Raw genomic sequence first — 55,120 nt, forward strand, 5'->3', positions numbered from 1 at the left:
GAGGTAATTAATATTGATTTTAAGTTAAAAAAAATTTTTTTAAAAAATAGACCATCAATTTGTTACTCAAAATTAGTCCTTAATTATGGAAGTCAAACCAAAATTTCAGGAGAATTTGAAGATTTAGTCAATAATCAAACTGCTTTCCCAATTAAACCTTTTTTCAAGGCTTATGAGTTAATTAAAAACGAAGATGAGCATGATTCTGAAACTGAACAATCTTTTGTAATTGTAGGAAGTGGACTTGCAGCAATTGAAATTGTTTTTGCCTTGAGAAAAAGATGGAAAAAAAGATCTTTAAAAATTTTATGCAAATTAAATAAAGTAAATGATAAAATCTTAAAAACTTTTTACAAATCGAATATAGAAGTAGTTGGCAAACTTCCTGTTGACTATGGAAAGATTCTCTTATGTACAGGAAACTCATCACCATATTGGGTACAAAAATATAATTCAGAATTGGATTCAAAAGGACGATTTTTTACAGATCAGAAATTAAGGTTGAAAAATTTTTTCGGAACTTTTGCAACTGGTGATTGCGCAGTCATAAAAACCTCTAAGAGACCTTCTTCTGGAATATTTGCAGTAAAAGTGTTAAATATATTGGCAACTAATATTCAGAAGGAAATAAAAGGTGAATCATTAAAAAAATGGTCTCCTCAAAAATTTGGATTGCAAATAGTAAATTCTTATCCTAGAAAGCTTCCGAAAGCTTTTGCTTTTTATGGTGATTTTGTTATTGGGCCTTCTTTTCTGATTTGGTATCTTAAAAATAAAATTGATGAAGGCTTCATAAAGAAATTTCGTATTTTAGATTCGAATATGAGTCAAAAAGTCAACGAAGGTGGGATGGAAGAATGTAGAGGGTGTGCCGCTAAAATTCCTCAAAGCATTTTAAATAAATCCTTAAGAAGTGCTCAACTTGAAAATTTTGCAACTTCTCCTGAGGATTCTGTTGAAATTTATAAAAATAATCAAGATATTATTCTTCAAAGTGTTGATGGATTTCCGGCGTTGATAAGCGATCCTTGGCTAAATGCAAAAATTACCGTGTTACATGCTTGCTCAGATTTATGGGCTTGCGGAGTAAAACTTTCATCTGCACAGGCCTTAATATCTCTTCCAAAAGTAGGAAAAGATTTTCAAAGCTTCCTTTTTTCTCATTGTCTAAAAGGGATAAAAACAACAGTTGAAGAACAAGGGGGTAAGTTAATTGGAGGGCATACTTTTGAGTCAAGAAGTTTAGTTGATCAACCTTATTCTTTAGGAATAGATATTTCTTTAACTGTTCAGGGAGTTTTGAAAAATGGAGCAAAACCATGGTTAAAATCCGGTATGAAAAAAGGAGATATTATACTAATGTCAAGACCTCTAGGCGTGGGAATTTTTTTTGCTGCTCAAATGCAAAATATTAATTTGAAAGATAGTTCAGAGGAGATAATGAGAAATTTAGTTACAAGTCAGCAACCATTAATTGATAAAATTTATTTGCTTCAAGATAAGTTTGGAGAAACATTTATAAATGCAGCTACTGATGTAACTGGCTATGGATTTATAGGTCACCTTAAAGAGATGATCGATTCATCTAATTTATTAAGGAAAGATAATAAGCTAAAACCTATTAGGGTTTTATTAGATTTATTTGCATTTAAAGCTTATCCAGGAGTATTTGATTTAATACACAAAGGAATCAAAAGTTCTCTATTCGAATCGAATAAAGAAATATTTGATCAAATTATTGCAGAAAAACGTAATGATAGAATTATCGCATTTTCAAAAAAAAATAAAGTTAATAGTGAAAGCTTTAAAGAAAAAATCTCATTATTATTAGATCCACAAACTTGTGGCCCTCTTTTGATATGTTGTGCTCCTAAGTATGAAAAATTTTTAAAGGATGAATGGTATAAGGTTGGAGAAGTAATAAATTGATAGTTATTTCTTTTTGGTCTTATCGATCTCTAAATATCTCAACCTTTTAATTTCATCCCCCATTTCTTTCCCCGGTTGCCATCCTTCACTTTTTAAAAATTCTCCACTTTTTTTTGACTTAATAAATTTATAAACAAATAGCCATTTAAAAAAAGATTTCCAAAATAAACCCTCATTGCAAATTAATAATTTCACTGTCTCGTCATCTAAATTTTTTGTTTCAATAAATTCAGTCCATTGCGAGGGAGTTAAATAGAGAAATTTTTCTTTTTCATTATCTAATTGATTTGTGATATTTAAGTAATCTTTGAGAATCTTCTTTTCCTTGCTATTAATAAAAAATCTTTGACAAGTAAGCTCTAAATTTTCTGAATTTTTTAATAGGTATAGAATATAATTACCTTTTAGTTTTTTAATCCACTTTAAACCTCTTAAAAATTTATTATTTATACTAATATTTTTATTTAGAATAGAAATAATTTCCCAATCATTTAATAAAGAAACTATTTTTGCGAGATTATCGTATTTGTATATTTCTGCCAATTCCATTCTGATTCTTATACTTATACCAGGCGGAAATTTAGATTTAACATCATCCTTCATCATATCCCAGGGCCATCTTTGGATAGTTTTTTGCGATTGTTGAAGTGATTTACTTGAAATTTTAAAATCTAATCTTGAAGCATATCTTGCGCATCTTATTAATCTACTAGGGTCATCTTGAATACTATTTTCATGCAGCAAATGCAATTCTTTTTCTTGTATATGTTTTATACCATCAAAGAAATCATAAATTTCTTGCTTTGAGAATTCAAAAGCTATTGCATTTATACTAAAATCTCTCCTTTTTAAATCCTCTTTAATATTTGCATGTTTTACGATTGGATTTAATCCTGGAGCCTCATACTTCTCTTTTCTTGCAGAAGCTATATCAATTTTTAAATCATTAATATTTAGTTCTACAGTGTCGTATATTTCAAATTCTTTTATCAAACAAAGTTCAACATTTGAGATATTTTTTTTTATGAATTTTGCTAAATCAACAGAAGATCCTTCTGTAACTATATCAATATCAAGTGGATTGAAAAAAGTCTTTTTATGAATTTTAGTGATTAATAAATCTCTTATATAGCCACCCACAATTGCAACTTTAACGCTACTATTCAATTCAATATACTGAGAAATTATATTAAATAAATTAAAAGGAATTTTTAATATTGCTGAATTTATATAAGCAGAAATATCATTCATGCAAATTTCAGTTTATTGCTCTTATTGGAGCTAATCTTGGGTCTAAAATTTTGCTCCCTTTATCACCAAACTTTACTGCTAAGGATATTTTTTCGCCACTGCCAAAAATATGTATAATTTCACCTTTGCCAAATTTAGAGTGAATTACTTTATCTCCAATCAACCAACTTTTTCCTTTACTGGGTCCTGAATATAGTTTTCTTACTGCATTTATAGGTCTATTAATAGATTCATTTAAATCTTTTCTATCCACTCTTGTTAAACGGTCAAGATGACGATCCCTTCTGATAGAAGCACCACCTGATTGAGGTAATTCCCCGTCAATTAGTTCCTCTGGTATTTCTGAGAGAAATATTGAAGGAATTGTTGCTTCTCGCATGCCTCCCCACAATCTTCTCTCTCTCGCATGTGATAAGAAAACTCTCTCTTTAGCTCTTGTTATGCCTACATAGCATAATCTTCTTTCTTCTTCTAGAAGAGAAGGAGTATCAATTGACCTGTGGCTTGGAAATAAACCTTGTTCTAGTCCAGTTATAAATACATTTTGAAATTCTAATCCTTTACTGTTATGGAGAGTCATTAAAGTGACAGAATTAGGATGATTTTTTTTTGTATCATTGTCTGTTGTTAAAGCTGCTGTTGACAAGAATCCCTCTACATCTGGGTTCTCGGTCTCTTCTTCAAATTGAGTAGCAGCATTTATTAATTCCTGAAGATTATTTCTTCTATCCTCAGATTCCTCTGAACCACTTGTTAATAAATCACTTAAGTAACCGCTTTTTTCTAGAATTAATTGAAGAATTTGAGCAGGCCCCGAGTTTTCTATATAGCAAAGAAGGTCATTCATAAGCTCTGTGAATTTATTAATGCCCTTTGATGATCTGCCTATAGTCTCATCTAAGCTTTGTTTGTCATTTATGACCTCCCATAAAGGAATGTTCAACTTATTTGATAGCTCATTAAGCTTTTGAATAGTTGTTTTTCCTATTCCCCTTCTTGGGACATTTATTATTCTTAAAAGGCTTATATTATCTGAAGAATTTACTAAGACTTTTAAATAAGCAACAGCATCTTTTACTTCTCTTCTGTCATAAAAACGTAATCCGCCAAAGATTGTATATGGAATTCTCCACCTTACAAGAGATTCTTCTAATACTCTCGACTGAGCCCTAGTTCTATAGAGGATTGCAAAATTTTTCCAGATTGGTTGATTATTGTAATTATTTAGAGACCTTAATTTTGTTGTTATTGCCTCAGCTTCAGATATCTCATCATCACAGCTAAGCAACTTTAAAAGTTCTCCTTCCTCCCTTGTAGACCTTAAAACTTTATCAATTCTTTCAGTATTATTTTCAATCAAAGAGTTTGCAGCGGTAAGAATATTTGATGAAGATCTATAGTTTTCTTCTAATTTAACCAGAGAGGCTTTCTGATTATTATTAGATGAATTTTTAAAGTCTTCCTGAAATCCAATTAATATTCTGAAATCTGCTGCCCTAAAACTATAAATACTTTGATCCGCATCTCCGACAACAAAAATTGATCTATCATTCCATTCGCAAAATTTGTTTGGTTCAGTATTCCCAGCCGTAATTAATTTAATCAGTTCATATTGTGTCCTATTTGTATCTTGATATTCATCAACTAATACATGCTGGAATCTTTTATGCCAGTAATCCCTAACTAAATCATTTTGCCTTAATAAAAACACAGGAAGTAGTAGAAGATCATCAAAGTCTAAAGCATTATTTTTTGAGAGAGATATCCTATATCTTCTGTAAGCATCTGCAATTACTTTATCAAAATGATTATCAGCTTTTTCTTCAAGGTCATTAGCTGTAAAACATTGATTTTTTGCGTTACTAATAGCCCTCTTAATTTTCTTAGGATCAAATCTTTTTGGATCAAGACTCATATCTTGACCAACAATTTCTTTTACTAGGGTCTGAGAATCTGTCTCGTCATAAATAGAAAATTGTCGTGTCCAGGTTAGGCCTTCAGGATCTTGATATTTTTCTATATCGTATCTTAAAAGTCTCGAAAATAATGCATGAAAAGTTCCTATCCATAGGTCCCTCAGTCTCTCTTGATCAATATTTGTTCTTAATTGATTCTGGTCAAATTCCTTGAGGGTTGACCAAGGCTGCCCAAATTGATTTAAAGCTATTTCTTGCGCAAGTAGTACTTGAAGTCTTGCTTTCATTTCTTTAGCAGCTTTATTTGTAAAAGTTACTGCGAGAATGTTATGGGGATCTACAGAGTTATTCTCAATTAAATTAGCAATTCTATGAGTAAGAGCCTTGGTTTTCCCACTACCTGCACCTGCTACAACTAGCAGTGGCCCATTGATATGTTTTACAGCGTTTAGTTGTGCATTATTTAAGGATTTAAAAAGGAAGTTGTTAGTTTGATGCACTTTTTATAGGTTGTATTATTAAAAATTTTTACCTTACTTTAATTTGAAGATTGAGGGTTAGTCTCTAATTCTTGTAATGCTTTTTTTAGGTTTATTAGTTCATTATTATTATTGATAATTTCTTCGAACTTATTCTGAGGCATTTTTAATTTAACACTTCTCTTAAGAATTTCTTTTTCTAATCTTTTTTTATAAGAAGAAACAAGTTTTTTTGATAATTTTAATTCTTGTTTATCCAAAGTTTTAAAGAATAATAATTCTATCTTAGCTAAAAATTTTTTTTATTTACAGTATTTGGAATATCACTTCAAAATGTAGTTTTTGATTAAGAACCATTTCGTTTGTTTTAAGAGTTAATTATTTTAATTTGCTCTGATCTAATATAAATAAGTAGAAATTTCAAGTTTTTAAATTTAAGAATGACAGTTTCAAAGAGTAATCAAATTTTATCAAATGATAGAGATTTAGAAAATATAAGTAATAAAAATATTGAAGACATAAAAGAATTTATTAATACTGCAAACTCAAGATTAGATGCAATAGATTCAATAACAAATAATTCTCACGCAATTGCCGCTGATGCTGTGACTGCAATGATTTGTGAAAATCAAGATTCAGTTAATACAAAAATATCTTTAGATACCACCAATAAGATGTCTGTTTGTCTAAGAGATGGAGAAATAATTTTAAGGATTGTTTCTTACCTTTTGATTTCTGATGACGAATCAGTTTTATCTAAAAACTGTTTAAAGGATCTTAAAAATACTTATTTGGCCCTTGGTGTACCTCTGAAAAATGCTATCCGAGTTTTTGAATTGATGAGAGATGCAACGATTTCTGATTTAAAGTCTACTGTAAATTCTATGAAAGGAGAAAAAGAATTTCTTTCTGATTTAATTTCTAATACAGAGTTTCAATTTGAGAGAATAATTAATCTTTTAAGATAGACATATTTCTTATCTCTGATGTGTGTGAGGTTTGTATTACGGTATTGTTTTCATTATTTCTAATTACTGAATATCTGGATCTAATATGATTTGATAAAAAACAAATTCTCTCTTCAGAAGCTGTTGAACTATAAATAGTTTTAATATTTAAGTTCTCATTTTCATCAATCAAATATTCTGATGATGAAATCACGGATTCAGTATATCCCTTATTACGTAGAACAATCCCCTTATTTTTATCCTTTGGTAAAAATAATAATATAGTTTTATCTTGTTCAATTTTTTGATCAATCTCCCAATCACTTATTGCCTTCCAACTTATTGATAATGCAATAAAAGAAGGTTTAGAGGTGTAATTATATTTTTCTAAAAGTCCTAAAACATTTTTATTATTGCTTTCTAACTCTTTTATTTCTATTTTGCTAGTTGAATTTTCAACTTCCTGAAAAGCCAAAGAGTGAGTGCTTCTTATGGATTTCCACTCTCCTAAACTTTTTTGAATAAATTGATTAATTGTTATTAGATTCTTCGTCAAGTTTATCTTCTACTGAATGATTGGTAGCTTTTTGAATCATCCTTACCATAGAATCTACCATTAATCTTTTTGCAGAAGTCACTTTTAATCCGGAAGGTGTAGTTGATATTTGTTCTCCAGGACGATCGTATGATGTGGGTCTAAATGGAGTCATCTAAAAATTTTTAAAATCAACAGACTTTATTCTTACATGAATAGTCATTTTAATGTTGTTGTTTGCGAAAATGTTATATCTTTTATGAATGGTTTTAGGGTTATTTATTCTCGCCTTATTTTGGGATTTTTCTTTTTGCTAAACCTGAAACAGTTGCTAAAGCAAACATGCCTAAAAGAGCTATTCCCAGGAATAAACCTGCTCCCTGACTGACCCCAGCTCCAACAGCAACAAGAATTGAATCACTGATTAGAAGACTTATTAGTAAAGCTGGGGTGAATATTTTCCACCGAGTCCCTCCAATGCCGATTGCATAGCTGAGAAAATCAAAAAGTCCAGTCATAAGAAGACCTGTCATTAGGAAGAAATTTTCTTCTAATTGGTTTTGATTAAAACTTTCAATTCTTTTCATTGCTTTTGAGCCTACTAAACCACGTACAGGGCCACGACCAAAATATCTTGCTATGAAGAAAGCTGCTTGGCAAAAAACTATATCAGAAAAGACAATTGTTAAATAACCCTTTTGGAATCCTAATAAGGAGCCAGCCAAAAGTGAATAGGCCGAACTTGGTAGAGCAGGTAAAATTATACTTACTCCTCTAAGAACAAATATTCCAAAAGGTGCCCATATTCCCATACTCTCTACCTTGTTCCTTAGAGGTTCGATGCCATAGTTTTGTATGAAATAAATTAATACAATAAATATTGCTATAAAAAAAACTACCGAGAAGAATTTTTGAATTTTATTCATTATTTTCAGAAAATTCCTTAAGAGCTAACTTTTTTAAATTAATATTTGATTCTATAATAAAAACACTAATCAACAAAAATTTTTACAAAGTTTTTATTCTTATTTTTTTCAATATAGATTTTAGGCAAACTTCATTAGTAAATTCTGAATCAAAATTGAAAATTAATAAGATATAGTTGTTAATTTTAAAATTCAATTTATTTATTTCTTATATTTGATTATTTTATGATTCAAGCCAATAATAAATTTTCATCAATAGTTGTTGTCAATATTTTTTCTTTGGTTGTTTATATAATTTTCTCTTTTTGCATTTCAATAAAACAATCATATGCTTTTTCTCATGAATGGGTTGGAGTCCCAATTAGTGAATACGGTGAACAATTATGGGATAGAAAGAGTATTAAAAGGAATGAAGATGGTTCTGTTAGAGTCTTGAGCAAATTTATTCCAAAAAATAAAAGTGAAATAACACAAGATATCTTATATACAATGGACATAAACTGTTTTGAGAAATCTTTTAGAGATGTTAATGTTTTTGCAGATGAGAAAAATAGTCGTTTAAATAAGCTTGCTGATTGGCAAGATCCAAATGGAGACCAACTAATCTTGGGTGTGATTGCTCAAGTATGTAGAGTTGATAACTAAAAATTTAAATTTTTAACTATTCATAAAAAAAACCCGTCAAAGACAGGTTTATAAAGGTGCCAGGACCCAGATTTGAACTGGGGACACGGCGATTTTCAGTCGCCTGCTCTACCAACTGAGCTATCCCGGCTCTAACTTTTATACTCTAAATTAAGATGTGTAGTTTGTGAAACCCATTTATTAAATTTTTATATCTTGATTAAAGATTTAATGATTGAAAAGTATTATTTTGCATTAATTGCTAATAAAGCAGTCCCAAATGAAGTCGTTTTTTTACATGAAATTATTGGGATATTAATAATCCGTTCTCTTATTGCTCTCCATTGAGGATTTTTTGAGCCCCCACCAGTAGTAACAATTCTTTTTGGAAGTGAACCTGTCAGCTCATATAGTTTTTCCCAACCTTTTAATTCAATTCTTGCTAACCCCTCGAACAATGCATGTAAAAAAAGTGAGTCGCTTACTGGCCTAGGGCTAAGAATTGGCTCCAAAAAAGGATTATTAACAGGAAATCTCTCACCCCTACTATTAAGTGGCAAAAGATTTAGGGAAGTGTTTTTTGAGGGATTTATTTGTCTGCTAAGTTCTTTTATTTCTAAATCAGAAAAAAATTGAGATAAAATTCCACAGCCAGCGTTTGATGCCCCTCCACATATCCATTTATTACTTACTCGATGGGTTGTAATTCCCTTTTCTTTGATCGGGGTCTTATTAATTTTTTTAACTACGATTGTGGTTCCTAAAACTGTTAGACCTTCTTCATCTCCCAATCCTGCAGCTAAAAAAGCTGCATTGGAATCAGTTGTACCCGAGACTAATAATATTTTCTTATTTAATTTGAATCTTTCCGCTAAGTCAGTATCGATTTGACCCAAGATTTTTCCACTTTTAATTATTAAAGGTAAGCATTTTTGCCATGAAGTTTTGAGATAGCTTTTTGGCCAAGATTCTTTTATTAGACTCCAACCAAGTTTAATATTATTGCCTTCTTCTCCATAGGTCCAATCTTTCAAAAACCAGCCTGTTATCAAGTCAGATTGATGTCTTAAAATAATATTTTCCCCAAATTTATCTATTAGTTTTAATGCTTTAGCCAAACTACTGTATGGGGTTTGTAAATGATCTTCTCCAACCGTTATGGATTCAATAAGTATTTTGTTTTCATTGCATGCTTGGTCGTAAGGTATAGCTTCCCCTATCGGATCCCCTCTTAAAGTACAAGCCGTTAAAGTTCCAGAAGTACCGGAGATTGCTAAATTAACAATATTTTTTTTAATATCTAGAGGTAAATTATCTAGAAGTTTTTCACAAGAATTAATCCAAGAGTTGGGATTTTTAAAGCCATATTGATATGAAACTGAATTCGTATATTTTAATTCCTTTTTAAAATTAATTATGGATATTCTTGCGCCACTAGTCCCAAAATCTAAGCCTCCAAAAAAATCATCTGGCATAAATAATTATAAAAGTATTTTTGAGGCCTCTACTAATTGGGCTGATTTTTCTTCAACACGTTCCCAAGGAAGATTTAGATCATTTCTACCAAAGTGTCCATAAGATGCAGTTTTTCTGAAAAATTCCCCACCCATTTTTTTGGGAAGATTTCTTAGATCAAACTCTTTTATTATTGCTGCAGGCCTTAAATCAAAGTTGTTTTTAATTAGTTCTTTCAAATTATCTTGAGAAATAATACCAGTACCAAATGTTTCAACAAGAATTGAAATTGGTTTGGCAACTCCAATGGCATAACTTAATTGTACTTCTGCTTTTTTTGCTAATTTTGCTTTCACGATACTTTTAGCGACATAACGTGCAGCATATGCAGCTGACCTATCAACTTTAGTAGGATCTTTACCAGAGAATGCCCCCCCTCCATGCCTTGCATATCCTCCATAAGTATCTACAATAATTTTTCTACCAGTAAGTCCCGCATCTCCTTGAGGTCCCCCTACTACAAATTTACCTGTGGGGTTTACCAGGAATCTGGTCTTTTGATTTGATGGTTTGATTTCTAAATCTTCTGTTGCTGGCAATACAACATTGATCCATAAATCTTCTTTTATCTTTTGACGAATTTCTTCTTCATTTGTAATTCCATCAATCTCAGCAGTATGTTGAGTTGAAATTAAAATGGTGTTTATTGAAACTGGGACACCTTTTTTATAATCAATACTTACTTGAGTTTTTCCATCAGGTAGAAGATAATCAAGAACTTTCTCATGTCTTACTTTTGCAAGTTGTATTGCTAATCTGTGTGCCAAGCTTATTGGTAATGGCATTAATTCAGGTGTTTCATCACATGCATAGCCAAACATTATCCCCTGATCACCAGCCCCAGTATTATTTTCCAAGTCCTCATTAATATCATCTGCTTCATTTACTCCTTGGGAAATATCAGGTGATTGCTCGTCAAGAGCTACTAAAACGGCGCAGCTATTTGAGTCAAAACCTCCAGCTTTTGAACCTTCATATCCAATTTCTTTAATTACTTTTCTGACAAGTTTTATATAATCTAGCTTTGCTCTAGAAGTTATTTCACCTGTAAGTAAGCAAAGACCTGTATTGACTACTGTTTCGCAAGCAACTCTACTTTCTGGGTCTTCACTCAATAAAGCATCTAAAACAGCGTCACTGATTTGATCACATATCTTGTCTGGATGACCCTCCGTAACAGATTCAGAAGTAAAAATAAAATCACTCATTTATTAATAATTTAGGAATAAACTAATCCTAAATTAAATCGTAAATATTAATCAATAGTTATTAACTTGAAATTACAATAATTTTTCTAATCTAAAATTTGTTTATTAGTTTTTAATAAATTAAAAATAAGAGTTTATACGCTTTCTGCAATCTCTACTGTCTGCTCTTCATTCTCATCAGTTTGCTCAAGTAACATTTGCTTATACTTTGCAGCCATTTCTTCAGCTTTATTAAAAACTTTTTGTGGGTCAGTTAGCATATCGCCTGGTTCTGGTTCTAGAGCTTTGGTTGATAAAGAGATTCTACCTCTCTCGGAATCTAAGTCTATTATCATTACTTTCATCTGATCATTAACATTTAAAACATTATGAGGTGTTTCAATATGTTCATGACTAATTTCAGAAATATGTAGAAGACCACTCACACCACCTATATCAATAAAAGCTCCATAAGGTTTTATTCCCTTTACAGAACCTATAACAACTTCTCCGACTTCAAGTCTATTCATTTTTTTCTCAACTAAAGCTCTTCTATGACTTAAAACTAATCTATTTCTTTCTTCATCCACCTCAAGAAATTTTAAAGGTAAATATTCTCCTTCCAAATCTTCTTTTATTTTTCTAGCACTAATATGAGATCCAGGGATAAAGCCTCTCAGTCCTTCAACTCTGACTAAAGCCCCTCCCCTGTTTGTGGCAAAAACCTCGGAATATATAGTTGCATCTTCTTTTTGTAATTGTCTTACTCTTTCCCATGCTCTTTGATATTCTATCCTTCTAATAGATAAAGCTAATTGCCCATCTTCATTCTCCTCACTCATTATAAAAAATTCTCTACTTTCTGAAGGTTGTAAAACATCACTTAGTCCTTCAACTCTATTTATAGAAACTTCTTGCATAGGCATAAAAGCTGCAGTTTTAGCTCCTATATCTATCATTGCTCCTTTAGGCTCTAAAGCAAAAACTGTACCTTTTACAAGATCTCCTGGTTTGAAATTATAATCATACTTTCCTAATAATGATGCAAACTCTTCTTGAGTAAATCCTGCTGTATCCAAATCATTATTTCGTCTGCTTGAAGAAGAATCTGCAGAGGGAATATCTTTATGGTCAAATGATAAATCTTCCTCTTTTGGAGTATCTGAAGTATTTTCTTCTATGGTTGAATTTTCAATTTCTTTTTCGTCTGAAATTTCTTTTACGATTTGGGAAGGATTTTCGATCATTTGTTAAAACGCAGACCACCTAAGATGGTTAGAAAGAAATGCTTTTAGCCTGCAAACTAAAGAGCAAATTATTTGTACGTTATATTCTACACTTTAGAAGGCTAAATTTATAAAATTGAAGCTAATTCATTTTTTGAACTACCTTTTAGGGACTCAAGAGTGGAGACAAAGTCTTTTACCCCATTAAATTTCCTATAGACTGATGCATATCTTATATATGCAACTTCGTTTTCTTTCCTTAAGCCTTTAAGAATTAATTCTCCAATTTGAGAAGATTTAATATCTTTATTTGAGTCTTGTACGATTTGCGATTCAATTGAGTCAACAAAATTAATAATCGATTCTCTCGAAAATGTTGTTTTTTCGCATGCTCTAGATATTCCAGTAACTAATTTATCTTTATTAAATAATTCTCTGCTCCCATCTTTTTTAATAACAGAAATTGGCATTGTTTCAACTCTTTCATATGTGGTAAATCTAAAGCTGCAATTTAAACACTCTCTTCTTCTTCTGACACTTTTCCCAGTATCAGCAGATCTTGACTCTAAAACTCTGCTATCTGTATTTTGACAGGTGGGACACTGCATATAGTGAATTAATACTATCTTCAACTCTAATAGTAGATTAATATCACGATTATGAAAAGTGGTAAAAAAAACCCCCCTATTTATAGGAGGGTTTTTTTTTACTTTATTTTCTGTCAAATTTAGGTGGATCTCTAAAAGCGACTGCAAAAAATAGAGTAACAACTGCGAGAGTTAAGATAAGAACGTAAGCAAAAGCTTCCATGAGAAAAAAATAATAAAGTTTAAATTAAACCCTTCCTGGGATTCGTCTAGTGGTTTCGTCTCCAAGTTTCTTAAAGAGACCAAATTCAACTTGATCACCTATCTCAGAGTCAATACCAGCAAAGGAGTCTTTGTAAAGTGTTCTCGAAGCATGCCACCAATGACCAAATAAGAATAATAAGCCGAAACATAAATGTGCATAAGTAAACCAAGCTCTAGGGGAACTTCGGAATACACCATCAGATTTATAAGTTTCTCTATCAAACTTGAATGCTTCGCCAAGTTGTGCTTTCCTAGCTAATCTTTTAACTACAGCAGGATCTGTGAATGTTTGACCATTAAGATCACCTCCATAAATAGTCGCTGTGATGCCAGTTTGTTCAAATGAATACTTTGCTTCAGCCCTTCTAAATGGGATGTCAGCTCTCACATTCCCTTCCTTGTCTTCCAAAATAACAGGGAAGTTTTCAAAGAAGTTTGGAATTCTTCTAACTTCTAAATCATTGCCCTCTTTATCAGTAAAGGCAATATGACCTTGCCAGCCTGTTGGTAAACCATCTCCATTTACAAGAGCACCAACCCTAAACAATCCTCCTTTAGCAGGGCTGTTCCCTACATAATCGTAGAATGCAAGCTTTTCTGGAATTGAAGCATATGCTTCTTCCTTAGTTGCTCCATTATCAATAGCTGTTTGAACTCTCCTGTTTATTTCAGTTTTGAAGTAACCTGAGTCCCATTGATATCTTGTTGGTCCAAACAATTCAATAGGAGTGGTGGCAGAGCCGTACCACATTGTTCCTGCGACAACAAAAGATACAAATAGAACAGCGGCAAGAGCACTAGCTAATACTCCTTCCAAACTTCCAAGCTTAAGGGCTCTATAAAGCCTTTCTCCAGGTCTATTTGTGATGTGAAATATTCCACCAATAATACCCAAAAGGCCAGCTGCAATATGATTTGCAACTATTCCACCAGGATTAAAGGGATTAAATCCATCTGCTCCCCAAGATGGTGCTACCTGTTCGACATGACCAGTTAAACCATATGGATCTGAAATCCAAATGCCGACATTCGCGCAATGAAAAGCTCCAAATCCAAAGCAAGTAATACCTGATAAGAGAAGATGAATCCCAAATATCCTTGGGAGATCAAGAGCAGGTTCTCCAGTTCTTTCATCTTCCCATAGATCTAAATCCCAATATGTCCAATGCCAGATTGAAGCAAGCATTAAAAGTCCACTAAAAACAATGTGAGCGGCTGCAACACCTTCGAAGCTCCAGAATCCTGGATCAACCCCTGTAGCACCAGTTATATCCCATCCGTTCCAACTACTTGTGATCCCTAATCTCGCCATGAATGGCATGACATACATTCCCTGTCTCCACATTGGATTGAGAACAGCGTCTGAAGGATCAAAAATGGCTAATTCATATAAAGCCATAGAACCGGCCCAGCCGGCTAATAATGCAGTATGCATGAGATGCACAGCAAGTAGTCGACCGGGGTCGTTGATAACTACTGTGTGAACTCTATACCAAGGCAATCCCATCGGTTAAATTCTTGTGACAATGCTGAATGAACAGCTAAACATCATGATAGTAAGGGTTTTTTGGGCGTTGAGAGAGTTTTGTAAATAAATTAATTTCCTTAGTAAAACTGGTCAGATTAACTTGTATCACTTTAGTTTGAGGGAATTTTTAGCAAAAATATGTTAATATTTTGGTCACAATTCTCAAAGTAAAGCGCCAAAATAGATAAAAATAACAAAAAAAAATGGCAATTATCAGATTCATCCGTGAAGGAATAGATATCGAATGCAAACCTGGAGAAAATTTGAGAGAGTTAGTAATCAGAGAGAAATTACAACTTTATGGATTAAAGGGCATACTTGGAAATTGCGGCGGTGTTGGGCAATGCAGTACTTGTTTTGTTTCTGTTGAAGGGGGAGCGAAAAACTCGCTAAGTCCTCTAACTTCTGTCGAGGAAGAAAAACTCAATAACAGACCTGATAACTGGAGACTTGCCTGTCAAACTCTCATCAATTCATCAGCGGTAATACTTACTAAGCCTCAATCTCCTCCATCAAATTTGAAAGATTTGAAAGAATCTGCTGAAAGCAAAAAATTACCTAGATAAATTGTTTAAGACTGTTAATGAGTTAGTCGACTTTTTGGTTTTTTTCACTTAAATCCTATTTGAATGTCTATAGTCTTATTATTATTATTAAATTTGTCTTTTTAAATGGAAACAACAAATTTTGGTTTCGTAGCAAGTCTTCTATTTGTAGGAATACCAACTATTTTCCTTATTGGATTATTTATTTCAACCCAAGATGGAGAAAAATCAAGCTTTTATTCAGATTCTAGCAAAGGGAAACTTGGCCCAAAACGCTAAATTAACCGTTTAATGTTTCTTATTTCTGCTGAAAAATTTTCATTGTGGAAAAAAAAACAATTATCAAAAGGAGGGGATAACCATTCTCTTAATCTTTTGCTTGAATCATTAGGTGGATTATCAAATATAGAATTAAATTTACTTAAAATAAATTTAGAAAAAAATTTAAATTTTAAAGTAAATTTAGATTTGATTGAGTCTTTTTGGGATAAACACCTTAATACCTCTATACCTATACAATATTTAAGTGGAATCTCTTTTTGGAGGAATCTAAAATTAGAAGTTTCAAATAGAGTTCTTATCCCGCGACCTGAGACAGAACTTATTATTGATATTATTTCGGGCATATTCAAAAATAAGGAAGAAAAAATAACCTTTGTAGATCTAGGAACTGGTTCGGGTGCGATTAGCATAGCTTTAGCACTTGAGAATCCAAACTGGAATGGAATTGCAACTGATATAGATAAAAATGCTATTAAAATTGCATCGAGGAATTTTGCAACTTATTCTAATCAATCAAATTTGAAATTTTATAATGGAAATTGGTGGGATCCTCTTAAAAATTTCAAAGGTGAAATTGATTTTGCGGTATCAAATCCTCCATATATTCCGCAAGATACTTATGAAGTCTTACCAATAGAGGTAAAGAATTTTGAACCTAAACTTGCTCTTTTGGGAGGGCAAGAAGGTCTAGATCATATCAATCAAATAGTTCAAAATGCGCCCCTATATTTAAAAAATAAAGGGTGGTTATTGATTGAGAATCATTTTGATCAAGGTGAGAAAGTTAAAAAATTATTTCTTGAAAATAGATTTACTTCTGTAAAAGTTTTAAAAGATTTTTCTGGGATTGGAAGATTTACAATAGGAAGATATAAATAAATTATTAGTTAATAAAATTAATGAATGTCATAGATCAAAAATTAGCTTTAGAAAAACTAAATAGTGGATCCCCTATAGTTTTTCAGACAGATACTTTACCTGCGATTGGATGCTTACCAAAGTTTTCAGAAATGATTTATAAGATAAAGAAAAGAGATATTAAAAAACCTTTAATTTTAATGGGAGCTGAAAATTTTGAATTTGATGATTTTGTTCATGAATCGGCATTAGGGGATTTCAAATATATTGCTTCTTGTTATTGGCCAGGACCCTTAACAATCATTATTCCGTGCTCTGAAAAAAGAAGATCATTTTCATCCACCAGTAATTTTACATTAGGTTTGCGAATACCAAATTCAAAAATGGCTAAATTACTCTTAAAGGAAAGTGGACCACTACTAACATCAAGTGCAAATCTATCAGGCTTGCCTACTGCTACAAGCGCAAAAGAAATTTCAGTTAATTTGCCTAATGTAAATATTTTAGGACCAATTCCCTGGGAAAAATGTAGTGGTAAGGCGAGTACAATAATTACTTGGGTGAATCATGGTAAATGGAAAATAATAAGAGAAGGAGAAGTTTCAATCCCAGGTATAAAATTATGATTCTTCTTATGTTTTTTATTTCTCTAATACAAATTTTTTCTTACTGGATTTTTGAACCTTTAACATTTTTTTTAACTGATTTATTTCAGATAAAGTTTTTACCAATTTTTCTTTTATCCCTTTTTACTTTTCTATTTTGGACAAAAAAAGAGGAATCAAATATAGAACTTTGAAAATGCCGGCTAACAGATTTGAACTGATGACCTTCGCTTTACAAAAGCGCTGCTCTACCGCTGAGCTAAGCCGGCATAAATTTCATTTTACATACAACTAGGTGGTATTTGATAATTTATTAATTTTGATTTTAAAACGTTTATTTCTTTTTCTGTGTGTCTTCATTTTTTTTAAATTCAATTTCTCCAGTAAGGGTTCTTTTTATAGGAAGATTCGCAACTAATGCTGTCATTCTATCTTCGGTTTCTAGACTTACAGCTACTTCCTCAAAATCAATCTCAACATATTTAGCAACCACATCAAGTATTTCTTTTCTCATTTTATCCAAAAGATCAGTTGTCAATGAACTCATGTCAACTCTGTCATGAGCTAATACTAATTGCAATCTTTCTCTAGCAGTATTGGCACTAGCCGTTTCTCTGCCTAGTAATTTGTTTATTAGGTCTCTGAGAGTCATCATTTTTAAAAAATCTTTGTTTGCATTAATCTCATGAATTTATCTTTAAGGCTTTTCCCTTCATTCTTTGGATCGATAATTGGAATATCTTTTCCTGTAAGCCTTTGAGATACATTTAAATAGCATTTTTTAGCAGGAGATTTACTATCAGAAAGAGTAAGGGGTTCCCCTCTGTTTGTACTTATTATTACTTGTTCATCCTCTAAAACAATACCCAGCAATGGTAATGAAAGGATACTTTGAACATCTTCTATCGAAAGCATTTCTTGATTAGCCATCATATTAGGGCGAACTCTATTAATTACTAACTGTATTGGCTTTATATCAGAAGTATTTAAAATTCCTATAACTCTATCTGCATCACGAACTGCAGATAATTCAGGATTTGTAACCACTATGGCTTCTTTGCATGCTGAAAGAGCATTTTTAAAACCATCTTCAACTCCTGCAGGACAATCTACTAAAACGTAATCAAACTTTTCACTAAGTAATTTACTGATTTGTTTCATATCTTCAGGTTTCATCCAGTCAAGCATCCTAGGATCACCAGCTGGTAATAGAGCTAAATTCGGCTCCTTTTTGTGTTTAACTAATGCTTGATCAAGACGACAATTCTTGTCTAAAACATCTTGAGCTGTATAAATAATACGATTCTCCAAACCTAAAAGAAGATCTAAATTCCTCAATCCAAAATCAGCATCTAACACGGCTGTTGTAGCTCCACTATTTGCTAGGGCAATACCAAGGTTTGCCGTTAGGGTGGTTTTACCAACCCCACCTTTACCGGAACAGATCAAAATAGTGCGAGTATTTTTCGACACAGAAAATGAATAATTTCATAAATAATAAGCTAGTTTTAAAAAATTGAAATTTTGTAAAAGTTAAGTAATTCTTAAATTTATTACTTATAAATAAATTTATTTCAAAATATTTATTTACTACAAGTTTTGATTTAAAAAATAAGGTTTGATAATTATTTTATTGTCTTCCAAAATTGCAATTTCGGGATGTTGACCCTTAGGCTTCTCTTTTGGGCCTATAGCTACAATTTCGCAGATTCTTAGTTGTAGAGGGTTTAGATAAAGCGAGGCAACAGAAGCATTTTTATTTCCATTTTTTCCGGCGAAAGCAATACCAAATAATTTTCCCCATACATAAACGTTATTATTTGCGGAAATAATAGCTCCTGGATTTACGTCACCAATAATAAAAAGATCACCATTTGAAGATATTCGATCCCCTGATCTAACCGTGCCTTTGTGAAGTATGTCCTTTTTTAGATATGAAGGATCTAGTGGTAATTGATTTTCAAGGTCTTTGATTTTTAAAAACGTTGAGTTGATTTTTAAAGACTTTCCACTTAAGACTGTTTCTCTATTATTTGAATAAATATTTGAAAGCTTAATAAAATGTTTTTCAAGGATAAGTTTTAATTTTGCTAATTCGTATGAATTAATTTTTTCATTTTCTGTAATTAGATTTGCTGCAGCTGGGGCTTCTTTAGTAATTAATTTGTCGAAAAAATTTTGATCAATCTCAAAATTTTTGAAAGAAAATGATTTTATAAATTCATTAGCAATACCTCTTAAAATTAATTTCATTTATACGTTAGCTCTTTCTATTGCAATCTGATCCTCTATCTCTTTTCTAAACTCTCCTGGATAAATAATTAGTGAAGTATCCTTTGAAGACATTAGTGTATTTATTAAATCTGATTGATTTTCCAATAGGTTCTGATATGTACCATCCCATATTTTTAGAGAATTATCAGACTTAAAACCTTTAAAAGATCTTTCTTTAATTCCGCAAAATATCTCTGAATCATAATTATTTAATTTACATTTTTTTCTGGCAAAAGCTAAGATTTCTAATCTTTTTAATTTTGTGAGAAAACTTATATCTGATGCTTTTAGTAATTTTCTATCAATAAACATCTTACAAAGAGTCTTTAAAGGTTCAAAAGATTCTTCTTTCCATTTCATTAAATGGAAATAAAATACAATATCATCATTCGCAAGGAAGTCCTTAACCTCAAGTTGGTTAGGAAAAAATATCCATCTGCGCATGCTTTCATCTATCCATAAGTCCTTTTTTACGGAATCTTTTTTGATAATTTGAATAATTTTTTCTAAAATCCAAGTAGAAATTTCATTGATTCTGTGGTTATAAATAGTTCTATACATCATGTTCCTTAGAACTAAAAAATGTTCTATAGCTATTACTCCTTTTGGTTTGATTGCGATATTCCCATCAGGAGAAAAAGTAAGAGCTGAAATAATTCTTTCTAAGTCTACTAATCCATATTTTGTTCCAGTGTTATAACTATCACGAAGCAAATAATCAAGTCGATCACAATCTATTTCACTACTAATTAATGTTTTTAAAGGTCTTGAGAATAGGTTTTTAGTTTTAAATAAGTCTCCAATTTGATTAGGTAATTCGGTTCCGAAATTCTTAAGAATTGAAGATATAGGTGAATAATTCTTAACTAAATTTTTAGACCATAACTCATGATCATGAGCAAATATAACCTCACTTGTATGACTTAAGGGACCATGGCCTAAATCATGCAAAAGAGCAGCACCAAAAAGTATGAATTTATTTTGGCTAAAATCAGGATTTATTTCTACTAGTTTTCTATAAATCTTTCTCGCGACGCAAAATACACCAATTGAGTGTGTGAATCTGCTTGATTCTGCTCCGTGAAAAAGAAGAGAGGCTGCACCTAATTGTTTTATCCTTCTCAATCTCTGAAATGCCAAAGTATCAATTAGCTGCATAATCATTAATTCTTCTGGTTTGTCTGAATCAATGATTATTTCTTTATGAATTGGATCATGAAAAATTCTTTTATTGTTCATAAAATAAAAAATTATCTATTAAAAAAATCTTTTTTTAATTTTCAATGTCTTTGTTTTCTAGTTCATTTACTTTATCTTCGACATCATTTTCATCAAATAAAGCGTTTAGGAATATCTCTGCATTTTTTACCCATTTATCCTCAGAATTGCCGTATTCCCTAGCCTCGGGTAGGCCTAAAATTTTATCAGGAGTTATACCCTTACCCTGAATATTATTACCCTGAGGTGTTAAATAACTGGCAACAGTAATAGCGATACCACTGTCTTCACCTAAACTTTTCAAAGACTGAATAAGTCCTTTCCCATAAGTTTGTTCACCCATTAAAGTTGATCTATTATTATCTTGCAGGGATCCTGCCAGGATTTCACTTGCGCTTGCAGTACCTTTGTTTACTAAAGTCACCATCGGACCCTCAAAAGAAGTATTTTTCTGAGAAATTATTGCATCCTTAATGCCATTTCTATCTTTTGTTTCTACAATTGGTTTTTCGCTTAGAAATGAGTCTGCAACTGCAATTCCAGAACTTACTAACCCGCCAGAGTTATTCCTTAAATCAAGTATTACCCCCTCAACTTCCTTATCTTTGAGTTCCTGCAGAGCCTCTTCAATTTTTTTTGGAACACTTTCACTAAACTGAGTTATTCTTAAATATCCAATTGTATGAGAGTCATCTCTCAATCTCTTTGTTCTTACTGGTCTAAGATCAACTGATCTTCTTTCTAAATCAATTTCTTTAGTCTCATCAGAGATAGATTTAATTTGAACAAGAACCTTTGTTCCAGATTCTCCTCTAAGTTTTGATGCAGTATTTGCCAAACCTAACTCGGAACAAGATATTCCATCAACCTTAACTATTTGATCTCCACTAATTATCCCTGCTTCTTCGGCTGGAGATCCCGCTAATGTCGAAATAACGTTGATTTCTTTAGTTATTTCATCTTCTCCTAATTGAAGTCCTACTCCATTTATTTCGCTTCCAAAATTGCTTGTTTTGAGAAGTTCATAATCTTTTGGCTTTAATATTCTTGTAAAAGGATCTTCAAGAGGTTTCAACATATCTTCAATTGCGGAATAAGCCTCTTCACTTGTTTCAATTTGTTTCTGTAATGTTTTTTGTCTAATCCTTTTCCACTGGAGTTCATCAAGCCTTTCTGGATCATAATATCCCTCATTTACTAACGTCCAAGCGTCAAGCACAAATTGCTTGCTATCACTAAGCGCATCGGCGCTTGGAATATAAAAAAAATTGGTAGAAAAAATACAGATCATTATGATTATGATCCATTTTTTGAATATTAAAAATTTGTTAAAAGATGAATTCATTGGGTTAAGTGTTAACACCAAGTAAGTGAATTTTAAGTAAGCTTTCCATATAAAAGCTATTTTTTTTTGGATGTCTGATTCCTCTTCTGTTTATGACTGGTTTCAAGAGAGACTTGAAATTCAAGACATAACTGACGACGTAACTTCCAAGTACGTACCCCCTCACGTAAATATATTTTACTGTTTAGGAGGCATAACTTTAGTATGCTTCTTAATTCAATTTGCAACAGGTTTTGCAATGACTTTTTATTATAAGCCGACTGTTACCCAAGCTTATAATTCTGTTAGCTACTTAATGACTGATGTAAGTTTTGGTTGGTTAATTAGATCTGTCCATAGATGGAGTGCTTCTATGATGGTATTAATGTTAATTCTTCATGTATTTAGGGTATATCTTACTGGAGGATTTAAAAGACCAAGAGAATTAACATGGGTAACGGGGGTTGTTATGGCAGTTATAACAGTTGCTTTCGGAGTTACAGGTTATTCACTTCCATGGGACCAGGTTGGATACTGGGCAGTTAAAATAGTTTCAGGTGTTCCTGCAGCAATACCTATCATTGGTGATTTTATGGTTGAACTTCTTCGAGGAGGAGAAAGTGTTGGTCAATCTACTTTGACTAGATTTTATAGCCTCCATACTTTTGTTCTACCTTGGTCTTTAGCAGTATTTATGTTGATGCATTTTCTAATGATTCGTAAACAAGGTATTTCAGGTCCGTTATAAACCCTTATAATTTAAAAAACTAAACATTCTGAATTATTTTATATGTCTACTTTAAAAAAACCTGATTTATCTGATCCTAAATTAAGAGCTAAGTTGGCTAAAGGTATGGGCCATAATTATTATGGGGAGCCTGCATGGCCTAATGATCTTTTATATATTTTCCCAGTTGTAATACTTGGAACTATTGCTTGCGTAGTTGGTCTTGCTGTTTTAGATCCTGCGATGTTGGGAGACAAAGCTAATCCATTTGCTACCCCTCTAGAAATTTTGCCTGAGTGGTATCTCTATCCTGTATTTCAAATTCTGAGAGTTGTTCCTAATAAGCTACTTGGAATCGCTCTTCAAACATTAATTCCTCTTGGGTTAATGATTCTGCCCTTTATTGAAAATGTAAATAAATTCTCTAATCCTTTTAGAAGACCAGTTGCGATGTCGGTCTTTCTTTTTGGAACTTTTTTAACTATTTATTTAGGAATTGGTGCTTGCTTACCTATAGATAAATCTCTTACTTTGGGATTATTTTAAAGGTCTTTAAAGATTAAACATGTCTAAGTCATTTTCTTCTCTTAGAAAGTGATGCATTAATAAAAATCCAACTATTGTCCAAGTCTGATAAGTTCTTGACTGCTGCCCAACCCATGTGCCAGTCGGTCCGTCAAAATATTCTGCCCACTCTTGTTTTGGTAATTGATTAAGTTGACACCAATAAGATTCTTCTATTAAAGATCTCATCTCTTCCATTAATATCACATCTTCAGTAGGAAATTTTTTTTGATGTAAAAGAACAGAAGCTCCAAAATACCAAAGTAAACTTGGCCAATGACCTCCGTTATGATAACTCCAAGGCCAGTTTTTAGGATCTGAACCTGTTTTATTCTGCCATTCCTCAACATCCATGTGAGGGTGACATATTCTCATAGGCATTTGTGCCATAAGATGTTGTCTATTGTGAAGCACTAGTCTAAAAAGTGCTCTTTGTTCTTCAGAAGGGAGAACTCCAAACATGCATGCTAAAGAATTCCCTAAGCTATAAAATCTAAAGTCAGGTCTCCCAGTCCTAATGTTTCCTATTAAATACCCACCTCTGTTCTCTAACCAGTCTTGTAGCCATGAAGGGACCACCTGAGGTTGAACATTAAATTCATTAAAATGTTGATCATCTCCGTATTGTTCTGTTGGCCTTCTTCTTAGAATTTGCATTGTTTGGCTTGTAACCCAGTAATGCTTTAAAAGAAAACTTCTTAAATCCTCAACCCATTGACTGGTTAGAATAAGTCGCTGGTCTAATAATCTACTAACGTGATCTTCGCGACTTAATTCCATTAGATTTATACAACTTTTTAAACATCCATGAAGTAATACCTCGACTTCCAAAGGTGCGCCCCAGACATCCATTGGTCGATCAATCATGAATGCACAGTCTGGAACGAAAAGGACAGGTGTCCCCTCAAATGTTGGATGTAAAACTAAATCTAGTAAAAGTTGAATCCCTCTCTGCACACTTTGGCTTTTACCAAATGAATGATCACCACTCTTGTTGACATAAAACCAGCATAATATTGGCCACCATAAACTTGCATCAGCAGAAGTAATTCTTCCTATAGATCTTTGTCCATAGTCGCCAATTAACTTTCCTTCCTCTTCGACAAAACTTGTAGGAAATACCCCCCTTGTTTGATAATTAGTGCTTTGCAGCTCAAGACATACCTTTAAGAACTTTTTTACAATATCGTACCTTTTTTGGGTAATGAGATAAATCATTACTGGAACATTATCTCTTAGAAAAATTTCACCATAATTTAGCTTGAGGTTTTTTGTAGGGTGTTCTAGTGCCGCAACACTGCCAACCAACTCCCCTGAAATTTCAACCAAGGTCTTCTCAAAGTGTTTTTTTGCATTTGTTACAATTTTGTCTTCATCTGAACTTGGACGAACTCTTAAATTTTTTTGACTAAATCTTTCTGCCATTTCAGTTGAATCCCTTTAATTAAGCCTAGTTCTTTAAGTGGACTTTGAACAAAATAAAAATTAATAAAAAAATTTTGTATAAAAGGTTGCAAAATTACAGTCGGATGGTTTAGTATTTCCTTCTGGGCAAAAATATTTTTTTTGTATTATTCAAACAATTATCTTAAATTTAATTTTTGGTAAATGAATGAATTTTTTAGAGATTTGATTTCGATCAATATCTTAAGCCAGTAGAAGGGTTTTCCTTCTAAATGGGTTATTCACTTGTTGTTTAACTCTGCACCTAGAAAATTTAAAACTTAGGAACTGATGCTTTTATTGCGTCGAGAATTTATTAAATTTAGGTTTGATATTTTTGAGATGTTTTTGCAATAAAGGTGTGAGGTCCCGTCAAGAATATATAAATTGTTTTCAATTGCTAACTTTTTAGTTTTTTGAAAACCAACGGATCTGAGATCTTGGAAAGTCACTTTGAAATATTTTTAATGTGCACTCAAAGTAATCCTTAATTATCTAAGGAGGCTGAACCTAAATAACTTAAGTCAATCTTATTTTTATTTGGAGAACGCAATTCATATTGAGTAGATTTTGTCTACAAAAGGATTTGAACACAACGGAGAGTTTGATCCTGGCTCAGGATGAACGCTGGCGGCGTGCTTAACACATGCAAGTCGAACGAACCTTCGGGTTAGTGGCGGACGGGTGAGTAACGCGTGAGAATCTGCCCTCAGGAGGGGGATAACGGTTGGAAACGACCGCTAATACCCCATATGCCGATAGGTGAAATGAATTTCGCCTGAGGATGAGCTCGCGTCTGATTAGCTTGTTGGTGAGGTAATGGCTCACCAAGGCTTCGATCAGTAGCTGGTCTGAGAGGATGATCAGCCACACTGGGACTGAGACACGGCCCAGACTCCTACGGGAGGCAGCAGTGGGGAATTTTCCGCAATGGGCGAAAGCCTGACGGAGCAACGCCGCGTGAGGGACGAAGGCCTCTGGGCTGTAAACCTCTTTTCTCAAGGAAGAAGATATGACGGTACTTGAGGAATAAGCCACGGCTAATTCCGTGCCAGCAGCCGCGGTAATACGGGAGTGGCAAGCGTTATCCGGAATTATTGGGCGTAAAGCGTCCGCAGGCGGCCTTTCAAGTCTGCTGTTAAAGCGTGGAGCTTAACTCCATTATGGCAGTGGAAACTGATCGGCTTGAGTATGGTAGGGGCAGAGGGAATTCCCGGTGTAGCGGTGAAATGCGTAGATATCGGGAAGAACACCAGTGGCGAAGGCGCTCTGCTGGGCCATTACTGACGCTCATGGACGAAAGCCAGGGGAGCGAAAGGGATTAGATACCCCTGTAGTCCTGGCCGTAAACGATGAACACTAGGTGTCGGGGGAATCGACCCCTTCGGTGTCGTAGCTAACGCGTTAAGTGTTCCGCCTGGGGAGTACGCACGCAAGTGTGAAACTCAAAGGAATTGACGGGGGCCCGCACAAGCGGTGGAGTATGTGGTTTAATTCGATGCAACGCGAAGAACCTTACCAGGGTTTGACATCCTGAGAACCTCTTAGAAATTAGAGGGTGCCTTCGGGAATTCAGTGACAGGTGGTGCATGGCTGTCGTCAGCTCGTGTCGTGAGATGTTGGGTTAAGTCCCGCAACGAGCGCAACCCACGTTTTTAGTTGCCAGCATTTAGTTGGGCACTCTAGAAAGACCGCCGGTGATAAACCGGAGGAAGGTGTGGATGACGTCAAGTCATCATGCCCCTTACACCCTGGGCTACACACGTACTACAATGCTACGGACAAAGGGCAGCAAACTCGCGAGAGCTAGCAAATCCCATAAACCGTGGCTCAGTTCAGATCGTAGGCTGCAACTCGCCTACGTGAAGTAGGAATCGCTAGTAATCGCAGGTCAGCATACTGCGGTGAATACGTTCCCGGGCCTTGTACACACCGCCCGTCACACCATGGAAGTTGGCCATGCCCGAAGTCGTTACTCCAACCCTTGTGGAGGAGGACGCCGAAGGTGGGGCTAATGACTGGGGTGAAGTCGTAACAAGGTAGCCGTACCGGAAGGTGCGGCTGGATCACCTCCTAACAGGGAGACAACAAAATGTAAATATTAATTTTGTCACCTTAGGTCGATCGGTATCTCAGATTCTTATTTTTTAAGAATTTCAGTTTCTAAGTTTTTTCTAGGTCACACCCATCACTTTTTCCTGGGCCATTAGCTCAGGTGGTTAGAGCGCACCCCTGATAAGGGTGAGGTCCCTGGTTCAAGTCCAGGATGGCCCATATCTCTATGTTGGGGGTATAGCTCAGTTGGTAGAGCGCCTGCTTTGCAAGCAGGATGTCAGCGGTTCGAGTCCGCTTACCTCCACTGAATACCACCTCTTACATATTTAAAGAGGGAAATTGTTTTGAGTCGTGTCCTAATTTGCTCTGAGCGAATCTAGCTTCCTATTTTATTCAATAAATAAGATGCTGGACTCATTGAATTTTTTTTCATTGTTTTCAGAGAACCTTGACAACTGCATAGATTATTTTTGAAGACAATAAGCATCTTTAATGATGCAGATTTATTATTTGTGCGAATGCATTAAATAGCAATTCTATTAAGCTGATGCTTCAATTATTGAAGTTATTGGTCAAGCTACAAAGGGCTCACGGAGGATACCTAGGCACACAGAGGCGATGAAGGACGTGGTTACCTGCGATAAGTCTCGGGGAGTTGGAAGCACACTTTGATCCGGGAATTTCCGAATGGGGCAACCCCTTGAACGACCAACTGAATATATAGGTTGGTGCGAGCTAACCCAGCGAACTGAAACATCTTAGTAGCTGGAGGAAGAGAAAGTAAATAACGACTCCCTCAGTAGCGGCGAGCGAACGGGGAATAGCCCAAACCGATAGTCTTGACTATCGGGGTTGTGGGACAGCAATATGGATCAACAATTCTAGAAGAAACGTTTGAATGGCGTGCCATAGAGGGTGAAAGCCCCGTAATTGAAAGATGAGTTGACCTAGCTGTATCCCGAGTAGCACGGAGCACGTGGAATTCCGTGTGAATCTGCGAGGACCACCTCGTAAGGCTAAGTACTACTGTGTGACCGATAGTGAAACAGTACCGCGAGGGAAAGGTGAAAAGAACCCCGGGAGGGGAGTGAAATAGAACATGAAACCGTGAGCTTACAAGCAATGGGAGCCCGACTAATCGGGTGACCGTGTGCCTGTTGAAGAATGAGCCGGCGACTTATAGGCACTGGCGGGTTAAACCGGAAATGGTGGAGCCACAGCGAAAGCGAGTCTTAATAGGGCGTTTGTCAGTGTTTATAGACCCGAACCCTGGTGATCTAACCATGGCCAGGATGAAGCTTGGGTGATACCAAGTGGAGGTCCGAACCGACTGAAGTTGAAAATTCAGCGGATGAGCTGTGGTTAGGGGTGAAATGCCAATCGAACCAGGAGCTAGCTGGTTCTCCCCGAAATACGTTGAGGCGTAGCGTCTAGTGCTCCAGCAGGGGGGTAAAGCAACCATTTCGGTGCGGGCTGCGAAAGCGGTACCAAATCGATATGAACTCTGAATACCCTGTGTGTAACTAGGCAGTCAGACTGTGGGGGATAAGCTCCATAGTCAAGAGGGAAACAGCCCAGACCGCCAGCTAAGGTCCCAAAATTAACGCTAAGTGATAAAGGAGGTGGGATTGCCCAGACAACCAGGAGGTTTGCCTAGAAGCAGCCATCCTCAAAGGAGTGCGTAATAGCTCACTGGTCGAGCGATCCTGCGCCGAAAATGAATGGGGCTAAGCGTTATACCGAAGCTGCGGATAAATTTATTTATGGTAGGGGAGCGTTCTATGTTGGGTGAAGCGTTAGCGTAAGCGGACGTGGACGGCATAGAAGTGAGAATGTCGGCTTGAGTAGCGAAAACATGGGTGAGAATCCCATGCCCCGAAACCCTAAGGGTTCCTCCGGCAGGCTCGTCCGCGGAGGGTTAGTCTGGACCTAAGGCGAGGCCGAAAGGCGTAGTCGATGGATAACAGGTCAATATTCCTGTACCAGTTATGTTTTGGGAAGGGGGACGGAGAAGGCTAGCCAGGCCAGATGTTGGTTACTGGTTCAAGCGTTCAAGGCTTTGAGAGATGGAGAAAACATCTCGAGCTGAGGCGTGAGTACGAGCTGCTACGGCAGCGAAGTTGGTGATGTCATGCTTCCAAGAAAAGCCCTATACCCGTTAAGACATAAATGCCAGTACCCGAAACCGACACAGGTGGGGTGGTAGAGAATACCGAGGGGCGCGAGATAACTCTCTCTAAGGAACTCGGCAAAATGGCCCCGTAACTTCGGGAGAAGGGGTGCCAGCGAGAGCTGGTCGCAGTGAAGAGGCGCAAGCGACTGTTTACCAAAAACACAGGTCTCCGCTAAGTCGCAAGACGATGTATGGGGGCTGACACCTGCCCAGTGCCGGAAGGTTAAGGAAGCTGGTTAGCTTTTAGCAAAGCTAGCGACTGAAGCCCCGGTGAACGGCGGCCGTAACTATAACGGTCCTAAGGTAGCGAAATTCCTTGTCGGGTAAGTTCCGACCCGCACGAAAGGTGTAACGATTTGCGCGCTGTCTCGGAGAGAGGCTCGGCGAAATAGAATTGTCTGTGAAGATGCGGACTACATACACCCGGACAGAAAGACCCTATGAAGCTTTACTGTAGTTTGATATTGTGCTCGGGCTCTAATTGCGCAGAATAGGTGGGAGACGTTGAAATAGTGCTTGTGGGCATTATTGAGTCATCGGTGAGATACCACTCTATTAGAGCTAGGGTTCTAACGCTTACCCGTTATCCGGGAAGCGGACAGTATCTGATGGGCAGTTTGACTGGGGCGGTCGCCTCCTAAAAGGTAACGGAGGCGCACAAAGGTTCCCTCAGGCTGGTTGGAAATCAGTCGTTGAGTGCAAAAGCAGAAGGGAGCTTGACTGTGAGACCTACAAGTCGAACAGGGACGAAAGTCGGTTTTAGTGATCCGACGGTTCTGCGTGGAAGGGCCGTCGCTCAACGGATAAAAGTTACTCTAGGGATAACAGGCTGATCTCCCCCAAGAGTTCACATCGACGGGGAGGTTTGGCACCTCGATGTCGGCTCATCGCAACCTGGGGCTGAAGTCGGTCCCAAGGGTTGGGCTGTTCGCCCATTAAAGCGGTACGCGAGCTGGGTTCAGAACGTCGTGAGACAGTTCGGTCCATATCCGGTGTATGCGCAGGAATATTGAGAGGATTTCTCCCTAGTACGAGAGGACCGGGAGGAACGCACCTCTGGTGTGCCAGTTATCGTGCCAACGGTAAACGCTGGGTAGCCATGTGCGGAGTGGATAACCGCTGAAAGCATCTAAGTGGGAAGCCCACCTCAAGATGAGTATTGCCATGGCTTAAGCCAGTAAGGTCACGGGAAGAACACCCGTTGATAGGCTCTACGTGGAAGCTTGGTAACAAGTGCAGCGGAGGAGTACTAATAGACCGAGGGCTTGACCAAATAAACTTAATTTATTTTCTTTAATTTATATAATTTTCTATGCAGTTCTCAAGGTTCACACTATCCTGGTGTTCATGGCGATGTGGAACCACTCCGATCCATCTCGAACTCGGTTGTGAAACGCATCAGCGGCGAAAATATTTAGGGGGTAGCCCCTTGAGAAAATAGCTCAATGCCAGGTAAAATATTTTTAAAGGGTTTACTTTGAAAAAAGTAAACCCTTTTTTACTTCTGACATTTACGACACCAATGCGTACTTCTTCCTGAGATTTTCTGTCTCTCAATTAAATTTTTGCATTGACGACATTTTTTACCAGTTCTTCGATAAACATTAGTTTGTAATCCAAAATTGCCATTTTCACCTTCTAAGTCTCTAAAGTCACTAAAGGTTGTTCCCCCTGCACCAATACTTTTTTTTAAAACGTCGACGACAGCTCTTCTAAGTCTTTTTATTTCATTTTTATTAATTGTTCTAGCCTCTCTAAAAGGTGATATACCTGCGGAGTATAGACTCTCGTCTGCATATATATTCCCTATCCCAGCAATAATTGTTTGATCTAATAAAATAGATTTTATAGATCTTGTTTTGTTTGAAATTACTTTTTTTAGATAATTGACATTAAAACTTTCAGAAAAGGGTTCAGGCCCCAATGTTCCTAATCCCTTAATAATATTATTAGGCGATAATCCATCTCTAACCCACCACATTTGACCAAAACTCCTTACATCAATATATCTAAGTTCATTATTATTGTTATCAAACAGCCTTATTCTGGTATGTTTACAAGGATTAGTAAGAGTATTATTAAAAGTGAAATAACCAGTCATCCTTAAATGAACGACTAGAACACCATTTTCTACAAATGATATTTCATTTGCATCATTATTATTACTAACAGTTTTCTTTAATTCCGCGATTAAATATTTTCCTCTTCTATTCCATTTATACAGGAGTGAATTTTGAAGACCCTCAATAAAGTCTATTTTATCAATGGGATAAGCAACAGTTGACTCTCTACAGATTTCAACTCTTTTGATAATAAAATTTTTGAGTTTTTGTTCTAAACCTCTTCTAACAGTTTCAACTTCAGGTAACTCAGGCAAATTTTTAAGCTTTCTCTAATTCACTTTCTGCAAAATTATTAGTATTTGCTCCTCCTTCAGTTCCACTTATTCCCGCATAATTCACCTTTTCAAACCTGACCACACAGTTATACTTGATTCCGGTTGTATCGACTGAAGCAACTTTGCCAATTTCGTTGTACCAGTATGACTCTGGTCTTTTTACTCTTACAAGATCTCCTCTTGAAATTGCCATTAATTTAAATTTAACTTATAAAACAATACCCTAAAAGGGATATCTAAAGAAAAATTATTCACAGATATTAATCAAAGCAATTAGCAGAAATCATTTATTAGATTTTTTTCAAATTCTTCTTTAGCCGGAATCCACCCTCTCCATTTTCTTCCAGGAATTCTTACATCTAAATCTTTAGTTGAACATTTTACAGAGATAATAACTTTTTTATTATTTTGATTTAGAGCGTTCAGAAATTTTCTGCCACTTCCTTCTTCTAATTCAGTTTGTTGAGTTGTTAAAGGACCATATTTTTTACTCTCTTTAATTATGAATTGATTAATCTTTTCTTCTTTAAGTGAAGTATTAACTTCTTGATTATTGAGATTCTTTTCACTTAAAAATAATTTCGAACCAACTTCTAATGAATCTGGATTCTTGAGATTGTTAATTTCAATAAGTTCTTTAAAGTTTAAAGCATATTTTGTAGAGATTTCTGTGAGGCTCTCCCCTTTTTTGACAAGATGATATTTATTATTTATATCCTTATTAGGTTTACTTTCTTGGCTAGAATCATAAATTTTTAGATTCTGTCCTACATATATATAATTTTCATCTTTTAAATTATTTAATTTAATAATGAAATCTTTTTTTATTGAATAAAGATTTGAGATACTTGTAATCGTATCGCCCACTTGTACTATATGAATTTTTTTAATGTCTGATATTTCATTTTTAGTTGATTTTACCTTCGTAGTATTTTCAATTTGATTATTTGATGAATCAATTCTTTCTTCAGCCTTTATAAAATTAGGATTGAAAAAATTAATAATGAAGGCAAATAAAATAAACGTTAATTTCATTAATTTATCTATTTTCTTAAAGATAATCTCTGTATTTAAAATCGCCAGACTTTTGAAACCAAATTAATTAATTTAAATCTTAAAAATAAATTTTATAATTTTCATTACTTTATTATAAGGAGGGTATCTAAAATCTAAATCAAATAAAAAGCCTTTATAAGTTATGGATTTTTGATTTGAAAAGTTCTTAAATCCTTCCTCTCCATGAAATTTACCCATTCCACTTTCTCCAACCCCTCCAAATGGCAAATTTGGAATAAGTACAGGCAACATAACATCGTTAATACAAACGGTGCCAGAGCTTGTGACTTTAGAAATATGATCATGGATTTTTTTGTTTCCTCCAAAAATATATATTGCTAAGGGCTTTGAAGCTTGATTAATTTTTTTTAATGCCAAATCTTTATTGTCAATACCAATAACTGGAAGAAGTGAGCTAAATAATTCTTTTTGAATAATATTGTTATCGTGTAATTTTACTTTTAAAATTGTGGGTGATATCTTCATTCTTTTTTTACTACAAGTTCCTCCAAACAAAATACGTTTCTCCTTTTTATATTTTTTGAGAAGTTCTGAAGTTATGGAAAATTGTTTTTTTTCTAATTTAGATAAGTTTTTTGAGATTATTGGATCTTCTCCATAAAAAATATTTATAAATTTCTTTAACTCTTTAACTAATTGATTTTCAATTTCTTTCTCTACAAATATATGATTAGGCGCCATACATGATTGGCCTGAATTGAAAAATTTGCCCCATACAATTCTTTTTGCTGCAATTTCTAAATTTGCATTTTTGAAAATAATTACTGGATTTGTTCCACTAAGTTCCAACGTTAATGGAGTTAAGTTAGTTGAAGCTGATTTCATAATAGATTTTCCCGTTTCAGTACTTCCTGTAAAAAAAATATGATCGAAATTTTGTTCTACCAGTTTTATTGACTCTTTATAATCTCCCTCAATCGTAAACAAAATATCTTTTTGGAAATATTTATCAGTTAATTTTTTGATTAGTTTAGATGTAGAAGAACATTTTTCTGATGGTTTTATTACAGCAGTATTTCCCGAAGAAAAAATATTTACGAGGGGTTTTAAGAGATACAATAAAGGATAATTATATGGCCCTAAAATCAGTACACAACCTAGAGGTTCGTAGATTACTTTTGAGAATGAAGGGAAAAGATATATTGGCGTTTTTACCTTTTTTGGTCGCATCCATAATCTAAGATTCTTCTTTATTAGGGAAATTTCTTCTTTAATTAAGAGTATTTCTGAAAGAGCTTCAAGTTCTGATTTACCTAGATCAAGGAAAAGAGCTTTGATTATTTCTTTTTTATTCTCATCTAAAAGTTGAGAAACCTTCCTAATCTGCTGGATCCTCCAACTTATACTCTCTGTTTGACCGGTAATTACTTTATTTTTTAATTCCTCAATGTTTGATTTATACGATTTATCTAAAATATTCATCCAGAAAATTTTTTATATGATAGTTAATATATCAGATTAATAATATTAAATATCGATAAATTATTTAAACAAATAAGGCTTTATTATTTTTAAAAATAATATTAATATTGAATCTTATTTTGAAAATTATAAAAAAAGAAGCACAATTTATTATTCCTTCTTTTTTATGTTTTTTATTATTTGTAATTATCAATTTTAAGCGCTTTTTCTTGGTTCCAGAACTTTCCTATTGGTCGAGTTATATTATTACTCAACCTTATCGGATATTAAGCTATAGTTTCGTTCATAAAGATTTTAATCATTTATTATCTAATTTCTTTGGAATAATTGTAGTTAGATATTGTTTTATAAATTTGAATTTGAAGAATATATTTCTTTTCCTTTATCTAATTATTTTATTAATACCAATTCAGACTTTTTTTTTATTTATAGTAGATAATTTCATATTTTATAATCCTAATCATTTGTTGGTTGGTTTTAGTGGAATTATATTCGGTACATTTTCCTTTATATTGCTTTCCTCTCTTTATGGGAAAGAATATATTTTGAATATTTTTATTGGCTTGAAAAAGAACAATGAAATTTATAAATTAATGACCGTTTTTTTGTCTTTAGGGATTGTTTATTCTTTGTTACCAACCATAAGCTTATCAGGACATATCGCAGGAATATTGAGTGGCTTTATTATTTTTATTCTTTGAAGTGAGAATATATTTTTCTTTAGTATTGATTAAATTAACAGCCTCTAAATCTTAAAAATCTTATTTTATGTAGTTAAGATATCATTAATGAAGAAAAATTTTTCAATCAGACTAATATCCAATGATGAGATTCAGAAAGTTACTGATTGGGCCAGGTTAGAGGGATTTGCTCCTGGCTTTGATGACATCTCAATTTATAAAAATACCGATAAAAAAGGGATATGGGTTGGATGTCTTGATAACGATCCTATAGGCTCTATAGCTTGTGTTAAATATAATTCTTCTTATGGATTTATAGGATTATTCATCGTAAAAAAAGAATTCCGAAATATGGGTTATGGAGTGAGATTATGGAAACATGCATTAGATTATTTGAAAAATGTTGGTTGTATTGGTTTAGAAGCAGCTCCAAACAGATTAGATGATTATCAAACGTGGGGTTTTACAAAATCATCCATAACAAATAGATGGAAATTAGAAGGCATTCAAGATTTACCAAATGGGAATTTTTATAAAGATGATAATACGTTTAGTGTTGTTCCAGGTAACCAAATCCCCCCTGAAGCTGTTTTAATATATGATTCTCAACGAGAACCTAGTCCTAGGCCTCACTTCTTGAACGATTGGCTGAAGAATTCTTTTGGAAATGTTAGTGCGCTTGTTGATAATAATGGCATGTGCCATGGTTTTGGGAGGATAAGGCCTTGCATGCTTCAAGATAATAATAAAGGTTGGCGAATTGGCCCTCTTCTGGCTGATACTCCTCCTTTGGCAGAATTGCTTATTAGAAAATTAGTTAAGAATCTAGAAGCTCAAATCTTATTGGACTGTTCGAATCTCAATCCTTATGCAAATTATCTTTTATCTAGTATGGGTTTTAAAGAAATTTCACAAACTTATAGAATGTATAAAGGAATTCAACCTTCATGCCCAATGAATCAGGTATACGGCCTTGCTTGTTTAGAGTTGGGCTAGTCATTTTTCTAATACGTAATATTTTTTCTTACTTCTATTTATCTTTCATAACTAGAAACTTTATAGAGTTATTGCTTTATTAGATTTTGAGAAGGTTAATTCTCAGCTGTTTTTAATATCCTTTCTACAGTATCTGCATTGATTATTATGATCTCTCCATTATCAATGTCTGCCACTTGAAACAACGTCCATGAATTTGGATTTCTTGCTCCTCCTATACAGCTAATAATTTGCCCAATCCAATATTCCTGACGACCGTTTTGCGTATTCCCTGGAGGCTTTTCATTTTTAATTACTACATGATCGCCAGGCTTAACGAAAAGAAATTCATAAGTTTCCGAAGAGGCCATAGTATAATATTCTTGATAGTACAAATATACTATAAAGCCTGTATTCTTGGTTTTGCTTTATGAGTAGTATTTATTCTCCTAATCATGTGAAAAATATAAATTTTTAATAAAAAAGTCAAACTATTTAAATTAGAAATAATTATGAAGCTATTCAAATTTTTATATCTTTGAATGATGATTAGATTAAAAGAAATATGACTGTAAAAAAATGTAACTGATCTTTAAATTAAAATAGATTTCAATTGATCAAGGACATCAGTACGACTAGAGAATAATTTTGTAAATAATAAATAAACTAAACCTCCCATAGCAATTCTTCCATTTAGTTTTTCTAACTGTTTGAGTTTCTTAAACAATTTTTTTTTTATTCTTTATAGAATTTAATCGCTTATATTAAAAAAAAAGTAGCGGTTGTTTCTAAAAATTATTTTATTTGATCAACCAAGGTATATTAGCTTTCGTTAGAAATTTATTTCAATAGTGGAGGAGATTAAAGCCACCCTTCTTTCATTTTTAAATAAAGTTGTTCTGTTTCCCCAGAATAAATATTACTGTCTTGATATGATTGCTGCTGCTGTTGTTGTTGTTGTTGTTGCTGAGTAGAATCGGTTTTTTGAGTTTTTACTTCGCTCATTTGCCCATTAAAAATAATTGTGTTTATTCTCTCATATTTAAAGCTTTTTTTTTTGTTTGAATTCTTAAATTTTATTTAAATTTATTTTAATCTGATGTTTTGCCTTTTATTTGCTGAGAAATCATTTAACAGCAGTAGTTTTGGAGTATAGAAATTGAACCTCCCAATATACTATTCCAAGAAAAATTGCACTTGCAAGAAGAATTTCAGAAATTGTAAGCATGGCTTTATCGTTAGTATTTCAATTTTCGTATCAACTGACACAGAAATCAATAGGTACTATATACATAAAAATATTTATGTAAATCTTAAGTGGTTAAATTAGTTCTTTGAATATTATAAAATTAAAATAAATTTAAAATTCTTTCGTGGAAAATTCCATAAACATTTCTATCTTGATCCCCTTGATACCAATGGGTATGGCTTTACTCATATTAAGTCTGCTAGTAAGTTTCAATAGAACAATAAATAGACTTACTAAGCCAGTTAGCGCTCTCGCAGTCTTTTCTTTATTAAGTTCTGCTCTGATAAGTGCATTCTTATATTTTAAAAAAATTGAAGGCGAAATATTTTTATCTGATTATCTAAAACTCTTTGGAAGTACAAATTTAATACTCCACCTAAATTCTTTAACTGAAAAAATCGTAATATTTTTTGCCGTAATAATCGCAATTGTAATTGGAGTGCTCTTTTATAAATTGCCTAGGCGAAAAGGCTATGTCTCATTGATTATCGGAATTAGCTTGATTTCTTCCTCGATAATGTTTGCAGTATTTTTTCTTGATTTTTCATTCTTAATTTAGGATTGAGTTATCATCGCTAAGGCTTCATTAAGTTCTTCAACGTGATTTAGTTCGTCTTGCGCAATTTCTTTTATCTTTTGATCTTCAGGGTGATCTTTTAGGTACTTTGTATAGGTATTAAATGCATGCTCTTCAATTTTGATATTTACGTCATAAGCATTTCTTGGAGAACAAAAATAATAAAAAACCATGATCCAGTAATAGACAAGTACAAGGTGCCTTGCTAAAAACCTGTCAATCCAAAACTTATCTCCTCCTCTTTTCTCCATTTCTTTTAGATGCTCCGTCTCATTAATGGCTTGGTAAAAATGTTCTTTCATCAAAAACATTGTGATGTCATTTTTTAATCCAAGTGATTCTTTGAAATGAAGAACAGAAAGAAAAGCAAAATAAGGAGACCTTGCAATAACTTCTAATACCCAAAATCTCTGCAAATGCCTATCTGAATAAACAAAATCAAGGATCTTAACCGTATTGTTTAGAATAAATGAATTCAAATTTTTCATAAAAACCTCGATCTCTATTAATAAGTATAATTACTTAAATACTAGGTGTTTAAACTTTTAACTAATAATTAATATTTTTAAAGTTTAAGCAAATCAAAATTAAGTATTGAAAAAAATTTTTTTTAATGCATATTTTAAATAGCTAAATTTTTTAAATGACTTCAACTGAAAGGATTGCTAATGCTAAAAAAAGAATTAATGAGTTAGAAAGACTAATTAAATATTGGGATAATTCAAATGAACAAAATATCAAGAAAATTGATTTTGAAGTTAATAATGAAAAGATAGCTGCTTAATTTATGAGCTTGAAATAAACTACGTTAGTTTTCCTATATATTTAGTACATTATTTACTTGTTTAATATTCATATCATTCATTTTGAGTGATTAGAGCATTTAAACCTATTTTCAAAATTCAAAATTACAAATAATCTATTTGAATATTAGATTATTTTATGAATACATTTACTAACAAATACTTGTTCCCAATAAAGTTACTCCCTTGGATTTTCTGGGGAATCATATCAGTTGTTAGTGTTTATTTATTCTCTAATGCATGGATAAGTTAGAGATTAAATGATTTTCTAGCTCCTTTTAATCCAGTCAGGTGAACCTCCAAACCAGTCAGAAATATCATCTTTATTTGGATTGAAGTGATTCTCTCTTTCTAATCCATCAATTCCTAGCGATTGAACTAGTCCATTAATACTATCTTCGCTTTGTCTTCCATGTCTTCTGATGCTATTTGCTTTTTTTAACCAAAGAGATATTGTCGAGCTGTGTTTTGCATATTTTTCAACGTATATTCTTTCTTTTAACGAAACTTCTTTATCAAAGGATATTCTTCTAACTATTTCCTGGATTTTTAATCTTTTTTGAGTACTTAAAAGCATTAGATAATAAATAACTTAACTTTTTATAGGAGCTTTATGGCAAAATAACTTGTCAATATTAATTTCAAGAAATTTCTCTATCTAAAAGGGTTTTTAAGGGTATTGGTTATGAATTGCTTAAATTAAGGATTAATTTGTCTTTGATGATACTAAGAAATATATAAAAATCTTATGAGATAATTAATAAAGATAAACAATTTTAATATTATTTTATCAAAATAAAGACTTACAGAATTAATTAGTTGCGCAACGGTATTTTTGTACTATTATTAGTACAGATGTATTATTAGAAATGAAAATTTTATCTTCTTCCCCCTACGCTACATTTAATCCAAAAGAGTGGAACTCACTTTCAAGAGCTAATTGTAGATTCTCTAGTACTCCAATAAAAATTAAAAAAAAGTTTTTTAGTAACTTTAAAAATGTAAAATCTACTAAAAACATACAAGAAAATAATAAGCTTCCAAAACAAATACAACTTGCCTTCTAGTAATAAAAAATTTCAACTAATATTCAGTTTTACGAAAAATATTTTAAGAATCCCTATTCTTTGTTAGATTAATAGAAATACAAAAAGGTTTTAAATTTGTCTGTAGATCGCGAACTTTTAAAAGAAGTTACTCAAGAACTTTGGAATACGGTTAAAAAGCTAAGGCCAGAAATAGATAGGGAAACTCGCCTTCAGCTAGTTTTAAAAGCTTTATTAACTATTGGGGATTTACCAGATCAACTGCAAGCAGCAATGGTGGTAGGGGTTTGTGCCGAAATGGATAAAAGCGATTTTGAAAATGCTGATGGTAATTCCAATACTAAAGAAGAGAGTAATTCCACTTCCGTTGATACTTCTACTGGAAGAAAAGTTTTTAGAAGAAGTTCTGCAAAATAAAAGCTTCTTCTAAAAGAAATTAGCCTTTAACTTTTTTTGATTCGTTTTTAGAGATTTTTAGAAATAGAAAATATGAAATTACTAGTAAAAGTGGTACAAAGATAGAATGCAAAGTCATCATCAACTCTGTTTGACTCATCCCAATTAGATTTGAATCGTTTGGTAGCTGCTCTGACCAAGTACCAGCTAGGTGCCAAGCCTGGGGAATAGATAAGAAAAACATATAAAAACTATAAGTAAAAGTTATATTCAAATAAAGAATATCATCCGTAAAAAAAATTACTTTTTTTTCTTCTTATTTCTTAACTAAAGATATTTTTTCGACTTTGTCGAATGCTTTAAAGATCTATAGTTTTAAGAAGCTTTTTATATTCCTTCTTCCCCATGATTTTTTCAGCCGCATATGCTCCACTTGCTGAGACGGCAGGTATACCAATTCCGGGAAAAGTACTTGCTCCACAAGTAAGCAAATTTCTAACAGATGTTTTACATCCAGGGAATAGTCCTTGAGCAGCCGATAATGCTGGGCCGTAACTACCACAATAAGTATTGGTATACTTTTTATGCGTTAAAGGAGTGCCAAGCAATTTGATCTCAATTCTATTATCTATATCAGGTATTATTTTTCTCAAAGATTTGAGAAATATTGAACATCTTTCCTCTTTAAGTTCTTTGTATGCTAACTCATTAGATTTTAAATTCTTCCAAATTTCCCATGGTTCATTGGCAGGAGTATACCCATGCAGGACGTGTTTACCTTTTGGTGCCATACTCTTATCTAATACAGAAGGAATTGAGAAAACTGCTACATTTCTTTCTGCAGTAATTCCTCTCTCCCAGTTATCAACGTGTATTGCATGAATTGGTAAATTTTGTAGACCAGAGGCATCAAAACCTAAATGAATATGAAGAAAAGAACCGCATTTATTAATATCTTTAGCCTTTGGGCTCCATTTTTTTTGGAATTCTTGTGGAATTAATTTTCTGGAAGTCCAAGCATCAGTATTCATTACGACAAAGTTCGAAATAAAATTGGAACCATTTTCTAAAGTTACACCTGAGGCAATATTTTTACTAAAATTTACAGCTTCTACTTTAGAAGAAAGAATTAGTTCACCGCCATTTTTTTTGAAAGAATCAACTAGCGCCTTTACTATACTTTCACTTCCTCCCTTTGGATATTCTAAATACGATGCAGGTTTAAACCATTCATCAAATAATGTAGCCATCGCAGCAGAATTTGTATCATGCATTGGCATCCCACTTATTAAAAAACTAAGCAAATCAACCCAGTTTCTAAGAAAAGGATCATTTAGGTGACTGTCGACAATATCACCAAAACCCCCGTTTAGCTTTGGTAATGATTTTATATTAGGCAAGAATTTAGATGCTAATTTTATAATCTCTAAAAAATTAATTGTTTCAGGTGAACTAGAGAGGAGCGGGATTTCGCTTACTATTTGACTAAGAGGTCTTATTCCTGATACGAATGAATCCCACTCTTTAACAGACTTTTCACCTCTTAATAATCTTATTCTTTCTTTAAATGGTTCTTGTCCTACTTCCAAATTGAATTCGCCTTCAGGAACATTGACATGCCATCCTTGATATTTAATAAGTTCAACCTTTTCGTCAAGTAATCTAAGTATTTGCCCTAAAGGATTGGTCGTAGGCCATTTTCCGATACCACTCCATAATGAAGGACCAGATTCAAACTTATAACCTCTCATATTAAAGCTATGCGCTACACCTCCTGGTTGAGAATGAGCTTCAGCTATTAGAACTTTTTTACCTGCTAGGGCTAATAAAGAACCGCAACATAAACCCCCAATTCCACTACCTATGATTATTACGTCGTATTTATTCATCAAAAATTAAACCCTAAGAATAAATCTTAAAGCTTAAACAAAAGTGATTGTTGTTGTTGTGATACTAAGAACAACAGCAAGGAAAAATATATAAGGAACAGCCTTAAGTGGAATATGGCCTGGTCTTTTAGAAATGAAATCCATTTTTCAAATTAACTTATGTAAAGATAATAGTTGAAATTTGTTACGAATGTGTGTCTGTGCTCTACTTTCTTAGAAATATTTTGAAATAAAGAAGGAATTTTATTTTATTTTTTTTTAAAACCTTTTTATGATGAATAAAAAATAATATTTAAAATGACTCTTGAAGCAAAAAAATTACCACAATACACAGAAATAAAAAATTTAGAGAGTATTTCTAAAAAAGATGGAAGTGGTATTGGATATGAAGATTTAATAGGAACTTGGAAATTTAATTCCGTATGGAAGAAAGGCTCAAAAGAAATAGATAATATTTCTAGTCCCATTCTTCAAGTATTATCAGCAAAATTAGAATTAAAGAAAACTAATTCTCAAAATAATATAGTTGATTACCAGATAAAAAATTCAGTTCGCTTTGGGATATTATCGATTATTTTCTGTGGGCAAGCATCATTAAAAGGTACGAGGCCTCTATTGCCCTTTTTCTTCGAGAACTTAATAATAAATATTGGAAATTTTACCTTAGTTAATAAACATTTAAAAAAACCAGAAGAAAAGCAAATGCCTTTTTTCTCTCTAATAGCTATCAGTAAAGAAAAAAATTGGATGTGTGCTAGAGGAAGAGGAGGAGGACTCGCAATTTGGATTAAGTCTTGATCTTTTAGTGATATTCACCAGGGTGATCAACTTTTCTGACGGTAACTTTATCCACTTTTTGGCCATTAAATCTTAAAAGGTCATCACCGGAGAAACTATATCCAAGTCTTTGAGCAATAAGTGCTACATCATCTGCAGTTGCAGAAGAAGTAACCTCTTTTCTTAAATTATCCTCTGACTGCATTTGTTTTAAAAATTTTCTAATTTCAGAGAAACTCATTTTAACTTTTATGCATAATTTTATATTAAAGCCTTAGAAAAAAATTAAATTCTTTTTTGCAAAGACCAATAAAACTAAATAAACACTATATTAAATGTATGACTTACTTATTTTTATATGTAGTTGGGATGGTCTTGATATGGTGGATATATCGTGTCGGTTGGGTTGAGGCTTTGAAAACAGTAATTAAAGTTTTAGTTCCTTCAATTCTTATAATTTTATTTAATATCAAAGCAGGAAGATTACTTTTCAAAAATCCTTTAGTTGGATTATTCAGTGCTTTACCAACTTCAATTTTTATTTATAGGGGTTCCCTTCCAGTCGTGGCATCTATTAATAACTGGATTGATACTAAAAGAAGCAAATATGAAGAATCCAAAGACGTAATTGATACCGATTCAATTCCTCTAGATGATTAATATTTTAAGCTAGTCAAATCCCAGAAATAATTCTTTGTGTACTACAAGAACATCAAATAAAGATGTTCCATGGGAAGGACTTATTGGAATATTATCTACATTTAATGCCTCTGCACAAATTAGATGGCCATCCCATCTTGTATTATGTTCACTCATTCGGATTGACCAATCAATTACTTTTTTAAAGTGCTCAGGCATCTCAGATCCAATTTTCCTGCATATTTGGCAAAGATTTGTAAGAAGGGGCGGTTTGGATGGCCTTTTTAAATCTTTAACAAGACTTGGTTGTGTAAATACACTGGTGTATCTGATGTAGTCAATTAATTCATAATCTTCATCTGAAAGTTCTGCTTTATTCAATGCTATTTCAAATTCTTCTACAGGGGTAATTGGCCTTTTAATTATCTCATTTTTCATTATTATCTGATTCTGATAAATCCTTTTCCTCTGATTCTTTAGTAACTTGATCGAGATCATTGGTAAATTTTTTCTGAGGAGATTTTGGTAAATTTTCGCTCTCTGGCTCATTAATTACTTGATCTATCTCGTTTTGAAATTCATTCGATGCTTTTTTTAAGCTTTTTAATGTTTTGCCAAGTTGTTTTCCTAATTCTGGTAATTTCTTGGGACCAAAAATTAATAGAGCTAGAATTAAAATTACTGTTACTTCTGGTAAACCTACCCCAAAGATATTCATGATAAAAGTCTATCTAATTCATTATTAAAATCTATTATTAATATAATCTAATGATTTGAAAATATCATTTTATAAACTCGCTTTGTTACTCTTCAAAGAAGTTTATAAAAAATAATTGTAATTATTACTCCCTTAAAAAAAACTAACCAAAGTAGTTGGTAATCACTTAATTTTAATTTTTCTTGGTACCACTTAATGAGTATTTTGTGTCCTTTAATTATTCTTTTTATTAATTTCAAAATCTATTTTTTAGATAAGACTAACTTTATATCAAAACTGTATAGGATGGAAATGATAAATTAATAAATTTTGGTTATCAGTAAGTACAAATTTTTTAAATAAGTAATCACATTAAATCCAAATTATTTTTGGCTTTCTTATTCTTTTAAAAATTAGCTTTGCATAAATCAAACTAAATTACAAAAATGTAATTAACTTTTTTTTTATAATGAAAATCTTATTATCAGTTTTTTTCTTATTTGCCTTTATACCTCCATCAAAGGGAGTTACTACAAAAATGTTTAAAGTATTGGATACTTGTGCTAGATACCGTCTTGGAGAGATTGACGCTAAACAAGCTATAGAAAAACTAAAATTAAAATCTGTGAATTCTTCCGAAATTGACTTAAAAAATATTGTAAGTAATTACTGTTCTGTATTTACCCCAAATGAAAATATAAAATTCTAAAAATTATTTTTAGAGATCTTAAATTTTTTTATTCCAATTATAATTTTTTAATTTTTCTTTTATTTCATTTACTCTCTTATTGTTAGTAATTTTTAAATTAAAAAGTATTCCCAAAAAAAGAATGAGAAATAAAAAACTATATATGGCAAATTCCATAAGAATAGATATATTAAACAACATTAGTAAATTAGAGGAATCTTTTAGTATCTTTTAGAACAATGTTTGAAAAATTTATCCAAAACTTTGTTGTTTTTGGTCACAGAAAAATAATTATTGCTTCTAAGATAGAGTTTTATATAAACTATTTTGCAGATAGGAGATAAAGTACCACAATTTTCTTTACTAGATCAGAATGGCACTAAAAGGTCAAATAATGGATTAAAAACTCCTTTAGTTTTGTTTTTCTATCCAAAGGACGACACCCCGGGATGCACTATAGAGGTTTGCGGATTTAGAGACAAGTATGACCTTTTTAAAGTCCTTGGTGCTCAAGTTTGGGGGGTAAGTAATGGTAGTTCTTCAAGCCACTTGGCATTTGCCAACAAAAATAAATTACAATATCCTTTGCTATGTGATAAAAATGATTCACTAAGAAAGGCTTTCAAAGTACCAAAAGTACTCGGCTTATTAGATGGAAGAGTTACCTATGTTATTGATAGAAATGGGTTTGTTAAACATATCTTTAGAGATTTGTTGAATGGCCCAGAACATATAAAAGAGGCAATAAGAGTGTTAAAGGAAATTCAAAATCAGTAAATTAATTATTCAAACCCTTAGAAATTAATATCTTTTCTTATAGGATGTTTTCTATTAATAAATCAAACTTTATGAAAAAAATAGGGATGCAAGCAGTTGATGAAGCAATTGAAAATGGTATTGACCTAGATGGTACTCCAATCCCCTCAAAAATGCTTGAGCTTTACAACAGGATTATGAGCGAAGAAAACAAAAGAGAAAGAAGCGGAGTCAAAAAGTCAATGAGAAATAGATGTGTTAAAACAGGCTCTAAGCATTTTGATAAAGAAACTTTAGATCAATTATTAATTGATTCTGGTTGGGAAGGCCTCAAAGAAAAAGAAATTTTATTCTTCTACAGTTAGTAGAATCTACCTAAACCATCCTTTTTTAATCGGAGTCTTTTCTTCTTCTTTTTTAATAGAAGTTATTTTTACAGCTTTTTTAAAAGCCAAGTTAGCTTCTACTACTGTTATTGTTGATATAAGAAATAAGCCTGATATCCCTATTAATTGTTCTGTTTGACTTGGTTCTTTATCACCTTGCAAAATTATTCCTATAACAAACCATGCAGTTACTACTCCAGTAGTAATGAAATATGGTAACCATCTTCTCTGATATAGATAACCAGTTCCAACTCCTGGTAAGAAATTTAGTAGGGATGCGACCCATCCGCTTGAAGAAGCTAATACTTGTTCTTTTGATAATTTATCCATTTAACTAAGTGTTAATTAAATGAGAATTTATGTAAGCAAAAGATATGACTGCACAAATTACCCAACTAAAAGGCAAAAACATTCTAATTTTTTCTTGCTTATCTTTCATAACTTTATTATGGAAAAGATTTTATGAATTCGTGGTTAAAAAAATTTATAAATTAATTATGAAAAAAGACGGTTAAAAGTAACCGTCTTTTTAGTAATAATTTTTTTGAAAAAAAAACTATGCTTTTCCTTTAGTTCCGGAAAGTAATTTAAGCTCATTCTTTACTTCTTTTTCCCTTTCTTCAAGATGTTTTAATTGTGATTTAAAAGCATCTTCAAGTCTTTTTCTTTGGGTTGTGATTTCATCAAGTTCTTCTTGATGATGGTTTTTCTTGAGTTCTTTCATCTCGGTATCAGAAATAACATATACTGGACGATATGAAGGAGTTTCAAAAAGAAGATCAAACATTGAATACATAGTGACCTTTGAATTAAGTACAAATCAAATATCTTACAAATATTTGAATCTTGTAAGGATACAAACCGAAAGAAATTATACGGCAAATACACCGAATTTCGGTTTACCTAACTAAACCGGCCAGTATTTACCGATCTATTTTTTATTGGTAATGTAATGTACAAGTATATTCGGATATGAGCTGAGGATGTTTTAGAAATAAAAATGGATTTAATTATTACTTCCAGATTAGTAATTCCTTCAAAAGAATTAAAATGGCGTTTTTCTAGATCATCTGGCCCGGGAGGTCAAAAAGTAAATAAAACTAATACTAGAGTAGAAATTATTTTTAATATCGAAGAATCAAAAGTCTTAAATGATTATCAAAAGAAAGTTTTAACGAAAAAATTGAAAACCAAATTAGTCAATAACTGTATATGTCTAGCCGTCCAGGAAGAAAGGAATCAATTACTTAATAGACAAATAGCTATAAAAAGAATTAGCTCAGTAATTAGAAATTCCTTAAAAAATTCATCCAAAATTAGAAAAGCTACAAAACCATCTAAAGCTTCTCAAAATAGAAGGCTTGACTCCAAAAAAAAACGGGGAGAACTAAAAAAGAATCGACAAATAAAATATTAATTATTTAAATTAATTTTGATGAAAATATTTTCTAACTTTCAATGTCTAAATTGGATTATTTTATGGATATCTTTGATTTGACTTCTTTTAATTAAATTCCAAATAAATGAAAAAAGAATATGATTTTTGGTTAATTGATTCTAACTCAGTTGGAGTAATTCGTTTTTATAAAAAAAACGAAAATAAAGAGGATTTGATCGAATTTATGTTTATTGAAGAGGGCCTCGTCATGGGTATTCATGGAGAAAATCCACCTTTAATGAAAACAAGAAAAGAAATGAAGATCCAAGATGCAAGATTATTTTGGAAAAAATTAATAAATGAAGGATGGGAAAAAACCAATCCTAAATGGTAAATAAATTTTCCTTTTAAAATAATTTCAAATTTAGAAAAATAAATTTATTTCTCAAAAACGAATTTTTTTAACTTTAAAATGTTTTCCAATATAAGTCACTAAATTTTAAAAAACTAAATTATGAATATATTTTATTTATAAATTTATACGCTTATAAAAGTTCCTTTAGGATATAACTCTGTAATTCTATTCTTTTGTATAATTTGTCTTTTCTTAAGGTCTTTTTCATATCTATTTAACATCATCAAATAATTAGTAGATCCAAACAAAAACAAAAAAATAATGAATTGAAATCCTGCCTCTAAGTTCATAATTTTAAATTTAAACTTTATATAAATTTGACAACTTTTTTATAAAAAGCCATCAGTATTTATATCTATTTAAAGGAAATATTAATATCTTTATAAAATTAAAGAATTTTTTTAATGGGATATATAAGTTAATTTATTAATTTTCAATAGCAATTTGTTTGGACAATGCTTAGCATTAAAAAAAAACAAATTTGTATAATAATTTATCAGAACAGGCTTTTAATCAACTCCTTTTGCAAATTGCGGGTAAAAAATTAATAGATAGTCTTAATATGATTGATTCAGATTCAAAATCAAAAATTGAAAAATGCATAGCTATCACTAATGAAGAATATTCTTATGCATTATCATTGCAGGCTGATTGCGTTCCAGATTCCAAAAGGATGATAATTCAAGCTCAAAAAAGATTAGAGGGTCTTGAAGCCTTACTTACTCTTGCGAAATTGATATAAAATTTAGCTTTTAATTTGAATTATTTGTCATTATTCAAATTAATAATCTTGTTTTTGTACTTAAATAAATTATAAAAAAACATCATTATTAATAATGTTATTCCATAAAATCCGCCTAGAGGATTCGTATTTATATTCCCTGGGCCTACTAACCAAATTGGAGCATCTTTTGATATTTCTATTAAACCATTATTCATTAGAAACCATATACCTACGAGCCCTCCATGAAGGCCAGCGCAACCCCATAAAGAATTCTCATCCTTTATTCTTATAATTGATAACACAATACCAAGTAGAAATAGTCCGAAAAGAATGCTAATCATTTGCCAAAAAGGCATATCAAATCCAATATGTACAAAACTAAAAACTAATGCTTGAAAAATTAGGCCTTTTTTAAAACCAACTTGATTTTTTAATTCTTCTAAAAGCCAACCTCTAAAAATGAGCTCTTCTACAAAACCTATTCCAATTATTAAAAGTAGAGAATTTAAAAATATATTAGGAGATACTGTCCCTAACCAATTACCCCATTGATTTCTAACAATTGGAATTAAGATTAGTGATAACAAAATAATTGAATACAATAAACCCTTTATAAAATAAAAAAATCTATTTTCTTTCTTATCAATTTTGTTTATACCTAATTTTACCCATGGATTATTACATCCCCAGCGAATTTCAAACCATTTAGGTATTGAAATAACAAATAATGAGAATGTAAAGATGGTGCCAATTAAAGATATATTTTCTTTCCCTATCCCAATAAAAATTAATGGCTTTGCCAGAATCCAACCCAATAGATAAAGAAGAGGTATAAATAAAATTGTTAATATTATTCTTGGTCTAAAAATTAAGAAATTTTTAATTATTATTTTTATTGTTTTGAAGATATAGGACATCTTAAGAATGATAATTTTATAAATCAATAAAAAAGAATAAAATAAAACTAGTTTTCAGTTTATTTGTAATGATTTAATTTACTATAGTTTCATTTGGAAGAATTATTCGTTTTTCTTTTATTGAGAAATTTTTTGGAACTATAAATTCTTTTTTTGAAGTTGATAGAAAAGACGCCCACCATGAAAAAGTACTGTTACTTAGGATTGCTAATTTTGAAGATCTGATGAGATTAAAATCATTTTTAATGGAATAAGAATCTAACAGTTGTATTTTTAAACCAACAAAACATTTTTTGATTTCTTTTAAAATTGCTTTTCCATATATTTGATCTTCAGAAATTAATTTGAAAGAATAATATCCCTTTGATATGGCGTAACTTATTGATTTTTTATAGTACTCAAAATTACAAATATTCAAGTTTGGTATTTTGAGGAAGTCACCACCCCTTAAATGAATGACTACATCGTTTTTGCAAACTTGAAGACATTCTTTATTAAGTTCTATTGGCTTTAACTTTAACGGCATAAATGCATCTTTTAAACTATTGTATGTCCAGTTTTGGTTGAAATATCCATCTAAAAATAATATTTTTTTTATAGAAGAACGATTATTTCTTAAACTGAAATTTCTATCATTAATACTTATAAATGGTATATAGCTCCCCAATCTTATGGAGGCGGATGTTTTAGCAATAATTTGCGTTGTTAAATTTAAATTATGTGAATTATCAAAACATAGCCAATTAGGTCTTACAAAAATATAATCTAAACAATTAATTCTTTTAGGAACATGAATATCTCCTAAGAAAGAAATAATTACTTTTTCTCTTCGATTTCTATATTTCAAGCAAGCAGCTATCTGGAACAGTTGGTTGCCCAGTCCACCTACTATTCGTGAAAAAAGCATTTTTCGAGAAGAATAATGAATTTAACTTCTTAAAAAGAAAATATTATTTGAGATTTTTAATTACTAAATCTAATATAAAGTAATTAAAGAATATAATATCAGTAATTGAAAAAAATAATAGATCAAAAAAGAACAACCCTTCTATTTAATATTGTTGTTCCTGTCTTTAATTCAGAGAAATATATAGAAAGATGCCTTAATTCAATAGTAAAACAATCATATAAAAAATTTCAAGTACAAGTGGTTGATGATTGTTCTAGTGATTCTTCTTATGAGATTGCATACTCTATATGCGAACAGAATAAAAATTTCAAACTTTTTAGGAATAATAGAAGAATTGGTGCATTAAACAATATATTCAACTTACTTCATACAAAGGTAAAAGAACCTTCAAAAACTATAGATGTGATAATTGATGGAGATGATTATTTATATAGCAGTGATGTACTTAATGTTATTGAGGAAAAGTATTTTAAAACAAATTGCTTAATTACTTATGGTTCTCATGTATCATCCAAAGGTGTTCAAGGGAAAAAATATCCTAGATTCATTAGGGAATTTAATTTATTTAGAAAATACTTTTGGTACGCTTCCCATTTAAAAACATTTAGACATGATTTATGGTTATCTATTAATCCTCAAGATTTTCTTAATAAGAATCGAGAATACTTTTCTGTGGCATCGGATTTAGCAATAATGTTCCCAATGCTAGAAATGGCGGGAAATAGACAAGAGTTTATAAGTGAAATTCTCTATTGTTACAACGATAAAAATCCCATAAGCGATCATAAGATAAGAAGAAAAGAGCAAATATTATCAGCAAAAGAGATAAGGCAAAAAAAAAGATATAATAGGAGAATTTTTAATTAGTTATTTATATTATTTTAACTTTTCCGAACTAGTACTTTATGAATAATTTGTTTTATAAAATTTAACTTTTTGCTAACTCTATTACCTCCGATATTTTTTGCGTTAGATGAGATAAATCTCTATAAAATTTTCTGGTAATTTTATCTTCTTCTTCGCTAGGCCAAAGTAAATTGGAACCTTCTTCATATTCTTCATGGTATCTTTTTTTATTCATTTTTTTTGCATATCTAAACAATGTAAATTCTACTTATTGCCAATACTTAAAAGTATTCTTTATTGAGTTTGTATATTTATTTAAATGTAAATGGAACTTAATTTCAAGACTTTAATGTTTACAGCATTATCTCCAATACTCATTGTTGCTGCAATTCTTGTGGTTTATTTATTTCATTAAGTTCAATTTTGTTATCTAGAAATTTCTAATTTAAATAATTTTCAAGGGTGAATAATCCCAGTTTTTTCTAAAAGAAAGGATAAAATTGCTATTACAGCCATAACTGTAAGGATCTTGTTCTTATTGATGAAATCCATGTTAGATATAGATAATTAGTAACTAGTGCTCTTTCTAAAGTTAAGCTTATTTGGTTTTATATTCAATTATTTAAAAAAACAAATTACATTAATGAAAATTTTCATAAATAATGATACTAAATTGTAAATTACATTTAAATTTAGTTTAAAGATTATTTTAATTTTATGGATAAAAAAGGAGCAAAAGGCTATTGGATATCAACAGCAAAAATAATTAATCAGGAATTATTTGATGAGTATGTAAATAAAGTTGCTCCATGGCTAAAAGAAGTTGGTGGGGAAGTATTTGCAAAAGATATAGAACCATTAGGAAAGGAACGAACTGAGGATTCTAATTTAGCTGTTATTTGTGAATTTCCTTCCATGAGGGTAGCAGTTGAAGCTTTTGAATCTGAAGAATATAGAGAACTTTCAAAGTTGAGAAGAAAAGCAACTGAGAATTCTACCTTTACAATAATGGAAGGTTTAGATGAAGCTGCAAAATTAAGAAGAGCGATGGGGAAATAATTTGTTATTCATAATTTCTGTGATTTCTATATATAGTGATTAATAAGAGAATATTTACAAGAAATTAATGGAACAAAGCTATGTTGGAGATTTAATACCCTCTATAAACTCCTATAAGGAAATTATTGATCAATACGAAAGAGGTTTAAAAAAAAGGAGAATTTTATGAGGAGCAAATTGGAGAAGATTTAATTTATCCAGATTGGTAAAAAATGCTTACAACAAAAATTACTTATGCCCTATCAGATTGGATTAGAGAATGGCGAAAATGTAGAAAAGAAAATCCATCTCTTGATGATTGTATAAAGTTTACAGAATGGAAAATAGAAAATTATGAATTAACAGATAGTGATCGAATGATAATTGAGAGTATTTTACTTTATGAAACTGAAGAAACTTAAAACTTTTATCAATCTCATTTTTCATAAAATTTTTATTATTAAAAGTATCTTAAAACTTTCTAAATATTTTATAAAAAATTAAGCATTTTAATTCTCGTATGTATCCATAAAAAAGTAAATCGGCATATTTACCGATTTACTAAAAATCTAAAAAGTATTAATTTATAAATGTTGAGTTAGGAGGCAATCTAAATGATTGATAGTCCGCCTGAAATTTAGCAAATTTACAAATATAGGAAGCGTATTCCTGACAATGGGATTTCTCGAAAAGTAAAGTTCAATCAATTAGTCTGATAAGACTTCGCTCTATAATTACCAGCGACAAAAGGGACTAAACTTAGCGACAAGAATCCCCTAACCCACGTATTTAAAGCTTATGTGTAAATAAACTTTATATATGTATTATAAATCCTGAAAGTGGGAAATAAAAAATTTAAAAGAGGACTGTTATTTCAGGCCTCTTTTTTTACTGATTTATATAATTTTAAATGTTTATTATTAGTTAATATTAATTTTCAATTTGAAATAAATTATATTTGTAAAATGAAAGAAAATTTATTCCCATCCATCGAACCAAGAGAAAAGGGTTTTTTACAAGTAAGTAAGATTCATTCTATTTATTGGGAAAGATCTGGAAATCCAAAAGGTAAAAAGATATTAGTAATTCATGGTGGCCCTGGAGGAGGAAGTCAGCCAAGATATAGGCGATATTTTAATCCTGAAAAATTTGATATTGTTCAATTTGATCAAAGAGGCTGCGGTTATTCAAGACCTTTTTCAGAATTAAGAGAAAATACAACAGGCGACTTAGTAAATGATATTGAAAAATTAAGAGTAAATTTGAAAATAGATTATTGGCATTTGTTTGGGGGTTCATGGGGTTCTACTCTAGCTTTAATTTATGCAATTAAAAATCCATCAAGAGTCTTAAGTATGACCTTAAGAGGAATATTTTTATGTAGAAAATTTGAACTCTTATGGTTTTATCAATATGGCGCAAGTGAGATATTTCCTGAAGAGTTTGAAAAATATATTGCAGTAATTCCTAAGGATGAAAGGGTTGACTTGATAGTTTCTTTTTACAAATATCTAACCTCCCCAGATATTGAACTTAGATCAAAAGCTGCTGCTGCCTGGACAAATTGGGAACTTTCCACAAGCCATCTTATAAAAAGAGATATTGATGTTGGTAAAAGTAAAATTAATTCCTTTTCAGATGCTTTTGCAAGAATAGAGTGTCATTATTTTATAAATAAGATCTTCCTAGAAGAAAATTTTATTTTGAAAAATGCAAAGATTATAGAATCCATACCAACTAAAATAATTCAGGGTAGATATGACGTAGTTTGTCCTGTAAGGAGTGCTTGGGACCTTAGTAGAAAATTAATAAATTCAGAGTTAATAATCGTAGATGATGCTGGTCATTCAATGAGCGAAAAAGGCATCACATTAAAATTATTAGATTCAGTTGAAAGATTAGAAAGTTTTTAGGCAAATTTTATTAAAAATATATTTATATAGCGTTATAGGCCATTATCTTCAATATTTTTAGCAATACTTCTTAGTAGCTCAACGATATCAGAGTCATCACATTCTGTATCCTCTTTAAGCAGAATACATTCATCTCTAATGCTTACATTAGTACTCCACCAAATTCCTGAACTATTAGTATCGTCCCATTCAAATCTATCAGACATTATTGCTAAAATTTAATTTATTTTATTATAAAAAAACTTTTTATTACCTATGACTTTTGATTAAATCTTTTTTTATTTAAAATAAATAAACTAATTATTTATCTAAGCAAAAATAAAATAAATGCTTTTATCAAATACTTTATGGGAAAGTAATTATGAGCTTGCCTTATTAAGCTTAAAATCAAAATTTGTTCAAGGTCTCAAAACTGGAAACTTACCAAAAAATATATTTCAAGAATATGTAGCTCAAGATTATTACTTCTTAGAAAGTTTTTCTAGAGCATATGGTTTAGCAGTTTCTAAATCTAAAGTTAAAAATTCAATAAAGGTTTTAAGTCAACTTTTAGTTGGGGTATCAGAGGAATTAATTCTTCATGAGACGTATGCAAAAGAATGGGAGATTGATTTGTCTACTAACTATATAAGACCTGCTACAAAGAACTACACGGATTTCCTTTATGATGTTTCCTCAAAACTAAGTTCAGTTGAAATAATGTTTGCAATGACTCCTTGCATGCGTTTATATTCTTGGATAGGAAAAAATTTATCGGATATGATTATAAATAATCCTTATAAAGAATGGATTCTTACTTACTCCGATGAAAGTTTTGATAATTTAGCAAAATCTCTTGAAAAAATAATTGATAATTACCAAGAACCATATGACATTAATCAGGCTCAGAATTTATATAAAAAAGCCATGGAACTGGAATTAGATTTTTTTAATGCCTATTCAAATTTCTAATAAATCTAAGAAAGTTTTTAATTTAAAAAATTATGTATTCTAATATTGCTCTTTCAATAGGTGGTAGTGATTCAGGAGGAGGTGCAGGGATTCAAGCTGATTTAAGAACTTTTATGGCGCTTAAAGTCCATGGATGTTCTGTGATCACATGTGTTACTGCTCAAAATAGTGTACAGGTAAAATGTGTAGAACCTCTAAAGAAGGATACTTTGACAAGCCAGATTGATACCTTATTTTCAGATTTTGATATCAAATCTTTAAAAACTGGAATGTTGCTAAACGATAGTATTATTAATGCAACAGCCCTAAAACTGAAATCTTTTTCTATTCCAAAGATTATTGACCCAGTAATGGTAAGTAGAACTGGTTCTAAATTACTTGAGGATTCTGCAATTAATGCTTATAAAAAGTTACTTTTACCAATTGCTGATTTAGTAACTCCAAATATTTTTGAAGCAAATCTTCTGTCAAATTTGGATATTAAAAATCAGGTAGATATAGAGCAATCTGCAAAAAGTATTATTAAACTCGGTGCTAAAGCAGTTTTAATCAAAGGTGGTGGATTGAAGGATATGAAAGGGAGGGACTTTT

The 55,120-nt window shown here is 32.0% G+C and carries 67 protein-coding genes, 4 tRNA genes and 3 rRNA genes (2 of these 74 running past the window's edge); 34 read left to right on the forward strand and 40 right to left on the reverse strand.

The window, feature by feature from the left end:
• Positions 1-1,929 carry the 3' portion of a selenide, water dikinase SelD gene (gene selD / locus TX50_RS01560; RefSeq protein ID WP_036930941.1) on the forward strand. It extends 240 nt beyond the left edge of the window, so 1,929 of the gene's 2,169 nt are visible here — the last part of the coding sequence; its start codon lies beyond the left edge, outside the window; it ends in the stop codon at positions 1,927-1,929.
• Between the two features lie 3 nt (positions 1,930-1,932).
• Here the strand turns inward: selD and TX50_RS01565 are convergent, their stop codons facing one another.
• From TX50_RS01565 to TX50_RS01575, 3 genes are read right to left on the reverse strand one after another with little or no spacing between them, the layout of a single operon-like run.
• The gene (locus TX50_RS01565; protein WP_011131940.1) at positions 1,933-3,180 is read right to left on the reverse strand and encodes a CCA tRNA nucleotidyltransferase; all 1,248 of its coding nucleotides are present in this window, start codon (positions 3,178-3,180) and stop codon (positions 1,933-1,935) included.
• Between the two features lie 7 nt (positions 3,181-3,187).
• Positions 3,188-5,596 carry a UvrD-helicase domain-containing protein gene (locus TX50_RS01570; RefSeq protein ID WP_011131941.1) on the reverse strand — a complete coding sequence of 803 codons (2,409 nt, stop codon included), beginning with the start codon at positions 5,594-5,596 and terminating at the stop codon, positions 3,188-3,190.
• Positions 5,597-5,634: 38 nt separating this feature from the next.
• Entirely contained in the window at positions 5,635-5,835 is a 201-nt protein-coding gene (locus TX50_RS01575) for a hypothetical protein (RefSeq protein WP_036930940.1), read from the reverse strand.
• Between the two features lie 180 nt (positions 5,836-6,015).
• On the opposite strand from TX50_RS01575, the gene TX50_RS01580 reads away from it, so the two are divergent.
• Positions 6,016-6,543, forward strand: a complete 528-nt coding sequence (locus TX50_RS01580) for an R-phycoerythrin subunit beta (RefSeq protein WP_011131942.1) — start codon at positions 6,016-6,018, stop codon at positions 6,541-6,543.
• On the opposite strand, the gene TX50_RS01585 is transcribed toward TX50_RS01580, so the two are convergent.
• The 3 genes from TX50_RS01585 to TX50_RS01595 all read right to left on the reverse strand — a co-directional run bounded on the left by TX50_RS01585 (position 6,527) and on the right by TX50_RS01595 (position 7,983).
• The gene (locus TX50_RS01585; protein ID WP_011131943.1) at positions 6,527-7,078 is read right to left on the reverse strand and encodes a phycobiliprotein lyase; all 552 of its coding nucleotides are present in this window, start codon (positions 7,076-7,078) and stop codon (positions 6,527-6,529) included. The two genes, TX50_RS01580 and TX50_RS01585, sit on opposite strands and share 17 nt — an antisense overlap.
• Positions 7,053-7,232 (reverse strand): hypothetical protein, encoded by a 180-nt coding sequence (locus TX50_RS01590; protein WP_011131944.1) that lies wholly within the window; start codon positions 7,230-7,232, stop codon positions 7,053-7,055. Before TX50_RS01590 ends, TX50_RS01585 begins: the two co-directional genes overlap by 26 nt.
• A 115-nt stretch (positions 7,233-7,347) precedes the next feature.
• Positions 7,348-7,983: a TVP38/TMEM64 family protein gene (locus TX50_RS01595; RefSeq protein ID WP_011131945.1), complete on the reverse strand. Its 636-nt coding sequence runs from the start codon at positions 7,981-7,983 to the stop codon at positions 7,348-7,350.
• Between the two features lie 225 nt (positions 7,984-8,208).
• Here TX50_RS01595 and TX50_RS01600 point away from each other — a divergent pair, with 225 nt between their 5' ends.
• The gene (locus tag TX50_RS01600) at positions 8,209-8,628 is read left to right on the forward strand and encodes a hypothetical protein (RefSeq protein WP_011131946.1); all 420 of its coding nucleotides are present in this window, start codon (positions 8,209-8,211) and stop codon (positions 8,626-8,628) included.
• Positions 8,629-8,685: 57 nt separating this feature from the next.
• On the opposite strand, the gene TX50_RS01605 is transcribed toward TX50_RS01600, so the two are convergent.
• From TX50_RS01605 to psbB, 7 genes are all read right to left on the reverse strand, one after another.
• Positions 8,686-8,758: transfer RNA gene (locus TX50_RS01605), tRNA-Phe, on the reverse strand.
• Between the two features lie 94 nt (positions 8,759-8,852).
• A complete protein-coding gene (locus tag TX50_RS01610; protein ID WP_011131947.1) occupies positions 8,853-10,082 on the reverse strand; it encodes an FGGY-family carbohydrate kinase in 1,230 nt (409 codons plus the stop codon).
• 6 nt (positions 10,083-10,088) lie between these two features.
• Complete coding sequence (metK, locus tag TX50_RS01615) at positions 10,089-11,330, reverse strand: methionine adenosyltransferase (RefSeq protein WP_011131948.1); 1,242 nt, start codon at positions 11,328-11,330, stop codon at positions 10,089-10,091.
• A gap of 134 nt (positions 11,331-11,464) precedes the next feature.
• Positions 11,465-12,556 (reverse strand): 30S ribosomal protein S1, encoded by a 1,092-nt coding sequence (locus TX50_RS01620; RefSeq protein ID WP_011131949.1) that lies wholly within the window; start codon positions 12,554-12,556, stop codon positions 11,465-11,467.
• Between the two features lie 107 nt (positions 12,557-12,663).
• Positions 12,664-13,143, reverse strand: a complete 480-nt coding sequence (gene nrdR, locus TX50_RS01625; protein ID WP_011131950.1) for a transcriptional regulator NrdR — start codon at positions 13,141-13,143, stop codon at positions 12,664-12,666.
• A gap of 103 nt (positions 13,144-13,246) precedes the next feature.
• On the reverse strand, positions 13,247-13,345 hold the full coding sequence (locus tag TX50_RS01630; protein WP_011131951.1) for a photosystem II reaction center protein T: 99 nt from the start codon (positions 13,343-13,345) through the stop codon (positions 13,247-13,249).
• Positions 13,346-13,369: 24 nt separating this feature from the next.
• Positions 13,370-14,893 carry a photosystem II chlorophyll-binding protein CP47 gene (psbB, locus tag TX50_RS01635; protein ID WP_011131952.1) on the reverse strand — a complete coding sequence of 508 codons (1,524 nt, stop codon included), beginning with the start codon at positions 14,891-14,893 and terminating at the stop codon, positions 13,370-13,372.
• Between the two features lie 224 nt (positions 14,894-15,117).
• Here psbB and TX50_RS01640 point away from each other — a divergent pair, with 224 nt between their 5' ends.
• From TX50_RS01640 to TX50_RS01655, 4 genes are all read left to right on the forward strand, one after another.
• Positions 15,118-15,480 (forward strand): 2Fe-2S iron-sulfur cluster-binding protein, encoded by a 363-nt coding sequence (locus tag TX50_RS01640; protein ID WP_011131953.1) that lies wholly within the window; start codon positions 15,118-15,120, stop codon positions 15,478-15,480.
• Between the two features lie 105 nt (positions 15,481-15,585).
• Positions 15,586-15,738, forward strand: coding sequence for a photosystem II reaction center protein PsbM (psbM, locus tag TX50_RS01645; RefSeq protein ID WP_011131954.1), 153 nt, complete (start codon positions 15,586-15,588; stop codon positions 15,736-15,738).
• 12 nt (positions 15,739-15,750) lie between these two features.
• A complete protein-coding gene (prmC, locus tag TX50_RS01650; RefSeq protein ID WP_011131955.1) occupies positions 15,751-16,620 on the forward strand; it encodes a peptide chain release factor N(5)-glutamine methyltransferase in 870 nt (289 codons plus the stop codon).
• A 20-nt stretch (positions 16,621-16,640) separates the two neighbouring features.
• Entirely contained in the window at positions 16,641-17,225 is a 585-nt protein-coding gene (locus TX50_RS01655; RefSeq protein WP_011131956.1) for an L-threonylcarbamoyladenylate synthase, read from the forward strand.
• A gap of 176 nt (positions 17,226-17,401) precedes the next feature.
• Here the strand turns inward: TX50_RS01655 and TX50_RS01660 are convergent.
• The 6 genes from TX50_RS01660 to ctpZ all read right to left on the reverse strand — a co-directional run bounded on the left by TX50_RS01660 (position 17,402) and on the right by ctpZ (position 22,041).
• A tRNA-Thr gene (locus tag TX50_RS01660) sits at positions 17,402-17,473 on the reverse strand.
• Positions 17,474-17,538: 65 nt separating this feature from the next.
• Positions 17,539-17,859, reverse strand: coding sequence for a cell division topological specificity factor MinE (gene minE, locus TX50_RS01665; protein WP_011131957.1), 321 nt, complete (start codon positions 17,857-17,859; stop codon positions 17,539-17,541).
• Positions 17,860-17,861: 2 nt separating this feature from the next.
• Positions 17,862-18,677: a septum site-determining protein MinD gene (gene minD, locus TX50_RS01670; protein ID WP_011131958.1), complete on the reverse strand. Its 816-nt coding sequence runs from the start codon at positions 18,675-18,677 to the stop codon at positions 17,862-17,864.
• 117 nt (positions 18,678-18,794) lie between these two features.
• Positions 18,795-19,457: a septum site-determining protein MinC gene (locus TX50_RS01675; protein WP_011131959.1), complete on the reverse strand. Its 663-nt coding sequence runs from the start codon at positions 19,455-19,457 to the stop codon at positions 18,795-18,797.
• A complete protein-coding gene (locus tag TX50_RS01680; protein ID WP_011131960.1) occupies positions 19,458-20,717 on the reverse strand; it encodes an HD domain-containing protein in 1,260 nt (419 codons plus the stop codon).
• 34 nt (positions 20,718-20,751) lie between these two features.
• Positions 20,752-22,041 (reverse strand): carboxyl-terminal processing protease CtpZ, encoded by a 1,290-nt coding sequence (gene ctpZ, locus TX50_RS01685; RefSeq protein ID WP_011131961.1) that lies wholly within the window; start codon positions 22,039-22,041, stop codon positions 20,752-20,754.
• Positions 22,042-22,111: 70 nt separating this feature from the next.
• Between ctpZ and petB the strand changes: the two genes are divergently transcribed.
• The gene (gene petB, locus TX50_RS01690; protein WP_011131962.1) at positions 22,112-22,768 is read left to right on the forward strand and encodes a cytochrome b6; all 657 of its coding nucleotides are present in this window, start codon (positions 22,112-22,114) and stop codon (positions 22,766-22,768) included.
• Between the two features lie 42 nt (positions 22,769-22,810).
• A complete protein-coding gene (gene petD / locus TX50_RS01695) occupies positions 22,811-23,293 on the forward strand; it encodes a cytochrome b6-f complex subunit IV (RefSeq protein WP_011131963.1) in 483 nt (160 codons plus the stop codon).
• Positions 23,294-23,299: 6 nt separating this feature from the next.
• Here the strand turns inward: petD and TX50_RS01700 are convergent, their stop codons facing one another.
• On the reverse strand, positions 23,300-24,736 hold the full coding sequence (locus tag TX50_RS01700) for a glycoside hydrolase 100 family protein (RefSeq protein WP_011131964.1): 1,437 nt from the start codon (positions 24,734-24,736) through the stop codon (positions 23,300-23,302).
• A gap of 610 nt (positions 24,737-25,346) precedes the next feature.
• Here TX50_RS01700 and TX50_RS01705 point away from each other — a divergent pair.
• The 5 genes from TX50_RS01705 to rrf all read left to right on the forward strand — a co-directional run bounded on the left by TX50_RS01705 (position 25,347) and on the right by rrf (position 30,436).
• Positions 25,347-26,831, forward strand: a 16S ribosomal RNA gene (locus TX50_RS01705).
• A 123-nt stretch (positions 26,832-26,954) separates the two neighbouring features.
• Positions 26,955-27,028: transfer RNA gene (locus TX50_RS01710), tRNA-Ile, on the forward strand.
• A gap of 12 nt (positions 27,029-27,040) precedes the next feature.
• A tRNA-Ala gene (locus TX50_RS01715) sits at positions 27,041-27,113 on the forward strand.
• Positions 27,114-27,379: 266 nt separating this feature from the next.
• Positions 27,380-30,255 (forward strand): 23S ribosomal RNA (locus TX50_RS01720).
• A gap of 64 nt (positions 30,256-30,319) precedes the next feature.
• Positions 30,320-30,436 (forward strand): 5S ribosomal RNA (rrf, locus tag TX50_RS01725).
• The 16S, 23S and 5S rRNA genes sit together here with 2 tRNA genes alongside, the layout of an rRNA operon.
• A 44-nt stretch (positions 30,437-30,480) precedes the next feature.
• On the opposite strand, the gene TX50_RS01730 is transcribed toward rrf, so the two are convergent.
• The 4 genes from TX50_RS01730 to TX50_RS01745 form a co-directional block, all read right to left on the reverse strand.
• Positions 30,481-31,359: a DNA-formamidopyrimidine glycosylase gene (locus tag TX50_RS01730; RefSeq protein ID WP_011131965.1), complete on the reverse strand. Its 879-nt coding sequence runs from the start codon at positions 31,357-31,359 to the stop codon at positions 30,481-30,483.
• 4 nt (positions 31,360-31,363) lie between these two features.
• Positions 31,364-31,573 (reverse strand): photosystem I reaction center subunit IV, encoded by a 210-nt coding sequence (locus TX50_RS01735; protein WP_011131966.1) that lies wholly within the window; start codon positions 31,571-31,573, stop codon positions 31,364-31,366.
• Between the two features lie 80 nt (positions 31,574-31,653).
• Complete coding sequence (locus tag TX50_RS01740; RefSeq protein ID WP_011131967.1) at positions 31,654-32,415, reverse strand: LysM peptidoglycan-binding domain-containing protein; 762 nt, start codon at positions 32,413-32,415, stop codon at positions 31,654-31,656.
• A 72-nt stretch (positions 32,416-32,487) separates the two neighbouring features.
• Positions 32,488-33,879: an aldehyde dehydrogenase family protein gene (locus TX50_RS01745; protein ID WP_011131968.1), complete on the reverse strand. Its 1,392-nt coding sequence runs from the start codon at positions 33,877-33,879 to the stop codon at positions 32,488-32,490.
• A gap of 209 nt (positions 33,880-34,088) precedes the next feature.
• Between TX50_RS01745 and TX50_RS01750 the strand changes: the two genes are divergently transcribed.
• Positions 34,089-34,580, forward strand: a complete 492-nt coding sequence (locus tag TX50_RS01750) for a rhomboid family intramembrane serine protease (protein ID WP_225866781.1) — start codon at positions 34,089-34,091, stop codon at positions 34,578-34,580.
• Between the two features lie 87 nt (positions 34,581-34,667).
• Positions 34,668-35,555, forward strand: coding sequence for a GNAT family N-acetyltransferase (locus TX50_RS01755; protein ID WP_011131970.1), 888 nt, complete (start codon positions 34,668-34,670; stop codon positions 35,553-35,555).
• Positions 35,556-35,650: 95 nt separating this feature from the next.
• Here TX50_RS01755 and TX50_RS01760 read toward each other — a convergent pair whose 3' ends face one another.
• From TX50_RS01760 to TX50_RS09545, 3 genes are all read right to left on the reverse strand, one after another.
• Positions 35,651-35,905, reverse strand: a complete 255-nt coding sequence (locus TX50_RS01760) for a DUF3104 domain-containing protein (protein WP_011131971.1) — start codon at positions 35,903-35,905, stop codon at positions 35,651-35,653.
• A gap of 221 nt (positions 35,906-36,126) precedes the next feature.
• Complete coding sequence (locus tag TX50_RS09900) at positions 36,127-36,261, reverse strand: hypothetical protein (RefSeq protein ID WP_268741260.1); 135 nt, start codon at positions 36,259-36,261, stop codon at positions 36,127-36,129.
• Between the two features lie 134 nt (positions 36,262-36,395).
• A complete protein-coding gene (locus TX50_RS09545) occupies positions 36,396-36,539 on the reverse strand; it encodes a hypothetical protein (RefSeq protein WP_173027940.1) in 144 nt (47 codons plus the stop codon).
• Positions 36,540-36,907: 368 nt separating this feature from the next.
• On the opposite strand from TX50_RS09545, the gene TX50_RS01765 reads away from it, so the two are divergent.
• Positions 36,908-37,342 (forward strand): hypothetical protein, encoded by a 435-nt coding sequence (locus tag TX50_RS01765; RefSeq protein ID WP_011131972.1) that lies wholly within the window; start codon positions 36,908-36,910, stop codon positions 37,340-37,342.
• Here TX50_RS01765 and TX50_RS01770 read toward each other — a convergent pair.
• Entirely contained in the window at positions 37,339-37,848 is a 510-nt protein-coding gene (locus TX50_RS01770; protein WP_011131973.1) for an alternative oxidase, read from the reverse strand. The genes TX50_RS01765 and TX50_RS01770 overlap by 4 nt on opposite strands.
• 155 nt (positions 37,849-38,003) lie before the next feature.
• Here TX50_RS01770 and TX50_RS09550 point away from each other — a divergent pair, with 155 nt between their 5' ends.
• Positions 38,004-38,144, forward strand: coding sequence for a hypothetical protein (locus TX50_RS09550; RefSeq protein WP_173027941.1), 141 nt, complete (start codon positions 38,004-38,006; stop codon positions 38,142-38,144).
• Between the two features lie 287 nt (positions 38,145-38,431).
• Here TX50_RS09550 and TX50_RS01775 read toward each other — a convergent pair whose 3' ends face one another.
• Complete coding sequence (locus TX50_RS01775; protein ID WP_011131974.1) at positions 38,432-38,740, reverse strand: hypothetical protein; 309 nt, start codon at positions 38,738-38,740, stop codon at positions 38,432-38,434.
• A 292-nt stretch (positions 38,741-39,032) separates the two neighbouring features.
• Between TX50_RS01775 and TX50_RS01780 the strand changes: the two genes are divergently transcribed.
• A complete protein-coding gene (locus TX50_RS01780) occupies positions 39,033-39,230 on the forward strand; it encodes a hypothetical protein (RefSeq protein WP_036930939.1) in 198 nt (65 codons plus the stop codon).
• A 96-nt stretch (positions 39,231-39,326) separates the two neighbouring features.
• Positions 39,327-39,626 (forward strand): TIGR03894 family protein, encoded by a 300-nt coding sequence (locus tag TX50_RS01785; RefSeq protein WP_011131975.1) that lies wholly within the window; start codon positions 39,327-39,329, stop codon positions 39,624-39,626.
• A gap of 19 nt (positions 39,627-39,645) precedes the next feature.
• Here the strand turns inward: TX50_RS01785 and TX50_RS01790 are convergent, their stop codons facing one another.
• Together TX50_RS01790 and TX50_RS01795 are read right to left on the reverse strand one after the other, a co-directional pair.
• Entirely contained in the window at positions 39,646-39,849 is a 204-nt protein-coding gene (locus TX50_RS01790; RefSeq protein WP_036930938.1) for a hypothetical protein, read from the reverse strand.
• Between the two features lie 115 nt (positions 39,850-39,964).
• Positions 39,965-41,494: a phytoene desaturase family protein gene (locus TX50_RS01795; RefSeq protein ID WP_036930937.1), complete on the reverse strand. Its 1,530-nt coding sequence runs from the start codon at positions 41,492-41,494 to the stop codon at positions 39,965-39,967.
• Positions 41,495-41,791: 297 nt separating this feature from the next.
• On the opposite strand from TX50_RS01795, the gene TX50_RS01800 reads away from it, so the two are divergent.
• The gene (locus TX50_RS01800; protein WP_011131977.1) at positions 41,792-42,292 is read left to right on the forward strand and encodes a hypothetical protein; all 501 of its coding nucleotides are present in this window, start codon (positions 41,792-41,794) and stop codon (positions 42,290-42,292) included.
• A 4-nt stretch (positions 42,293-42,296) separates the two neighbouring features.
• Here the strand turns inward: TX50_RS01800 and TX50_RS01805 are convergent, their stop codons facing one another.
• Positions 42,297-42,512 (reverse strand): Nif11-like leader peptide family natural product precursor, encoded by a 216-nt coding sequence (locus tag TX50_RS01805; RefSeq protein ID WP_011131978.1) that lies wholly within the window; start codon positions 42,510-42,512, stop codon positions 42,297-42,299.
• 98 nt (positions 42,513-42,610) lie between these two features.
• On the opposite strand from TX50_RS01805, the gene TX50_RS01810 reads away from it, so the two are divergent.
• The gene (locus tag TX50_RS01810) at positions 42,611-42,931 is read left to right on the forward strand and encodes a hypothetical protein (RefSeq protein ID WP_036930935.1); all 321 of its coding nucleotides are present in this window, start codon (positions 42,611-42,613) and stop codon (positions 42,929-42,931) included.
• A gap of 9 nt (positions 42,932-42,940) precedes the next feature.
• On the opposite strand, the gene TX50_RS01815 is transcribed toward TX50_RS01810, so the two are convergent.
• Together TX50_RS01815 and TX50_RS01820 are read right to left on the reverse strand one after the other, a co-directional pair.
• Positions 42,941-43,348 carry a hypothetical protein gene (locus tag TX50_RS01815; RefSeq protein ID WP_173027942.1) on the reverse strand — a complete coding sequence of 136 codons (408 nt, stop codon included), beginning with the start codon at positions 43,346-43,348 and terminating at the stop codon, positions 42,941-42,943.
• Positions 43,338-43,628, reverse strand: coding sequence for a TatA/E family twin arginine-targeting protein translocase (locus TX50_RS01820; RefSeq protein ID WP_011131980.1), 291 nt, complete (start codon positions 43,626-43,628; stop codon positions 43,338-43,340). The genes TX50_RS01815 and TX50_RS01820 overlap by 11 nt, the downstream gene beginning before the upstream one ends.
• 448 nt (positions 43,629-44,076) lie before the next feature.
• Here TX50_RS01820 and TX50_RS01825 point away from each other — a divergent pair, with 448 nt between their 5' ends.
• The 3 genes from TX50_RS01825 to TX50_RS01835 all read left to right on the forward strand — a co-directional run bounded on the left by TX50_RS01825 (position 44,077) and on the right by TX50_RS01835 (position 45,416).
• A complete protein-coding gene (locus TX50_RS01825) occupies positions 44,077-44,316 on the forward strand; it encodes a hypothetical protein (RefSeq protein WP_011131981.1) in 240 nt (79 codons plus the stop codon).
• 306 nt (positions 44,317-44,622) lie between these two features.
• Positions 44,623-45,072 (forward strand): peroxiredoxin, encoded by a 450-nt coding sequence (locus tag TX50_RS01830; RefSeq protein ID WP_011131982.1) that lies wholly within the window; start codon positions 44,623-44,625, stop codon positions 45,070-45,072.
• A gap of 71 nt (positions 45,073-45,143) precedes the next feature.
• The gene (locus TX50_RS01835; protein ID WP_036930987.1) at positions 45,144-45,416 is read left to right on the forward strand and encodes a small RNA NsiR4-regulated ssr1528 family protein; all 273 of its coding nucleotides are present in this window, start codon (positions 45,144-45,146) and stop codon (positions 45,414-45,416) included.
• A gap of 6 nt (positions 45,417-45,422) precedes the next feature.
• Here TX50_RS01835 and TX50_RS01840 read toward each other — a convergent pair whose 3' ends face one another.
• Together TX50_RS01840 and TX50_RS01845 are read right to left on the reverse strand one after the other, a co-directional pair.
• Complete coding sequence (locus TX50_RS01840; RefSeq protein ID WP_011131984.1) at positions 45,423-45,767, reverse strand: hypothetical protein; 345 nt, start codon at positions 45,765-45,767, stop codon at positions 45,423-45,425.
• A 226-nt stretch (positions 45,768-45,993) separates the two neighbouring features.
• Positions 45,994-46,233, reverse strand: coding sequence for a hypothetical protein (locus TX50_RS01845; protein WP_011131985.1), 240 nt, complete (start codon positions 46,231-46,233; stop codon positions 45,994-45,996).
• A 204-nt stretch (positions 46,234-46,437) separates the two neighbouring features.
• Between TX50_RS01845 and arfB the strand changes: the two genes are divergently transcribed.
• The 3 genes from arfB (at position 46,438) to TX50_RS01860 (ending at position 47,972) form a co-directional block, all read left to right on the forward strand.
• A complete protein-coding gene (arfB, locus tag TX50_RS01850; protein ID WP_011131986.1) occupies positions 46,438-46,854 on the forward strand; it encodes an alternative ribosome rescue aminoacyl-tRNA hydrolase ArfB in 417 nt (138 codons plus the stop codon).
• A 106-nt stretch (positions 46,855-46,960) separates the two neighbouring features.
• A complete protein-coding gene (locus TX50_RS01855) occupies positions 46,961-47,209 on the forward strand; it encodes a DUF1651 domain-containing protein (protein WP_011131987.1) in 249 nt (82 codons plus the stop codon).
• A gap of 502 nt (positions 47,210-47,711) precedes the next feature.
• Positions 47,712-47,972, forward strand: coding sequence for a hypothetical protein (locus tag TX50_RS01860; RefSeq protein ID WP_011131988.1), 261 nt, complete (start codon positions 47,712-47,714; stop codon positions 47,970-47,972).
• Positions 47,973-47,992: 20 nt separating this feature from the next.
• Here the strand turns inward: TX50_RS01860 and TX50_RS01865 are convergent, their stop codons facing one another.
• The gene (locus TX50_RS01865; protein ID WP_011131989.1) at positions 47,993-48,871 is read right to left on the reverse strand and encodes a CPBP family intramembrane glutamic endopeptidase; all 879 of its coding nucleotides are present in this window, start codon (positions 48,869-48,871) and stop codon (positions 47,993-47,995) included.
• A gap of 73 nt (positions 48,872-48,944) precedes the next feature.
• Complete coding sequence (locus TX50_RS01870) at positions 48,945-49,778, reverse strand: alpha-1,2-fucosyltransferase (protein WP_011131990.1); 834 nt, start codon at positions 49,776-49,778, stop codon at positions 48,945-48,947.
• Between the two features lie 105 nt (positions 49,779-49,883).
• Between TX50_RS01870 and TX50_RS01875 the strand changes: the two genes are divergently transcribed.
• Positions 49,884-50,648 (forward strand): glycosyltransferase family 2 protein, encoded by a 765-nt coding sequence (locus tag TX50_RS01875; RefSeq protein ID WP_036930932.1) that lies wholly within the window; start codon positions 49,884-49,886, stop codon positions 50,646-50,648.
• 61 nt (positions 50,649-50,709) lie between these two features.
• Here the strand turns inward: TX50_RS01875 and TX50_RS01880 are convergent, their stop codons facing one another.
• Positions 50,710-50,862: a hypothetical protein gene (locus TX50_RS01880; protein ID WP_225866762.1), complete on the reverse strand. Its 153-nt coding sequence runs from the start codon at positions 50,860-50,862 to the stop codon at positions 50,710-50,712.
• 482 nt (positions 50,863-51,344) lie between these two features.
• Here TX50_RS01880 and TX50_RS01885 point away from each other — a divergent pair, with 482 nt between their 5' ends.
• The 3 genes from TX50_RS01885 (at position 51,345) to pip (ending at position 53,578) form a co-directional block, all read left to right on the forward strand.
• The gene (locus TX50_RS01885; protein ID WP_011131992.1) at positions 51,345-51,686 is read left to right on the forward strand and encodes a DUF1330 domain-containing protein; all 342 of its coding nucleotides are present in this window, start codon (positions 51,345-51,347) and stop codon (positions 51,684-51,686) included.
• A 212-nt stretch (positions 51,687-51,898) separates the two neighbouring features.
• Entirely contained in the window at positions 51,899-52,087 is a 189-nt protein-coding gene (locus TX50_RS01890; RefSeq protein WP_036930930.1) for a hypothetical protein, read from the forward strand.
• 543 nt (positions 52,088-52,630) lie between these two features.
• Positions 52,631-53,578 carry a prolyl aminopeptidase gene (gene pip / locus TX50_RS01895; protein ID WP_011131993.1) on the forward strand — a complete coding sequence of 316 codons (948 nt, stop codon included), beginning with the start codon at positions 52,631-52,633 and terminating at the stop codon, positions 53,576-53,578.
• A gap of 32 nt (positions 53,579-53,610) precedes the next feature.
• On the opposite strand, the gene TX50_RS09555 is transcribed toward pip, so the two are convergent.
• Entirely contained in the window at positions 53,611-53,784 is a 174-nt protein-coding gene (locus tag TX50_RS09555) for a hypothetical protein (RefSeq protein ID WP_173027943.1), read from the reverse strand.
• A 121-nt stretch (positions 53,785-53,905) separates the two neighbouring features.
• Here TX50_RS09555 and TX50_RS01900 point away from each other — a divergent pair, with 121 nt between their 5' ends.
• Positions 53,906-54,529 (forward strand): TenA family protein, encoded by a 624-nt coding sequence (locus tag TX50_RS01900; RefSeq protein WP_011131994.1) that lies wholly within the window; start codon positions 53,906-53,908, stop codon positions 54,527-54,529.
• Positions 54,530-54,561: 32 nt separating this feature from the next.
• Positions 54,562-55,120 carry the 5' portion of a bifunctional hydroxymethylpyrimidine kinase/phosphomethylpyrimidine kinase gene (gene thiD, locus TX50_RS01905; protein ID WP_011131995.1) on the forward strand. 230 nt of this gene lie beyond the right edge of the window, so 559 of the gene's 789 nt are visible here — the first part of the coding sequence; the start codon lies at positions 54,562-54,564; the stop codon falls past the right edge of the window.

Source organism: Prochlorococcus marinus subsp. pastoris str. CCMP1986 (assembly GCF_000011465.1).
GTDB classification, from domain to species: domain Bacteria; phylum Cyanobacteriota; class Cyanobacteriia; order PCC-6307; family Cyanobiaceae; genus Prochlorococcus_A; species Prochlorococcus_A pastoris.

Coding starts and splice junctions, on each gene's coding strand:
- TX50_RS01565 (WP_011131940.1), bottom strand. CDS start 3,180: ATGAATGATATTTCTGCTTATATAAATTCAGCAATATTAAAAATTCCT.
- TX50_RS01580 (WP_011131942.1), top strand. CDS start 6,016: ATGACAGTTTCAAAGAGTAATCAAATTTTATCAAATGATAGAGATTTA.
- TX50_RS01590 (WP_011131944.1), bottom strand. CDS start 7,232: ATGACTCCATTTAGACCCACATCATACGATCGTCCTGGAGAACAAATA.
- TX50_RS01595 (WP_011131945.1), bottom strand. CDS start 7,983: ATGAATAAAATTCAAAAATTCTTCTCGGTAGTTTTTTTTATAGCAATA.
- TX50_RS01600 (WP_011131946.1), top strand. CDS start 8,209: ATGATTCAAGCCAATAATAAATTTTCATCAATAGTTGTTGTCAATATT.
- TX50_RS01610 (WP_011131947.1), bottom strand. CDS start 10,082: ATGCCAGATGATTTTTTTGGAGGCTTAGATTTTGGGACTAGTGGCGCA.
- metK (WP_011131948.1), bottom strand. CDS start 11,330: ATGAGTGATTTTATTTTTACTTCTGAATCTGTTACGGAGGGTCATCCA.
- TX50_RS01620 (WP_011131949.1), bottom strand. CDS start 12,556: ATGATCGAAAATCCTTCCCAAATCGTAAAAGAAATTTCAGACGAAAAA.
- nrdR (WP_011131950.1), bottom strand. CDS start 13,143: ATGCAGTGTCCCACCTGTCAAAATACAGATAGCAGAGTTTTAGAGTCA.
- TX50_RS01630 (WP_011131951.1), bottom strand. CDS start 13,345: ATGGAAGCTTTTGCTTACGTTCTTATCTTAACTCTCGCAGTTGTTACT.
- psbB (WP_011131952.1), bottom strand. CDS start 14,893: ATGGGATTGCCTTGGTATAGAGTTCACACAGTAGTTATCAACGACCCC.
- TX50_RS01640 (WP_011131953.1), top strand. CDS start 15,118: ATGGCAATTATCAGATTCATCCGTGAAGGAATAGATATCGAATGCAAA.
- psbM (WP_011131954.1), top strand. CDS start 15,586: ATGGAAACAACAAATTTTGGTTTCGTAGCAAGTCTTCTATTTGTAGGA.
- prmC (WP_011131955.1), top strand. CDS start 15,751: ATGTTTCTTATTTCTGCTGAAAAATTTTCATTGTGGAAAAAAAAACAA.
- TX50_RS01655 (WP_011131956.1), top strand. CDS start 16,641: ATGAATGTCATAGATCAAAAATTAGCTTTAGAAAAACTAAATAGTGGA.
- minE (WP_011131957.1), bottom strand. CDS start 17,859: ATGATGACTCTCAGAGACCTAATAAACAAATTACTAGGCAGAGAAACG.
- TX50_RS01675 (WP_011131959.1), bottom strand. CDS start 19,457: ATGAAATTAATTTTAAGAGGTATTGCTAATGAATTTATAAAATCATTT.
- TX50_RS01680 (WP_011131960.1), bottom strand. CDS start 20,717: ATGAACAATAAAAGAATTTTTCATGATCCAATTCATAAAGAAATAATC.
- ctpZ (WP_011131961.1), bottom strand. CDS start 22,041: ATGAATTCATCTTTTAACAAATTTTTAATATTCAAAAAATGGATCATA.
- petB (WP_011131962.1), top strand. CDS start 22,112: ATGTCTGATTCCTCTTCTGTTTATGACTGGTTTCAAGAGAGACTTGAA.
- petD (WP_011131963.1), top strand. CDS start 22,811: ATGTCTACTTTAAAAAAACCTGATTTATCTGATCCTAAATTAAGAGCT.
- TX50_RS01700 (WP_011131964.1), bottom strand. CDS start 24,736: ATGGCAGAAAGATTTAGTCAAAAAAATTTAAGAGTTCGTCCAAGTTCA.
- TX50_RS01735 (WP_011131966.1), bottom strand. CDS start 31,573: ATGGCAATTTCAAGAGGAGATCTTGTAAGAGTAAAAAGACCAGAGTCA.
- TX50_RS01740 (WP_011131967.1), bottom strand. CDS start 32,415: ATGAAATTAACGTTTATTTTATTTGCCTTCATTATTAATTTTTTCAAT.
- TX50_RS01745 (WP_011131968.1), bottom strand. CDS start 33,879: ATGAATATTTTAGATAAATCGTATAAATCAAACATTGAGGAATTAAAA.
- TX50_RS01755 (WP_011131970.1), top strand. CDS start 34,668: ATGAAGAAAAATTTTTCAATCAGACTAATATCCAATGATGAGATTCAG.
- TX50_RS01760 (WP_011131971.1), bottom strand. CDS start 35,905: ATGGCCTCTTCGGAAACTTATGAATTTCTTTTCGTTAAGCCTGGCGAT.
- TX50_RS09545 (WP_173027940.1), bottom strand. CDS start 36,539: ATGAGCGAAGTAAAAACTCAAAAAACCGATTCTACTCAGCAACAACAA.
- TX50_RS01770 (WP_011131973.1), bottom strand. CDS start 37,848: ATGAAAAATTTGAATTCATTTATTCTAAACAATACGGTTAAGATCCTT.
- TX50_RS09550 (WP_173027941.1), top strand. CDS start 38,004: ATGACTTCAACTGAAAGGATTGCTAATGCTAAAAAAAGAATTAATGAG.
- TX50_RS01775 (WP_011131974.1), bottom strand. CDS start 38,740: ATGCTTTTAAGTACTCAAAAAAGATTAAAAATCCAGGAAATAGTTAGA.
- TX50_RS01780 (WP_036930939.1), top strand. CDS start 39,033: ATGAAAATTTTATCTTCTTCCCCCTACGCTACATTTAATCCAAAAGAG.
- TX50_RS01790 (WP_036930938.1), bottom strand. CDS start 39,849: ATGTTTTTCTTATCTATTCCCCAGGCTTGGCACCTAGCTGGTACTTGG.
- TX50_RS01795 (WP_036930937.1), bottom strand. CDS start 41,494: ATGAATAAATACGACGTAATAATCATAGGTAGTGGAATTGGGGGTTTA.
- TX50_RS01800 (WP_011131977.1), top strand. CDS start 41,792: ATGACTCTTGAAGCAAAAAAATTACCACAATACACAGAAATAAAAAAT.
- TX50_RS01805 (WP_011131978.1), bottom strand. CDS start 42,512: ATGAGTTTCTCTGAAATTAGAAAATTTTTAAAACAAATGCAGTCAGAG.
- TX50_RS01810 (WP_036930935.1), top strand. CDS start 42,611: ATGACTTACTTATTTTTATATGTAGTTGGGATGGTCTTGATATGGTGG.
- TX50_RS01815 (WP_173027942.1), bottom strand. CDS start 43,348: ATGAAAAATGAGATAATTAAAAGGCCAATTACCCCTGTAGAAGAATTT.
- TX50_RS01820 (WP_011131980.1), bottom strand. CDS start 43,628: ATGAATATCTTTGGGGTAGGTTTACCAGAAGTAACAGTAATTTTAATT.
- TX50_RS01825 (WP_011131981.1), top strand. CDS start 44,077: ATGAAAATCTTATTATCAGTTTTTTTCTTATTTGCCTTTATACCTCCA.
- TX50_RS01835 (WP_036930987.1), top strand. CDS start 45,144: ATGAAAAAAATAGGGATGCAAGCAGTTGATGAAGCAATTGAAAATGGT.
- TX50_RS01840 (WP_011131984.1), bottom strand. CDS start 45,767: ATGGATAAATTATCAAAAGAACAAGTATTAGCTTCTTCAAGCGGATGG.
- TX50_RS01845 (WP_011131985.1), bottom strand. CDS start 46,233: ATGTATTCAATGTTTGATCTTCTTTTTGAAACTCCTTCATATCGTCCA.
- arfB (WP_011131986.1), top strand. CDS start 46,438: ATGGATTTAATTATTACTTCCAGATTAGTAATTCCTTCAAAAGAATTA.
- TX50_RS01855 (WP_011131987.1), top strand. CDS start 46,961: ATGAAAAAAGAATATGATTTTTGGTTAATTGATTCTAACTCAGTTGGA.
- TX50_RS01865 (WP_011131989.1), bottom strand. CDS start 48,871: ATGTCCTATATCTTCAAAACAATAAAAATAATAATTAAAAATTTCTTA.
- TX50_RS01870 (WP_011131990.1), bottom strand. CDS start 49,778: ATGCTTTTTTCACGAATAGTAGGTGGACTGGGCAACCAACTGTTCCAG.
- TX50_RS01880 (WP_225866762.1), bottom strand. CDS start 50,862: ATGAATAAAAAAAGATACCATGAAGAATATGAAGAAGGTTCCAATTTA.
- TX50_RS01885 (WP_011131992.1), top strand. CDS start 51,345: ATGGATAAAAAAGGAGCAAAAGGCTATTGGATATCAACAGCAAAAATA.
- TX50_RS01890 (WP_036930930.1), top strand. CDS start 51,899: ATGCTTACAACAAAAATTACTTATGCCCTATCAGATTGGATTAGAGAA.
- pip (WP_011131993.1), top strand. CDS start 52,631: ATGAAAGAAAATTTATTCCCATCCATCGAACCAAGAGAAAAGGGTTTT.
- TX50_RS09555 (WP_173027943.1), bottom strand. CDS start 53,784: ATGTCTGATAGATTTGAATGGGACGATACTAATAGTTCAGGAATTTGG.
- TX50_RS01900 (WP_011131994.1), top strand. CDS start 53,906: ATGCTTTTATCAAATACTTTATGGGAAAGTAATTATGAGCTTGCCTTA.